This is a genomic window from Ruegeria sp. CF2 (genome assembly GCF_056537385.1).
The window spans coordinates 1,618,493-1,673,558 of sequence record NZ_JBQFRL010000001.1; the positions used below are offsets into that span (position 1 = coordinate 1,618,493).

The window sequence follows — 55,066 nt, forward strand, 5'->3', positions numbered from 1 at the left end:
CGTCGGCGCTGACTTCGATATCCGTGGCACCGACGCCGGTCAGCGTCTGCACCTGACGGGCCAGCCCGCGCACCGCTTCCAGAGCGCTTGGCATCCCGTCCGGCTGGCTGATGCGAACACGAATCTCATCCGGGGCCGAGGGTTGACGGCGGATGGTTCCGACCGTCGCCCGTTCGTCCCGCAGGGCATCACGAACTTCGGGCCACATGGCCTCCATCCGTGTCTCGTAGACGTCGCCAACCTGAACTTCGGCCAGCAGATGCGCCCCACCGCGCAGATCAAGCCCCAGGTTGACCAATGACGACGGCAACCAGTCGGGCCATTGTTCTGCTTGCGCCTGCATCTCGGGCGTGTCGATGCCCAGTTCGATGGCGGCCTTGGCGTCGTTCGATTGTTCGACCCGCGTGTAGAACGCGTTCGGCAGGGCCATCAGCAGGCCAACCACGCAGACCAGCCAGATCAGGACCCGTTTCCAGGTATCAATTTGCAGCATTACCCTGCCTTTTCAGGAAGTTGCGACGCGAAATTACTTCGCCGGTTCGGTCTTGTTCAGCACCTGAGCGATGGTCGACTTGACCACACGAACCCGGACACCGTCCGCGATCTCGACCTCGATCTCGTTTTCGCCTTCCTTGACCTTCGACACTTTGCCGATGAGGCCACCCTGAGTGACGACCTGATCGCCGCGGCGCACTGCCTCGACCATGGCCTGATGTTCCTTCATCTTCTTCTGCTGCGGACGGATCAGCAGGAAGTACATGATCGCGAAGATCAGGATGAGCGGGAGAAACTGGGCGATTGCGCCACCTTCCATGGGACATTCCTTTTTTCTTGAGGTCGCGGAGTGAGCACCGCGAATTTGCCGGGAAACTATGCCTTGAAATCAACCTTTGCAAGCGATGCCCGACTTGGCATGCCGTGCAACAGTGTCACGATCCCCGAAGATGATGAATTACACCGCAGATATCCACTAGGATGGTACGGGGCTTTGGGTATAGTCAAAGTCAGGGAGGACCCATGCGGAGTTTCGTCAAGGCCCCATTTCCATTGGGTGTTTTGCTGTCCATGCTGTTTGCGGCTTGGGCCTTTTCGGTGCCTGTCATGGCACAGGATGCCCCGCAGGACGTACCCGAAGCCGACAGCGCCGCCGCCGAGACCTTCATGGCTCCGGTCATCGTTGACGGCGACACCTTGTTTCACATCCGAGGCTCCAGCGCCCTGCCCGCGCCGGAAAGGGCCGAGAACATTCAGGATGCGATCATCAAGGTCGCCGAATCCTCGGATGCCACGGATGTCGACATCACCTATCAGGACACCGAGATAGGCACCCGCATTCTAGCGGACGGGCAGATGGTCACAATCGTTACCGAGGCCGATGCCGAGCTGGAGCAGATGGAACTGAGTGTCCTGACGGTCTTGCATGGCGACGCCATCCGGGACGCGATCATGGCTTACCGGGCAAACCGCACGGACGAGGCGCGTGTGTCGGGTGCGATCGAAGCGGCGGCGTGGACGTTGGGGTTCATCGTCTTCGTCCTGGTGATCCTGTGGCTGCACAGGCGCATTCGGCGACGCACCCTGATCTTTGTCCGGCGATACCTGAGGGACGTTGAGGAAGCCACCGCCAAGAGCGTACAGGCCGAGGCGATTGCCGCACTGATCCGATACGGGCTGAATTTTGGCCTGCTGATCATCTTCTTTCTGGGTTTCTATTACTATCTGTCGTTCGTCCTGCTGGCATTTGCCGAGTCACGGTACTTTGCGCAGCTGCTGCTGACCTACCTGACCGAACCGGTTCTGCTGATCTTCCGGGGTATCCTCAGCTACATCCCGAACATGATCATGCTGGCGTTGATCGCCTGGGTGACGATGTACATCATCAAAGGCATGCGGGTGTTCTTCGACGCGGTCGAGGCCGGCACTTTCGACATGGGCGATTTCGAGAAACACTGGGTCAATCCCACGTTCAATATCGCGCGTGTCGTGGTGATCCTGATCGCCCTTGTCTTTGCGGTTCCCTACATTCCGGGCTCGGATTCGGCGGCCTTTCAGGGTCTGACCATCCTGGTTGGCGCAATGCTCTCTCTTGGCGCGAACTCGGTTGTCAGCAACATGCTGGCTGGACTGTTCGTAATCTATCGCCGGTCGACCTCGATCGGTGACCGCATCCAAATCGGTGAACACATCGGTGATGTGGTGCAGATCAAACTTATGGAAACCCACCTGAAGTCCATCAAGAACGAGCTGATCTCGATCCCCAACGCCCAATTGATGAACTCGGACGTGGTCAATTTTTCCAAGCAGACCGACGGCAAGGGCCTGCTTTTGCACACGACCGTTGGGATCGGCTATGAAGAGCCCCCCGAAAAGGTCGAAGCGATGCTGATCGAGGCAGCCCGTCGCACCGATGGCCTTCGCGCCCGCCCCGAGCCCTTTGTCCTGTGGACCGCGCTGGCCGATTACGCGATCAACTACCAGATCAACGCCTACACGACCCGTGGCAACTCGATCCCGCGGATCAAGTCCGACCTGCACCGCAACATCGTTGAAGTGTTCAACGAGAACGGTGTTCAGATCATGACGCCATCTTACGTTGCCGACCCGCCCGAGCCGAAGATCCCGACCCATCCCTGGGACGGTCGACTGGCACATGACGCGGTTGAAGACACGGACAACTAGGCCGTTTTTCCAACCCGGTGCTACACCCTGCCCGTCAGATGGTGCATAAGCGGCCCTAGTGATTCACTTGCCAAGGATCTGACCTATGCACGACATCCGCGCAATTCGCGAAAACCCAGCAGCTTTCGACGCCGCGCTCGCGCGCCGGGGGGAAGCTCCGGTATCGTCAGACCTGCTGCGCCTGGATGAAAGCCGTCGGGCCAAGATCCTGGCAGCCGAAACGGCGCAGGCCGAACAGAACAAGGCCAGCAAGGAAGTCGGCGCAGCCAAGGCGCGCGGCGACGAAGCCGAGTTCGAGCGTCTTCGGGCACTTGTGGCCGAGAAAAAGGCCGAAATCGCTCGTATGCAGACCGAGGCCAAGGATATCGACGCCCTTCTGACTGACCAGTTGGTTCGCATCCCGAACTTGCCGGCCGAGGACGTACCCGACGGCAAAGACGAGAATGACAATGTCGAAGTCAAACGCTGGGGCACGCCGCGGGACTATGACTTTGAACCAAAGGAACACTTCGAGATCGCCTCGGTACAGAACGGCATGGATTTCGAAACCGCGGCCAAGCTGGCAGGATCTCGTTTCGTGTTGCTGTCGGGCGGTGTGGCGCGCATTCACCGGGCGCTCGCGCAGTTCATGCTGGATACACATACCAACGAGAATGGTCTGACCGAAGTGAATGGTCCGGTTCTGGTGCTCTCCGAGATGATGCAGGGCACCGGCCAGCTGCCGAAGTTCGGCGAGGACAGCTACCAAACCCGCGAGGGGTGGTGGCTGATCCCGACCTCCGAGGTGTCGCTGACCAACATTGTTAACAATTGCGTCATCGAGGAAAGCTATCTGCCGCGCCGCTACACGGCACATTCGCTGTGCTTCCGCTCCGAGGCGGGCTCGGCCGGCAAGGACACGCGCGGCATGCTGCGCCAGCACCAGTTCGAAAAGGTCGAGATGGTCTCGGTCACGCATCCCGACAAATCGGACGACGAACAGCAGCGCATGCTGCGCTGTGCCGAAGGCATCCTGGAAAAGCTGGGCATTCCCTACCGTACCGTCGTCTTGTGCACCGGCGACATGGGGTTTGGCGCGCGCCGGACTTTCGACATCGAGGCTTGGCTGCCCGGCCAGAACACCTATCGCGAGATCAGCTCGGTTTCGACCTGCGGAGATTTCCAGGCCCGTCGCATGAATGCGCGCTTCCGGCCTGAGGGCGGTGGCAAACCTGAATTCGTGCACACGCTGAACGGATCGGGCCTGGCGGTGGGGCGCTGCTTGATCGCGGTTCTGGAAAACGGCCAGAACGCCGATGGCACCGTGACCTTGCCCGAGGTTCTTTCGCCGTATCTTGGCGGCAAGCTGACCCTGCAGGCTGACGGCACGCTGGCGTAACTTTTAGCGGTCACGCCAGCCGCGACCGCATTGCTTCGGATCAAGGCAAAGAAGTGACTACTTCTTTGCCTTTTTCTTGGCCTTCTTGTCCTTTTTGTCTTTGTTGGACTTACCGCCGGCCTTCTCTTTTTCCTTCTTGGATTTCTTGTCTTTTTTCGACTTGGCCTTGGATTTTATCTTTTCCTTCGCCTTCGAGATCGCCGCTTCCATCTCTTTCTTTTTCTTCGCTGCCTTTTCGGCCTTAGCTTTGGCCTTGGCCTTCTTCCGGGCCTTGGCCTCTGCTTCGGCTTTCTCGGCTGCCACCTTGGCTTCTGCGTCGGCCTTGCGCGCAGCAGCTGAGGTCCGAGGTTGCGCCGCCTTCCGCGCAGGGGCCTTCTGCGAGCGGGTTTTGGCGACGGGCGCAGCGCCGGAGGTGGCCTGTTTGGCGGCGGCGATCAATCCGGGCGCCCGGCGCGCTCCGATACCGGGAACGGCGACCAGCGCAGCCGGCTTGGCCTTGGCCAGTTCCTCGGCCGTCTTGATGCCATTGTCGTTGAGAGCGCGGCCAAGTGCTTCTCCGATACCGCGAACCTTGGTCACCGCTGTCATTCCAAAACTCCTAAACGATCCAACTTAAAAACTACGTCCGACAGGCCGCAAGACAAGGCTTCGGTCTGCACAACCTTTGGAAAACCGTCCTTAACTGCCCCGGGCCAGCTCACCGGTTTCACCCTGCCGCGGAAAGGGAACCAGCCGCTTGGCATCTTCATCCCACAGCTTCAGGTTCAGCGCGGCCACCGCCTCGGGAAACTTGATCCGGCGGGGTGTGTATTCGGGTGGCAGGTTGTAGTGACAGGCGCGCAGCCGGTAGGACGGGATGCGCGCATTGAAATGGTGGATGTCATGCAGCGTGATGCAGGCGACCGCATTGTCAAACCACCATCCGAAATCCAGCGCTGACGAACCCTGAAGCGCCGCCAGTTGCGGGTCCAGATCCGGGCGGCGATCCCAGTAGGTGTCCTCGAAATTGTGCTGAAGATACACCAGAAACACACCCAGCATTCCGCCGAGAAACGAGAAGGCCAGCCAGACGAGTATGCCTGTCATGCCAGCAATCCAATACAATAACCCGAGGAAAACCACGATGGACAGGTTGTGCAGCACGACCCCACGGACGCCGAACCGCACCGTGTTTTTGGGCCAGCGATAGCGGATAAAATACGTGAACAGGGCCCCGACCGGCACCAAGATGAAGGGATTGCGGTAAAGCCTGTAGAACAGACGGGTTTTCCAATCCGCTTCATTCCATTCCCGCAAGGTCATCGTGTTGATTTCCCCGGTCTCCCGATGTTCGAGATTGCCGATGCCCGCGTGATGCAGATTGTGGTTCTGTTTCATCACTTCGAACGGAGCGAAGGTGAACGGCGACAGCACGTGGCCAGCCCACTCATTCTGCCGTCGGGTTTCGAACAGAGAATGATGACCGCAATCATGCTGCAGAACATAGAGACGCACTGCCGAAAAGGCGAACACGATCCCGGCCGGGATCATGATGAACCACTGATCCACATAGACGATCGCCAGCGTCAGCGATGCGAAATACACCACGAACGTCCCGAAATAGCTGAGCGCGGCCAGCCGATTGTCCTGCACCGCGTACTGTCTCGTATATTCTCTCAGGTCCATCCAGCCCGCTCCCCACGATGGTCCGGTTCAATAGTCCTTGCGAAATTTTGCACGTCACAGGCACGCGCAAATCGCGCGCGAAATGAATGCACGCATGCGAATGCTAGCGCGATGCTTGGGGGCTGTCACGCCCCAAGCCCGAAAATGCTGAAAATTGGCGCAGTTACGCCTTGCCCTTGAGATGTTTGGCCAGCGCACCCGCGTTTTTCTTGCGGCGCCCCTTGTAGGGGTTCTTGTCCCCCTGCCCGCGCAGCGTCAGCCGGATCGGGGTTCCGGGCATGTCGAAATCCTCGCGCAGACCGTTGACCAGATACCGCGAGTAGCTTTCCGGCATCTTGTCCGGGTGCGAGCACATGACGACAAAACCCGGCGGGCGCGTCTTTGCTTGAGTCATATAGCGCAGCTTGATCCTGCGCCCCTGGGGGGCTGGCGGTGGGTGCTGCTCCAACATGGCGGTCAGCCAGCGGTTCAAGGCCGCGGTGGGAACCCGACGGTTCCAGACATCGTGGGCGCGCAGGATCGCATCCCGCAGCCGCTCCAGCCCCCTGCCCGTCTTTGCCGACACGGTCACCAGAGGCGCGCCGCGCAGTTGGGGAAGCAGGCGTTCGAACGAGGTTTTGAGCTCGCGCAGCTTCTCCTGCTTGTTATCCTCGACATCCCACTTGTTCACCGCGATCACCACGGCACGGCCTTCACGTTCGGCCAGATCGGCAATGCGCAGGTCCTGCTGCTCGAACGGGATCGCCGCATCCAGCAGAACAACCACGACTTCGGCGAACTTGACGGCGCGCAGGCCGTCGGAAACCGAGAGTTTCTCCAGCTTTTCCTGTACCTTGGCCTTCTTGCGCATACCGGCGGTGTCAAAGATGCGCATGGGGGTGCCACCCCAGTCCAACTTCAGACTGATGGCGTCACGGGTAATGCCGGCCTCGGGACCGGTCAGCAGACGATCTTCGCCCAGGATCTTGTTGATCAGCGTGGACTTGCCAGCATTCGGACGCCCGACAACGGCCACTTGCAGCGGCTTGTCCGGCGTAATTGCAGGGGCTTCGCCCTCGGTTTCCCCATCCTCGTCCAGATCGATATCCGTTTGCGGAACGTCCTCTGGCTGTTTTTCTTCCATGGCGTCAGCCAAAGGCATCAACGCCGCGTAAAGGTCGGTCATGCCTTCGCCATGCTCACCCGACAGGCGGATCGGCTCGCCCAGACCCAGGTTGTACGCCTCGAGCACACCGGCATCCGCCGCCGCCCCCTCGGCCTTGTTGGCCGCCAGGATCACATGCTTGGACCGCTTGCGCAGAATCTCGGCAAACATCTCGTCGGTCGGGGTCAGGCCCACACGGGCGTCGATCATGAACAGGCAGACATCGGCCATGTCCACGGCACGCTCGGTCAGGCGCCGCATCCGGCCCTGCAGGCTGTCGTCGGTGGCATCCTCCAACCCGGCCGTGTCGATCACGGTAAAGCGCAGGTCACCCAGCCGCCCTTCGCCCTCACGCAGATCGCGGGTAACGCCGGGCTGGTCGTCCACCAGAGCAAGGCGCTTGCCCACAAGGCGATTGAACAGGGTGGATTTGCCCACATTGGGGCGCCCCACGATGGCGAGGGTCAAAGACATGATACTCAACTTTCAAGACTCAGACGCGCCCTTTAACGCATCTTGTCGTCAACGGAAAGCGTGCAGTTGCCCTTTGGTCGAAACCACGTAGAGGGTCTGGTTCGCAACCACCGGTGCCGTTGTCGCCCCGCCCGGAACCTCGACCTGATGCACCAGCATGCCGTCGACAGGGTTATAGAACCGCAGATAACCGTCGTTCGAGCCGATGACGATGCGTCCGCCAGCCATGATGGGGCCGTAATGCGCAAAGATCGGTCCCCGACGGTTGGGCTTGTCCTTGACGAAGCCCGGCAGGTCGATGGCCCAGACCACAGACCCGTCTGACACGTCCAACCGCACCAACTGGCTGCGGTCGCTGATCAGGAATACGCTGTTGCCGACCGGCCAGACGGTATCGACCGCGCCTTCGAAAGCGGTCCAGATCCGTTCGCCCGAGCTGGCGTCGAAGGCGACCGTGCGTCCTGAGTGGTTGCCGATGTAGATTGAGTTTCCGGATACGATCGGGCCGCCCGTCACATCCACGATCTGCGCTGCGGCCCGCCCCCTGCGGCCGCCGGCGACCGACGCGTTCCAGCGACGGATACCGCCTTTGCGGAAAGCGGCCGCCACATCACCGGACCCAAACGCAAAGACTGCAAACTCGTTCGCCAATACCGGCGCCGGAGCTCCCAGGACATTGCCGACGCTGGGCGTGCCCTCGATCTGCCAGGCAATGCGCCCGTCCTTTGCATCAACCGCCCAGCCAGTCTGATCCCCGGCCACAAGGTACAGCAGGCCGCCAGAAACCAGCGGTGCTCCGCTACCGGTCGCGTTCAGCTTCTTTTGCCAGCGAATACCGCCGGTGCGCGCATCCAGAGCGGTCAGACGGCCAAAACCGGACGAAACGTACAACGTGTTGTCTGCATAGGCGATGCCGCCCCCGGTCGCCTGCTCTTCGCCATCCGTGGCGGGGACCAGGTTTGTGCTCCAGACCAGTTGCCCCTGAGGAGAAACCGCGGAAACGGTTGCCGCCGCGTCCAGGGTGTAGATCAAGCCACCTGCGACAACCGGATCAGCGGTGATCCTTTGTTTGCGCCCGTCGCCGGCCCCGATCGAGGTTGACCAGATGCGCTGCGGCGCGGGGCTGAGCGCCGCGTTGGTGGTACGGAAAGCCGCGGTTCCCGGGCTCTGTGCCCATTCGGCGTTGCGCTTTGCGGCCGGCAGGCTGATCGGTTTGGCACCGGTTGTCTGAACGGTTTCCAGATCCTGGGCCGGGCGGATGTCTTCACGCTCGCCCGGCAGGATCACTTCGGGTTCCTCGCAGGCGCTCAGCGCTGTCAGCGCCAGAACTGCGACCGGCAAACCAAATCGGGAAAATAGTCTTTTTGCCATGAAACTCCGAACTCGCCTGTCTTGGTTCACTGAAATGGGCCGCGTATCAACCCTGCTGTGCGGTGATCGGTTCGGGCGTTCCGCCCAGCGCGACGATCAATTGGGTTGCACGCTGCTGGATGTCGGCACTGACCTCTGCATCCTGACGGATGGACTGCAGACGTTCCAGCGCGGCCTGAGTGTCACCATCGGTGAGGTCGATCAGGGCCAGTTGTTCTTCTGCCAGCAGACGCAGCGGCGCGCCCGGAGCGGCCAGCGCCTCGAACTGTTGGCGGCGCTCAGCGGCGGGCATGGTTTCGGACTGCAACAACAGGGCCTTGAAGGCAGCGATCGAGCGGTAGATTTCCGGCAGGTCACCCTGAACTGAAATCGCATTCAGCTGTTCAACGGCCTGTTCGGCCGATCCCGACTCGGACAATGCGCCCGAGAGGAGAAAGCCCAAAACAGCCTGCTCGCCGGCCGAATTGGCCGTGACCTGCGCCAACGCACCGGCACGTGCGGAAGCGTCGTTCAGCTGCATCGCGGCCAGAATATCGTCGCCCAGCTTTTGGGCCTGACTGGCGTCGCGCGCCTTGCGGTATTCATTGAAAGCCGCACCGCCCACGATCAGAACAACGGCCAGAACACCGACCCAACCCCATCGACGCAGCTGCAGGTAGAGCCGGTCGCGGCGCACCTCTTCGGTGACCTCATCAATGAAACTGTCGACGTCGCTCATTCCTGCCCCCGGGCGTTGCATTCAGCTTTCTGGCGCCATGTCATACCCCGGCACCATCAGCAAGCCAAGTACCCGAAATGCACAATTGCTCAGCGTCAGGGCGCTCTTGCGAAAAAAATCAAACCAAACTATTCAGTTCAGTATGGACTTCGCGCACGCACGCCCCCATGTCATTGCGTGCCCACCGGCATTTGTGCGGACATAATATTTTAAGGAGAATGACGGCATGCGATTGATATCCCTCGTCAACGCCGTATTGGTCATCGTTGCATTGTATTTCGTGGTTTTCGAGCGCGATGCCCTGTTTGCATTTGCCGGTCGCGAAGATGCTGCGAGCCAGTCTGACGCTGACGCTGAGGCAAGCGACGCCTCCGCCGTGCAGGCCGTTGGGGTTGTTGCGTTGCGCTCCACTGCGCGCGAAATCGACAGCGCCGTTCTGCTGCGCGGTGAAACCAAAGCAATCCGTCAGGTCGAAGTTCTGGCGGAAACCACGTCAACCGTCATTTCGGAACCCAAGCGCAAAGGCACCTTCGTCGAGGCCGGCGATCTGCTGTGCGAATTGGATCCCGGCTCACGCCCGGCACAGCTTGCCCAAGCCAAGGCTGCCAAGCTGGAGGCGGAAAGCCGTGTGCCCGAAGCCGAAGCACGGCTGGAGGAAGCGCATGCGCGCGTTGCCGAGGCCGAAATAAACCTGATTGCAGCCCGCAAACTGTCGGAAACTGGCTTCGGCTCCGAAACCCGGCGGATCGCGGCCGAGGCCGAGATGAGTACCGCAAAGGCCGGTATCAAGGCGGCCGAGGCCGAGTTGAAGGCTACGGAGGCGGGCATCGAGGCTGCGGAAGCGGCGGTTTCGGCTGCCGAACTGGAATTGGATCGCATCACCATCGAGGCCCCGTTTCAGGGCCTTCTGGAAAGCGATGCCGCCGAATTGGGCAGTCTGATGCAGCCCGGATCGTTGTGCGCGACCGTGATCCAGCTTGATCCGATCAAGCTGGTCGGCTTTGTTCCCGAAACCGAAGTGAACCGTGTCACCGTCGGCGCTCCGGCGCAGGCACAACTGGTGACCGGATTGCAGGTCGAGGGCCGTGTGACCTTCCTCAGCCGTTCGGCGGACGAAACCACACGCACGTTCGAGGTGGAAGTCACCGTCCCGAACCCCGAGCTTCTGATCCGGGACGGGCAGACCGCAAGCATCCGCATCGCGGCCGAAGGCGCCAAGGCTCACCTGCTGCCGCAATCGGCGTTGACGCTGAACAACGAAGGCCAGCTAGGCGTTCGGACGGTCGGAGCCGGTAATATCGTCGATTTCGTACCCATCCGACTGTTGCGCGATACGGCCGACGGTGTTTGGGTCGGCGGTCTTGCGGAAACCGTAGACATCATCGTGGTCGGACAAGAGTTCGTGACTGCGGGTGTGGTCGTAGCGCCCACCTATAAGGACGTTTCCCAATGACGGGCATAGTCAGCTGGGCCGCCGACAGGGCCCGAATGGTTCTGGCATTCATTGCCATCTCGCTGATCATCGGCGGGTTTGCCTATGTCAGCCTGCCCAAAGAAGGCGAACCGGACATCGAGATTCCGGCCCTGTTCGTGTCGGTTCAGTTTCCGGGCATTTCGGCCGAAGACAGTGAAAACCTGCTGATCAAGCCGATGGAAACCGAGCTTGCGGATCTGGACGGCCTGAAGGAGATGACCGCCACCGCCGCCGAGGGCTATGCCGGGATCGCGCTTGAGTTCGACTTTGGCTGGGACAAGACAGCCATTACCGCTGACGTGCGCGACGCGATGAACAGTGCGCAGGCCGACTTCCCCGAAGGCGCCGAGCAATACACGCTGACCGAGATCAACTTCTCGGAATTCCCGATCGTCATCGTGAACCTGTCGGGTGCCGTGCCCGAACGCACGATGGCGCGGGTCGCCAAGGACCTTCAGGACGAGCTCGAGGCGCTGGATTCGGTCCTTGAGGCCGGGATCGCCGGCAATCGCGATGAAATGCTGGAAGTGGTCATCGATCCGCTGCGGCTTGAGGCGTACAACGTCACCGCGGCCGAGCTGATCAAGGTCGTGCAGAACAACAACCAGCTGATCGCCGCTGGTGAGGTCGAAACCGAACAGGGTGCGTTTTCGGTCAAGATTCCTTCGTCCTTCAAGACCGCACAGGATGTCTACGGACTGCCGATCAAGGTCAATGGCGACCGGGTCGTGACCTTGGGCGAACTGGCCGAGATCAACTACACCTTCGAAGACCGCGAAGGCACCGCCCGGTTCAACGGCGAACCAACCGTGGCGCTGCAGGTCGTCAAACGCAAGGGTTTCAACCTGATCGACACCGTGGCCCAGGTGAAAGAGACCGTCGCCAAGGCCGAGACCAAGTGGCCGGCCGAGCTGCAGGCTGCCGTGAATGTCGGCACTTCTAATGACCAGAGCCGCATCGTCGGCTCGATGGTCAGCCAGCTGGAAGGCTCGGTTCTGACAGCCATCGCGCTTGTGATGATCGTGGTACTGGCTTCGCTGGGTACCCGCGCGGCGCTGCTGGTGGGCTTCGCGATTCCGACCTCGTTCCTGTTGTGTTTCGCGTTCCTGGCCATCATGGGCGTCAGCATCTCGAACATCGTCATGTTCGGCCTGATCCTGGCTGTGGGGATGCTGGTCGATGGCGCGATCGTGGTCGTGGAGTATGCCGACAAACGCATCAAGGAAGGCGTCGGCCCGATGCACGCCTATGTCGAGGCAGCCCAGCGGATGTTCTGGCCCATCGTCTCGTCAACCGCCACGACGCTGTGCGCATTTCTTCCCATGCTGTTCTGGCCGGGCATTCCGGGTGAATTCATGGGGATGCTGCCGGTCACGCTGATCTTCGTTCTGTCGGCCTCGCTGATCGTGGCGCTGATCTACCTGCCGGTGATGGGCGGTGTCTCGGGCCGGTTGAGCCGCGTGTTCGACCGCAGCTCGGATTGGTTGCGCGCGCGGACGCCGTGGTGGGTGCGTGCCGTCTTGGTTCCGCCGTCGGTCTACATGATCTTCCTGGGCGCAATGCAGCTGCTGAACCCCACGTATCTACTGCCGGAAGGCGCAGGCGGTGGGTTCTTGCTGGGCGCGGTTCTGTTCCTGTTCGGCGCCTTCGCCGGATCGGTCACGCTGAGCGCAGCCCGGATCGAGCGCAAGCCGGACGAACGTGTCCACACGGCCAAGGAACATACGCCCTTCGGTTATGTCATCAAGTTCTTGGTCGGCAATCCGATCATGCCGATCGTCTCGATCGTGGCAGTAGGCTTTGCGGTGATGACGGTGATGACCATGTACGGTCAGAACAACCGCGGTGTTGAATTCTTCGTCGAAAGCGAGCCGGAACAGGCCACCGCCTATGTCCGCGCACGGGGCAACCTGTCGCTGGCCGAAAAGGACGCGCTGGTTTTCGAGGCCGAACAGGTGATCAGCCAGCATCCGGCAGTGATCAACGTGTTCTCGTTCGCCGGTGAAGGCGGCCTGAACCAGAACAACGGTGGGGCGCAGGCTCCGGCGGACACGGTGGGCCGCGTGCAGTTCGAGATCATCCCGTGGGAGGATCGTCCGAACGTGTCAGAACCTGTCGCAGGCGGATTGTTCGATAAGCACACCGTCGCGCCCGAGTATGACGGCGACTTCGTGATCGAGCAGTTGAACGCCGAGCTTGCCAAGCTGCCGGGTTTCGTTGTCGAGATCCTGCCGCTGGAACAAGGTCCGGCCTCGGCCAAGCCCGTGCACCTGCGGATCAAGGGCGACAACTGGGATGACCTGACCCGCGCCACGCTGACCGCGCGCGAGGTGTTTGAAAACACCCCGGGCCTGATCAAGATCGAGGACACCCTGCCCTTGCCCGGTATCGACTGGCAGATCGACGTCGACGTGGCCAAGGCAGGACGGTTCGGGGCCGACGTGGCAACCGTGGGCGCGATGGTGCAGTTGGTGACCCGTGGCATCCTGCTGGGCGAAATGCGCCCCGAAAGCGTGGATGAAGAGATCGAGATCCGCGTCCGCCTGCCCGATCAGGATCGGGTCCTGTCCACGTTGGATACGCTCAAGGTGCGTACTCCGGACGGGCTGGTGCCCTTGTCGAACTTCATCACCCGCAAACCGGTGGCAAAGCTGGCCGAAATCAACCGCGTGGATCAAGAGCGCTATTACGACGTCAAGGCCGACGTGGAGTCCGGTCTGAGCAAAGTGGTGATCGACACCCCGGATGGAGAACAGCGGCTGGCCGTGGTGCGCGAAGTGACCGAAGGCTCGGAACCTGAAGGTGCGACGATCAACGGTGCCGATGGTACGGCCTATACTCTGGTTCAGTTGACCGGTGCGGACAGCTTGCAGGAGGTGCAGGCCGCTATTGATGACGGCGACGCCCGCCTGACGCCGATCAACCCGAACGAGCGGATCGCGGTACTGACCGAGTGGCTGGACACTCAGCCCTTTGCCAACACGATCACCTGGGAATGGACCGGAGACCAGGAAGACCAAGCCGAGAGCCAGGCCTTCCTCTCCAGCGCCTTTCTGGCCGCGCTGGGTCTGATGTTCGTGATCCTGTTGGCGCAGTTCAACTCGTTCTACAACTCGGTGCTGGTGCTGCTGGCGGTGGTTCTGTCCACCACCGGGGTGCTGATCGGGATGATGGTGATGCAACAGCCCTTCTCGATCATCATGACCGGCACCGGCATCGTGGCGCTGGCGGGGATCGTGGTGAACAACAACATCGTTCTGATCGACACCTATCAGGAATACAGCCGCTACATGCCCCGGATCGACGCCATCGTGCGCACGGCCGAGGCGCGGATCCGTCCGGTTCTGCTGACCACCCTGACCACGATGGCCGGCCTGACACCGATGATGTTCGGCCTGTCGCTGGACTTCATCAATGGCGGCTATTCCATCGACAGCCCCACCGCTCTGTGGTGGAAGCAGCTGGCGACGGCAGTGGTGTTTGGCCTGGGGATCGCCACGGTTCTGACGCTGATCGTGACGCCCTCGTTCCTGGCGTTGCGGGTGTGGGTGACCACCTATGCCATATGGCTGGGCAAACTGTTGGCCCGCGTGACCGCCGGCCGTTCCAGCCAGATCGCGCAGGATATGGCGATCGGAGACTCGGCCCGCCGGATGCAGGCGACGGAAATCGTCTGGACCGAGGATGAGGCTGCAGATGCCGAGGAAAGCCCGGGCGACACACCGGGGCATCCGCTCAAAGCGGCGGAGTAACAAAAAAAACGGGCCGGTACAGCCGGCCCGTTTTCATTTGAAACCTTAGCTGAAGCGGATTCAGGCCGCCTGCGTATCCGATTGCTGGCGGTTCCACAGCTGGGCATAACGCCCTTCACGGCGCAGCAGTTCGTCGTGGGTGCCCTGCTCGATGATTTCGCCCTTTTCCAGAACGACGATCTGATCGGACTCGGCAATCGTGCTCAGGCGGTGGGCGATGGTGATCACCGTACGCCCCTCGCCGGCGCGGGCCAGGGCATCCTTGATGTCCTGCTCGGTGTCGGTATCGAGCGCGCTGGTGGCCTCGTCCAACAGAAGGATCGGCGGGTTCTTCAACAGCGTCCGCGCAATGCCCACGCGCTGCTTCTCGCCGCCAGAGAGCTTCAGGCCACGCTCTCCCACCTTGGTCTCGTACCCCTCGGGCAGAGAGATGATGAAGTCGTGGATTTTGGCGGCTTTTGCGGCGGCTTCGATCTCGGCCTGCGAGGCCCCCTCGCGGCCATAGGCGATGTTGTACCGGATAGTGTCGTTGAACAGCACTGTATCCTGCGGCACCACGCCGATGGCGGCGTGCAGGCTTTCCTGCGTCACGTCGCGCACATCCTGCCCGTCGATCCGCAACGCGCCCTGGGTCACGTCGTAGAACCGGAACAGCAACCGACCGATGGTGGATTTGCCCGAGCCGGTCGCGCCCACGATGGCCACGGTCTGCCCCCCCGGCACCACCAGAGAGACGCCGCGCAGGATCTCGCGGTCCGGGTCATAGCCGAAATGCACATCGTCCAGTTCGACCCGGCCTTCGGTAATCTGCAGCGGTTTGGCGTCTGGCTTGTCCACTACCTCGGCCGGCTGCTCCAGCAGCTGGAACATCTGGCCCATATCAACCAAGGCCTGCCGGATCTCGCGATAGACGGTGCCCAGAAAGTTCAACGGCACGGTGATCTGGATCATGTAGGCGTTGACCATCACGAAATCGCCCACCGTCAACTGCCCGTTCTGAACGCCGATCGCGGCCAGAACCATCACTCCGATCAGGCCACAAGTGATCAGGAAGGACTGACCAAAATTCAGGAAGGCCAGCGAGTATGCCGTTTTCAACGCGGCCTGCGCATAGGCCTTCATCGACACGTCATATCGTTCAGCTTCGCGCCGTTCGGCGTTGAAATACTTGACGGTTTCGAAATTCAGCAGGCTGTCGATGGCGCGCTGGTTGGCCTCGGTATCCTGGTCATTCATCTCGCGCCGCAGCTTCACGCGCCATTCGGTGACCGTGAAGGTGAACCAGATGTACAGCGCGATGGTGACGGCCACCACGACCAGGTACCAGACGTCGAACAGCCACATCAGAACCACCGCCACCAGCAGCAGTTCAAGGATCAGAGGGCCGATCGAAAACAGGAGAAAGCGCAGCAGGAACTCCACGCCCTTGACCCCGCGCTCGATGATCCGGCTGAGGCCGCCCGTCCGGCGGGTCACATGATAGCGCATCGAGAGCTGGTGGATGTGCTGGAAGGTTTCCAGCGCCAGCGCCCGCAGCGCGCGTTGCCCCACCGGCGCGAACAGCGCATCGCGCAACTGCTGGAACCCCACCGTCATCATCCGCGCCACGCCATAGGCCACGGTCAGCCCCACCGCACCCAGCGCGAGCGGAGGCACGCCCTCGCCCGCCAACGCGTCAACCGCGCCTTTGTACAGGATCGGCGTGTAGACCGCGATCAACTTCGCCAGAACCAGCATGGCCATCGCGAAGACCACCCGCCGTTTGACCCACGGCTCATCTTCGGGCCACAGGTACGGAGCCACTTTTCGGATAGTCAGCCAACCCGACTTGCGTTCGTCCATCTGTGGCATGTCTGCGGAATGCATAGGCGCAAGTCTTCTCATGTCTGACCCGGAAAGCTTCGAGGCCGGGCGAAAACCCGGCCCCGCAAGACCTAAGCCTTTATTCCGGGATGGTGAAGACCTGGCCCGGATAAATCAGGTCGGGGTCGCGGATCAGGTCGCGGTTCGCATCGAACAGGCGGACATACAGAACACCGTCGCCAAAACGCTCTCGCGAGATCGCCCACAGGGTATCGCCCTTTTGCACGGTAACGGACCGGATCGGCGTGCTCTGGTCGGCGCCCGGCACCGCATCCTGCGCCTCGGCCGCCTGCAGAACTTCAACCGGCTCGCGCTTGAACGGCGTTTCAAGACGACTCAACACCGTTCCGTCCGTGTCGACTTCGTCAACGCGCAGGGTATAGACACCGGGATCGACTTCCTGGATTTCCCCGCGCCAATCACCGTCCTGTCCTGGCGTGATGTCGGCCACCAGCTTGTTGTTCAGATAGAGCCGAACCGCAGCACCCTCGGACACACGGCCGGACAATTGGACATCGCCAGCGTCGGAATAGCCGATCGTATCAAGCGCAACCTGCTCGGGCGACGCGTCTTCGGACGACGGCGACTGGACAAGCTCAACCCCTTCCTCACCGGACCGCAAAACGGCCACCTGCTGGCTTTCGCTGGATTGAGTCTCGGTATTGGCCTCGGGTGAGGTTGCTTCTTCGTCCTGCGCCCCGGAAACGGTCTCGTCCGCTTGCGCGACCTCGGTGTCCTCTGCGACTGCGGCCGCAGACGGCTGTTCCGCCGTTTCGTCCTGCGCTTCGGTGTCCGTGCTGGCGACTTGCTCGTCCTTAGCGGGTGGCGCAGGCGGCTTGGGCAACGCGGCAATCAGATAGTCATCCGATTGCGCAGACCGGGTACCGTCACCGGCTTCAAGAACCAGACCTCGCGCGGCCTCGCTGAAGGGGATGGTGACGAACTCGGCGAACTGGCCGCTGCCATCGACCGTGAAGCTGTGGATCGGCTCGCCATCCAGCAGGATACGAATTTGACTGCCCGGGTCGCCTTTGCCGGACAGCAGCGCATTGCCGTCGGGCTCCACGAATATCTGGTCGAGCGTCGGAGCAGTTGCGGCCGCGTTAGCCTCGGGTGTGGGAGCAGCCTCTGCCGGCTGTTCTTCAACCGTCGCGTCCTGCGCAGTCTGCTCGTCAGTCGCAGTTTTCTCTTCGGCTTCCGGCGCGGTTGCTTCTTCGGTCTCGGTCGAGGTCTGAACCTCGTCCGCGTTTTCAGGTTCCGCAACGACCTGCGAGTCCTCTGCATCCGGGCTTGGTGCCGGTGCAGCGGCTGGCTCAGTCGTCTCTTCGCTGGCGCTTTCGGCGACGGCCTCTTCCGTAGTGGACTGTTCAGACTGCGGCGCAGGACCGAAGACACCCGAAAGATACAAGCCCCCGGCGCCAATCACAGCCAAGATACCCGCAAGGATACCCCAGACGAATGCACCCGACCTACCGCTTCCCGATTTGGCGTCCATGTTTTTTCCTTCACTCCGCAGCGCAAATGCCTTGACTCAAAAGCTTTCCGCCGAACGGTTGAGCCAATTTACCAATCCCGCTATCACGGGTCAAAACCTCTGACACAACCCCGGAGTCGCTGTTTGATGTCCCAGAAATCGATCTGTGTGTATTGCGGGTCACGCAATGGCGCGAATTCGGCCTACACAAAGGCCGCAGGCACCTTTGGACGGCTGCTGGCCGCCGAGGGCTGGCGGCTGGTCTACGGTGCGGGTGACGTGGGCCTGATGGGTGAAGTCGCCCGGGCCACGCAAGCGGCCGGAGGCGAAACCTTCGGCGTGATACCGGTTCATCTGCTCCGGCGGGAAGTGGGAAAAACAGATCTGACGCGTTTCGTGGTCACCGAAACGATGCACGAGCGCAAGAAAGTCATGATCATGAATGCGGACGCCGTGGTCGTGCTGCCCGGCGGACCCGGGTCGTTGGACGAGTTGTTCGAGGCACTGACCTGGCGCCAGTTGGGCCTGCATGACAAACCCATTCTGGTGATGAATGTGGACGGATACTGGGACGCGCTTCACACGCTTTTGGATCAGGTGATCGACGCAGGTTTTGCGGATGCCTCCTTGGCCCGTTTCATTACCTGGGTCGACGACGCCGAGTCCGCGATGGACGAATTGCGCAAGTTATTGAAATAATAGGCGTCACGGGCGGCTTCCCCGCCCGTGAGTCCCGAACTAGCTAGATCAGGCGGTCGAGGTGCGCAGTTGGCGTTGCAGCACCTTTTCGACCTTGTGCAGTGGATGATTGGTCAGGGTCTTGTCGACTTCGGCTACGACTTTGGCCAGAACTTCGCTGTGAAGGCGCCGGCGCAGCAGGCCCAGGACCTGTGGGCTGGCAACCAGAACAAGCCGCTTGTACGCGCCCTTCAGCCCTTTTTTGTTGAGCAGGTTGGCCACATCCTGGACGAACAGGGATTTGGCGTGAGTGCGCCAGGTGTCTTCTTCCACCGCAGATTTCTGGTTCGGCCCGGTATCATTTCGCCGTCCCGCCCGATCCGAGGGCTTGCTCCGCGCGGCGAGATGATCATGTTCCTCAACCGATACGACCACCAGATTGGGGTTCTCGGCATCCGTCACGTTTTCAGTGAACAGTGCTTTTTCCCCGTCGGCGATGATGACCCAAGTACCCTGTGCAAGTGCGACCATTGCGATCTCCTGTTGTGGTTTTCGTGGCCGTCCCCCGCCCGAACAAGAACAGCCAACACCTTGCACCCACGGCACAATTTGGCAGCTATTCCCTCATTGTTTTGGTTTTGGCGGTTCTCTCCTCCCGCATCTATCAGCTAATCACTCTTTGGCGTCTTGCAACGGCGTATGCGCGCAAAAGTTGACGTATCGGCAAGTTTCTACCCGAGGGACAGATCAGGCCGAAATTTCGACAAGCGTAATCTCGGGTGTAACACCAAACCGGACCGGAAGGATCGAGCACCCGATGCCGCCGGAAATTACAAGATCCTTCCCACCTTCGCGCACCGGGCCGTAGGCATAGCGATTGCCAAACCGCGAGGGCACCACGGGCGACCACCCAAACAGTCTGATTTGCCCACCATGCGTGTGACCGGACAGCGTCAAGGCAACGCGATCTGGCACTTGGGGGAATATGTCCGGTTCATGCGCCATCAGGATGACGGGCGCGTCATCGGCAATCTGCCGCAACGTGCCGGACAGATCGTCCAGGCCGCGGTATCGCCCATTGCCCTCCACGATCGCCAGTTGGTCTTCGAGGCCCGCCAGCCAGATTCCCGGACCATCCAGTTTCTGCGCAGAATTGGACAGTACCGGGATGCCACTCGCGGCCAGTGTATCGGCATATAAGTTGGGCCCACCGCCCCGGCGTTGAGCGGCGGTATCATCCCACCAGTCATGGTTTCCCAGAACCGCGAAAACCCCATGCCGTGCGGTCAGCCCGGCAAGAACCGGAGTGATGTCCGCCATCGCGACAGGTTTCGAAACCATCCTGTGGCTGGCGGTGAAATCCCCCAGCAGCAAGACCAGATCGGCATCCAGCGCATTTGTGCGTCTTACGACCTGCTTGATACGCTTTAGGGTAACGAATGGCTCGCCGGCATGTAGGTCGGCGATGACCGCGATCCGCAGCGGAGGTGCCGTCCAGTCTGCGCGCTTGAGCTTCCATTTGCGAACCCGCAGCCGCATAGCCGGTTCGATAAAGAACCCGTACAGCGAAACAACAAGGCCTGCCAGCGTCACCGCCAGCAGGCCCTTGATAAACCCTCGTCGGGTCAAGAGTTACATCCGCGATGCAACGTTTTCCCAGTTCACCAGGTTGTCGAGGAAGTTCGACAGGTAGGCCGGACGCTTGTTGCGGAAATCAATGTAGTAGGAGTGCTCCCACACGTCGCAACCCAGAAGCGCCGTCTGGCCGAAGCACAGCGGGTTCACACCGTTTTCGGTTTTGGTAACCGCCAGCGAACCGTCGGCATTCTTGACCAGCCACGCCCAGCCCGAACCGAACTGACCGGCTCCCGCCGCGCTGAACTGCGATTGGAATTCCTCGACCGAACCGAAGCTTTCAACCAACGCCTTTTCCAGCTCGCCCGGCATCTTCGACTCGCCCGGCCCCATCATTTCCCAAAACTGGTTGTGGTTCCAAAGCTGGCTGATGTTGTTGAAGATACCGTTCTGTGCGACGGCCGACTTGTCATAAGTGCCGACGATGATCTCTTCCAGCGACTTGCCGTCCCACTCGGTCCCGGCGATCAGCTTGTTGCCGTTGTCGACATAGGCCTTGTGGTGCAGATCATGGTGATATTCCAGCGTTTCCGCCGACATACCCTTGGCTGCCAGCGCGTCATGTGCATAAGGAAGATCAGGAAGTTCAAAAGCCATCTCGGCCCCCTGTAAATTTGTGTTGCGTTCCCAAGGTTAAATGCTTTGGCAACCGCCGCAGGTCAAGGCCCGAGCGCAGAAAACCCGGAGGTCCGCGATGCTGACGCAGGCGCGCAAGATGTTCTACCGCGCTCGCGGTCATTATGCAGGCAACCTGAATGGCGAGCCGTTCCGGCTGGACCCATACCATTCGAAATTCTGGCGCAAGGCCTCGGCCGGCGACTGGGAGCCCGAGACATTCGCGGTGCTGGACCAGCACCTGTCGCCCGACCGCGACTATCTGGACATCGGCGCGTGGATCGGCCCGACAGTTCTGTATGGCGCGCGCAAAGCCCGGCATGTCTGGTGTTTCGAACCCGACCCCACCGCCTTTCGCCATCTGGCTTGGAACCTCGACCTGAACGACATCCGCAATGTCTCGGCCTTCGGTGTCGCGCTATCCGACCGGTTTGGCGTGGCGCGCATGGCTTCAGTCCGGGGCGAGCGCGGCGACTCGACCAGTTCGCTGCTGCATGACGGCGCGCATGGAACCGATGCCCTGACCATCGCCTGGGACCAGTTCGCCACAGCGACGGACCTGTCAGGCATTTCGCTGGTCAAAATGGATATCGAAGGGGCGGAGTTTGCGGTTCTGCCGACGCTTACCGACTGGCTACGGGAGCAGAAGCCAGCCCTGTATCTGTCGCAGCACGCGCCCCTGCTGGACAAAAGCAAGCGTTCCGAAGGGGTCGAAGCCTTGCTTGCGACGTTGTCTTTCTACTCGAACATGCACGATGAAGCCGGACGCCCAATCTCGGCCCAGGACTTGTTGAGCCCGAGCGCTTTGACCCAGTACCGCAGCGTCCTGTTCACGGAATAGAGTTTCGCTACGAAAACTCTACCCAAACGGGAGTTTGCCCTTATGCACCCAGCGACGCGGTGTTCATTTTCCTGTATTGACCACTGAAGTCACAGGAAAATTGACTTGCGACTTATTCTATTCCTCGCCGCGGTCCTGACAGCACAGGCGGCTGCCGCATCCCCCATGGCTTACAAGTGCACGATCACGAAAAAGGATAGCCACGGCTGGATCGCGCCCGAATATGCCTTTCAAATCGACCCCGAGACCGGCACGGCCCAAGCCGCCAGCAACTACCATGATTGGGCCAACGCGCAGCTTCGGGATCGTGGGGCCAAAGGCTATCGGATGATCTGGAACGTGACGCTCAAAAGCACCGAAGGTCAGGCCATTCGCATGCGCTATCAGGCGAATCTTGCGGCAGATGGCGGGCTGAAGGAGAGCGGCAGTTTCGTGAATGTCGGGGCATCGAACAAACCTTACGGAACCGGCAGATGCGAGGCCTTCAAATAATGAAAAGCCCCGGTGATGTCCGGGGCTTGCTCTTTCTGCCAAGGTGGGGTCGGGTTCAGTAGTATCCGACCTCGCTGCCGGGCTGCGCCGCAACCTTCAACAGCTTGAACACGTAATCCGCCACCGATCGGAAGCACACCACGCGAAAGGATTCCGCGTCGTCCATCCAGAACGCCCCCGCAACCTGCGCCAGGCGCGTGCGCCGGATCTGGCCGGGCTGGAAGACATCGGACGAGAAATCGACGGGCGCAACCTTGCCCAGCACCTCACGCGCGGTCGATCCCGAGACCCGGAACACCGCCCGCGCGTCCGAGACATTGACCGCCAAGGCATGCACACCGCTCAGCGCGTCCTGCATGGCGGCCAGTTTGGCCTCGACCTCGGCGTAGGGAACAAGCACCAGCAACTCGTCCGGCGACATCCAGCAGACGCCGTTTTCGCCATCGACGAAAGCCTCGCGCTGGCCGGGCATCTTCTGGCCGGTGGCATCCTTGACCGCCTTGGTCACCAGCTTGTCGGACAGATCGCCGCGCAGGGTTATCATCCCCTGCAGGCCGCATTCCTCGATCCGGGCGATGCCGTCAAAGCTGGCGTGGTTTAGTGCGCTGATGGGTTCAGACATTCTGCTTCTCCCCGTCCTTGTCGTAGAACACAGGGTCCACGATCTTTGCCTTGTAGATTTTTTCGTCGGTGCCCGGGAACTCGATCACGTCGCCCATGCGGTTCGGCCCGTTCTTGACCAGCCCCATGGCGATACCCTGGCCCAGATTGGCCGAGTAATAAGTCGAGGTCACGCGCCCGATCACGTTGCGCTGGCCGTTGGCATTCACGCCCTCGCCCACTGCATAGGCGCCGTCGGGCAGAACCGATCCATCCACAGTTTCCAGACCCACCAGTTTCCAGCGGTCCGGGTCGGTCATGTGAGAGCGTTCCTGCGCCCGCTTGCCCAGGAAATCCTCTTTCTTCTTCGAGATCGCCCAGTGCAGCCCCAGATCCTGCGGGATCACGGTGCCGTCGGTCTCGTCCCCGATCATGATGAAACCCTTTTCCGCCCGCAGAATGTGCAGACATTCCGTGCCATAAGGCGTCACGCCGAACTCTTTCCCGGCCTCCATCAGGGCATCCCAGAAGGCCTGCCCCTGGCTGGCGGGCACCGCGATTTCATAGGACAGCTCGCCCGAGAACGAGATGCGGTAGGCGCGGCAATCAAAGCCGCCGATCTGGCCGTCGCGCCACTCCATGAAGGGCAGCGCCTCGCGGCTGACATCCATGCCGCCGAGCTTCTCCAGTACCTTGCGGGCGTTGGGGCCCACCACGGCGACCTGGGCGTATTGCTCGGTCACGTTGGCGACATAGACCTTCCAGTCCCACCATTCGGTCTGCAGCCACTCCTCCATATGGGCATGGATGCGTTCGGCACCGCCGGTGGTGGTGTGGCACAGCCAGGTGTCCTCGTCGATGCGGGCGACGACGCCGTCGTCGATCAGGAAGCCGTTTTCCGAGCACATCAGGCCATAGCGGCATTTGCCGACCTTCAGCGTGGACATCATGTTGGTGTACATCATGTCCAGAAACTTGCCCGCGTCCGGACCCTTGACGATCAGCTTGCCCAGGGTCGAGGCATCCAACAGCCCGAGGTTTTCACGGGTGTTCTTGACCTCGCGGTTCACCGCGTCATGCACGGGTTCCCCGGCTCGGACATAGGCGTAAGGGCGGCGCCAGTGGCCCACCGGCTCCCAATCGGCACCATTCCGGTCATGCCAGTCATGCATGGGCGTGCGGCGGATCGGCTGGAACACCTCGCCGCGCGCCTCGCCCGCAATGGCTCCCATCGAGATGGGCGTATAAGGCGGGCGGAAAGTGGTGGTGCCGACCTTGGGAATCTCCGACTCCAGCGCATCAGCAAGGATCGCCAGGCCGTTGATATTGCTCAGCTTACCCTGATCCGTCGCCATGCCCAGCGTGGTATAACGCTTGGTGTGCTCGACGCTTTCATAGCCCTCGCGCGCGGCCAGTTGCACATCCGAGACCTTCACGTCGTTCTGGAAGTCCAGCCACGACTTCATGCGCAGCTGCACGTCGGCCTTGGCGGGCATCAGCCAAACGGCCTGCATGGGCGCTTCGGTCTCGGCCTCGCCCTGCGGTGCCTTGGTGTTCTTCGGCTTGAACCCGGCTGCCTTGGCCGCGGACTTGCCCGCGGCGTGGGCATCGGCCAGAACCTCGCCCAGCGCCGGCGGCCCGCTTGTCGAGCCTGCGGCCACGACAAAGCCTTCGCCATTCGCGCCCAGCGGCGGACGGTCGGGGTCGGGGCGGAAATGGGCGTTGGCCTCGTCCCAGATCAGCTTGCCGCCGCAATGGGACCACAGGTGCACCACCGGAGACCAGCCGCCCGACATGGCAACCGCGTCGCATTCGACCTCTTCCCGAGCGCCGCCGATGCCTTCCTGGTTGCAGATCGCGACCTTGTTGACCCGCTTGCCGCCCTTCACCTTGGCGATGGCCTTGCCGGGATCGACCCGGATGCCGAGGCTGCGCGCCTCGTCCGCCAGCGGCCCGGCCGAGGGACGGGCATCGACGACGCGCAACACATCCACGCCCGCCTGTTTCAGGATGATCGCGGTGCGATAGGCGTCGTCATTGTTGGTGGCGACGATCACGCGCTCGCCCGGGGTCACACCCCAGTTGACCACATAGTCGCGCATGGCCGAGGCCAGCATCACCCCCGGCACGTCATTGCCGGCGAAAGACAGCGGGCGCTCGATCGCGCCGGTGGCCGTAACGACCTGCTTGGCGCGGATGCGCCACAGGCGGTGGCGCGGGCCCAGGGTGCCGGGTTTGTGGTCGGTCAGACGCTCGTATCCCAGTACGTATCCGTGGTCATAGACCCCGGCCCCCATGCAGCGCGACCGCATGGTGACGTTGTCCATTGTTTCGAGTTCGGAAACCAATTGTTCCACGAACTTATCCACAGGCTCGTCGTTGACGGTGCCGCCGTCGACAGGCGCGCGGCCCCCCCAATAGGCGGTCTGCTCGATCAGCATGACCTTGGCGCCCGATTGCGCGGCGGCTTTGGCCGCCTGCAGGCCCGCAACACCGCCGCCGATCACCAATACGTCGGTGAAGGCATAGAAGTGTTCATACGTATCCGCGTCGCGGCTGTCCTTGTCGGGCGCCTTGCCCAGACCGGCCGACTGGCGGATGAACGGCTCGTACACATGTTTCCAGAACGGCTTGGGGTGGATGAACGTCTTGTAGTAGAACCCCGCCGGCAGGAACCGCGCCAGAGCCGTGTTCACCGCGCCGATGTCATATTCCAGGCTGGGCCAGTGGTTCTGCGAGATCGCGGTCAGGCCGTTGAACAGCTCGGTCGTAGTGGCGCGCTGGTTCGGCTCGAACCGGTTGCCCTGCCCCAAACCGACCAGCGCGTTGGGCTCCTCGGCGCCGCTGGCCACGACGCCGCGCGGACGGTGGTATTTGAATGACCGGCCGACCATCATCTGATCGTTGGCCAGCAGGGCCGAGGCCAGCGTGTCGCCCTGATAGCCTTGCATCGCGGTACCGTTGAATGAAAACGTGACCGGTTTCGATCTGTCGATCAGGCGACCTTGATTTGCGAGACGGGTGCTCATGTTGCGGACCTTTCGCAGGTGGAGGCACCAAGACCTCCGGCGGATGTGTTCTTGAAAAGACGAAGCATCAGGAGAACTCTCTCCACGTCCAACCCGGCCGTTTGGCCGAAATCGCATCGCGGATCTCCTGCGGCGGCTCGGTGACCTGGGCCGAATAGGTGCCGAACACCTCGAGCGTGGCGGTGCAGCGCGCGGCATGGAACCACTTGCCGCAGCCATTGCTGTGGCGCCAGCGTTCAAAATGCACGCCCTTGGGGTTTTCACGGGCGAACAGATAGTCGTGGAACTCGTCATCCGACGAGCCGGGACCGAAGCGTTTCAGATGCGCTTCGCCGCCGGCGGTCAGTTCGGTCTCTTCGGCGTCGACGCCGCAATAGGGGCATTTCAGGATCAGCATGTGGCTACTCCTTGCTTGAATTCTTTCGACCACACGCCCAAGTCGAGGGTATGGATATTTTGACCATAATTCTGACCGTAGCCGGCACGCTTGCCGTCTTTGGGCTGATCGCGTTTTTCATTTTCCGGTCTGAGGAAAAGAAGGCCATCAAGCCAAAATCCGACAGCCCGAAAAGTTCTGAGACCATTCACGGAGCACATTGGGGCGACTGACATCAGTGCGCGACCCCGGCGGCAACGCTTTCGTCGATGAAGCGACCCTCTTTGAACCGGTCCAGCGAGAACGCCTCGGTCAGCGGGGAATGCCCGGTGGCCATCAGCTGCGCCATGCCCCAGCCCGAGCCCGGGATGGCCTTGAACCCGCCGGTCCCCCAACCGCAGTTGATGAAGCAACCGCCCAGCGGCGTCTTGGACAGGATGGGCGAGCGGTCGCCGGTCATGTCCACGATGCCACCCCACTGGCGCAGCATCTTGAGGCGCGAGATCATCGGGAAGGTCTCGACCAGGGCGCGGACGGTTTCCTCGATATGATGGAACGAACCGCGCTGGGTGAAATTGTTGAACCCGTCGGTGCCGCCGCCGATCACCATCTCGCCCTTGTCGGATTGCGACATGTAGCCATGCACGGTGTTGGCCATCACCACCACGTCCATGCAGGGCTTGATCGGCTCGGACACCAGCGCCTGCAGGGCCAGTGCCTCGACCGGCAGGCGGAAGCCCGCCATCTCGGCCAGTTGGCCCGAGTGACCCGCGACAACGATGCCCAACTTGTCACATTCGATGGCGCCCTTGGTCGTCGCGACCCCTGTGACGCGACCGTTTTCAGACCGGACGCCCGTAACCTCACACTGCTGGATGATGTCCATACCCATATTCGAGCAGGCCCGGGCATAGCCCCAGGCCACCGCATCGTGACGTGCGGTGCCGCCGCGCTCTTGCCACAGCGCGCCAAGGACCGGATAGCGCGGGCCGTCGATGTTGATGATCGGGACCAGCTGCTTTACGCGCTCGGGCTCGATCCATTCGGTCTTGACCCCCTGCAGGGCGTTGGCATGCGCCGTACGCTGATAGCCGCGCACCTCGTGCTGGGTTTGCGCCAGCATCATCACGCCGCGCGGGCTGAACATCACGTTGTAGTTCAGATCCTGGCTCAGATCCTCGTACAAGCTGCGCGATTTTTCGTAGATCGCCGCCGACGGGTCCTGCAGATAGTTCGAGCGGATGATGGTCGTGTTCCGCCCGGTATTGCCGCCGCCCAGCCAGCCCTTTTCGATCACTGCGACGTTCTGGATACCGTAGTTCTTGCCCAGATAATACGCCGTCGCCAAACCGTGCCCGCCGGCACCGACGATGATCACGTCATACCGTTTCTTGGGTTCTGGCGAACGCCAGGCGCGCTCCCATCCGGTGTGATAGCGCAGCGCCTCTCGCGCTACGGCAAAGGCTGAATAGTGTTTCATGAGCGAATCCGTCCGGTTCGTGATTGGCCGAAGATATGCCGTGCGGCGACAGATTACCCCTGCCGTACAGCGCCGCAATATCGCACTATTGCGACATGTAGGCCATTCGCGGCCATTTGTCCCTTTTTTCCGGGCGCGCGCAGGTCTAAGTGAGGGCAACAATTCCGGAGAGATCATGACATTCTGGGTTCTGCTTCTGCTCTTTGCGCTGTCGATCACCGCATTCCTGGCCTTTGGCCTGACCCGAACCCGCCGGCGACAGGAACATCCGGCGGCCTACGATTTGCGGGTCTACAAGGAACAGCTGGCCAGCGTTGATCGCGATCTGGCCCGCGGAGTGATCGCCAAAGCCGACGCCGAGCGGGTTCGGACCGAGATTTCGCGCCGTATCCTGGCCGCCGACGCGCAAATCCGTACCGGTGACGCGACGACCGGGCCGTCGACCACTGTTCGGTTAGCCGCCATCGGGTTCGTTGCCCTGGTTCTGATCGGCGGAGCGTTTGCTTTGTACCGCCAACTGGGCGCTGCCGGATACCCTGATCAGCCGCTTTCAGCGCGCATGGAGATGGCCGCCGAACTGCGTGAGAACAGACCCGGCCAGGAAGAGGCCGAGCAGATGGCCCCGCCCGTCGAAGCGCCTCAGCTTGAAGACAGCTATGCCAACCTTCTTAACCAGCTGCGCACGACCGTGGCCGACCGACCGGACGATCTTAAGGGTCACATTCTATTGGCGCAGCACGAAACCAACGCGGGCAATTTTCAGGCCGGTTATGAAGCCCAGCGCCGTGCAATCGAGTTGATGGGGGATGAGGCCCCGGCGGACGCCTATTCTAACCTGGCAGAAATGCTGATCCTGGCGGCAGGGGGCTATGTCTCGCCCGAAGCCGAAGCGGCCTTGCGTCAGGCACTGGAACGCGACCCGCAATCGGGACCGGCGCGCTATTACTGGGGACAGATGCTGCTGCAGATCGGACGGCCGGACCAGGCTTATCGCGTCTGGATGGACACGCTGCGCACTTCGCCGCCGGGCGCGCCTTGGGCCAACGCCATTCGCGCCCAGATCGACGAACTTGCCTGGCGCGCCGGCGTGTTCAACGCGCCCGAAATCGCAGCTGCTCCGGCGGGTCCGGGCCCCAGCCAGTCGGATATGGAAGCAGCGGCGGAAATGACTCCCGAGGAGCGTCAAGAGATGATCCGCGGCATGGTTGACGGATTGTCGGACCGGCTGGCGACCGAAGGTGGTTCTCCGCAGGAATGGGCTCGACTGATCTCGGCGCTTGGGGTGCTGGGAGAAACCGAGCAGGCCGCCGCGATCCGCGATGAAGCCGCGACCAAGTTTGCCGAAGACCCTACCGCGCTTGAACTGATCAACTCGGCCGCGCAGCAGGCTGGTCTGTCGCAATGATCCACGATGTGTTCGAGGATTTCGCAGCCGCACTGCCCCCGTTGCAGGCGCTGATGGGTCTGGACCTGGGCGAAAAGACGATCGGCGTGGCTGTTTCCGACCGCATGCGCGGCGTAGCCAGCCCACTTGAGACCGTGCGCCGCAAGAAATTCAAGCTAGACTCTGCCCGCCTTCTGGAAATCGCTGCCGACCGCGAGATCGGAGGGATCGTTCTTGGCCTGCCCATGAATATGGACGGATCCGAGGGTCCAAGGTGCCAATCGACCCGCGCGTTTGCCCGCAACCTGTCCCAACTGACCGACATCCCGATCGGGTTCTGGGACGAGCGTCTGAGCACAGTTGCGGCAGAAAAGGCACTTTTAGAGGCGGATACGACACGAAAACGTCGCGGACAGGTTATCGACCACGTCGCGGCGGGTTATATCCTGCAAGGAGCGCTGGACAGGCTGCGCTTTCTTTAACGAGCCCGGAGACCGGCGATGACGAACATGATTTGGAAAAGGAACGAGGTCGAAAGCCCCTGTGTCCAGATCTGCGTCGTGCATCCGACCGAGCGTATCTGTACGGGCTGCTATCGCACCATCGACGAAATCACGCGCTGGTCGAAAATGGACAGCTCGGAACGCGCCGAAATCATGAATGACCTGCCTGCCCGCAAGCCTCGCTTGGCCAAGAGACGGGGTGGTCGCGCGGCCCGTCTGGACAAATCCTGACAATCAAAGGGCTTTGTCGGTCTTCCGACCGTCTTCTTCATCTTTCGCAGAGTCTGCGCATGTCTTCACACCGGACCGTTTCCCGGCCTTCAATTCACTGCGGAACAAACGGGTGATTTCCGACTTGCTGGTCTGCGCGCGTCGAAGAGTAGAATCGTGGAAATCAACTTCGACAGCCGCACTGGTCATGGATTTTCTTTTCAAAAACTTGATCAGCCGCATACGAGCCTTCCTGAATAAATCTGCGTCGCTGCGGGCCGGTCGAGAGCTCGGGAAAAGGGGGATCGAGCCGTATGACTATGCGTGAGTGAGTGGCGGCCCGCAGCGACGATTTGCGCATACCGGAGTCAGGCTTTTGAGAAAGGGGGAAAACCTGCCGTCGCGCTTCAATTTTTTTACCAATTAGACAAATTAGCCGGAGAGACTCAACAGTTACAATGCTTTCGCGCCCCGCGGCTGGGCGAAAAGGACGTGACGTAACAAGTTGGACCGGCCCGCGACAGCGTCAGGTGTCAATCCAGGATTTACCCCCGGACGCGCAGCGCGGCCCAATCATTCGGGCCGCGCGCCACCGTCATCCGGCAGCCAGCCACGCTTTGGCGTTTTCAATCTCTTCGGACGGAAAAAACTGGGTACGTGTACCCAGAATGTGGCCACCCACGCGCTGCGCGATGTTCTGCCATGCCTTGTCGCCGACGATGGCTGCCCGATCCAGCATTCCCACGTGACCGCGGGCCAGACGGAAATGCGCGGCCAGAGCGGTCAGCCCTTGCCAGCCATCGAACTCCCTCAGATCGATCAGCAACCGGAACGCATCCCTGTCACCCAGGATGGCATCCAAATCGGCTTCGGCCTTTTCGTATTCTTCGGGGTCCAGCTTACCCATAAGGCTGACCTGCACGCATGGCCCGCCCAAATCCACAATGTGGATCGCGCCCAGGGATTCACGGATCCAGCGGCGCGCTTCTTCCAGCTCGGCCAGCTCGAACACCTGCACCGGACAGGGCATCAGCGGCGCAGCCAGGCGCACGCTGGTCTGGACCCAGCCCTTGTCTGCGACGACCGCGGCGCGATCGAACCCGCGCCAATGGCTTAGGCCCAGCTTGGTATCTTCCCAAGCAGCGCCCAGATCATAGCCTTTGAACTCGGGGCCGACGATAACCAGCAGGCGGACGGCGTCATGTTCCGCCAGCGCAGCCTCGATTGCGGGAACCAGAGTGTTTGTGTAATCGGCGCTTGTAACTTCGCCGGACAATTCGATTTCGATCAATGCACCGTCGGAATTCTTGTGGACCGTAATCATTTTGAGCCTCCAAAGCCAAAGAATGGCAGAAGGTTACGGGGATTCGATCCATTCGGCCACACCGCCCGGCAGCTCGGGCCGGAAATAGGCAATCATCCGTCCGTCCGGCCCCGCCGTTGCCCCTGCCCCCCAAGGCGCGACCCCATGCAGGCAATGGCGATGCAACACGTAGGTTTCGCCGGGCGAAGCCGACACTTCGATACGCGGGCAGGTTTCGAACACTTCGCGACGAGCAGCCTGATAGGCCTCGGTGATATCGGTCTGCGCCCACTGAGCGCGAGGAACACCGGCCAACGCAGCCCGGAATGCCGCGCCCATGATCCTGTGGCTGCCATCCCAAACGACCAGAGGCGCAGCATCTGCGCTCGCCTGTGTCAGTGGGATACCCAGGACCCATGCGTGAGGTTCGTCGATCTTGCGCCGACGGTCCGGGCCGCCGGGTTTCAGGCCATCCACATGCGCCGCGTCGCGCTTGGCCCGGTATCGGGCCGCCGCCTCGTTCTCGCCCCTGCGCGGGCGCGGATAGCCGGGATAGACGACCGAGACCTGCCCCTTGTGCAATTCGATCGAACCATAGTGTTCAACCAGAAACGCGACAGCCTGCCCGCTCAACGGAGCTGAGGCGACGACACGCCCTGCCCCGTCATTGGGCAGAGCATCGACGCCGATGAACCAGGTGCCTTCGCAATCCAACCACTGCCGGTGGGCTGGGTCACTGGCGGCCTGCTGCGCCAGTGGTAGGGCGTGGGCCACCCAGTCTGCTATGGGCTGGTCGTAGGGGAATACTTCCCAACTCCGCGACCAGAAATGCCTTACCACCCTACTGCCTTGCTCAGCATATTCAGGGCCACCAGCGTGAGGAACACGGCAAACACCCGTTTGAGCGGCTTGGGGTCCATCGCATGGGCCAGTTTCACCCCCCAGGGCGCGGTGATCATCGTCATCGCAACAACCACACCAAAGGCCACAAGATTGACGGCGCCGATTGTCAGCGGCGGACGGTGTTCAGCTGCGATCGGCAGAAACAGAAAGCCCAGTACCGAGGGTACGGCGATGATCACGCCAAACCCCGCGGCCGTCGCAACGGCCCGATGGATCGGTGTGTTGTAGAGGCTCATCAGAGGCACCCCAAAGCTGCCGCCGCCAATTCCCATCAGCACCGACAGAAACCCGACCAACGGCGAAATCACCAACCGCTTCAGCCCGCCGGGCATGGCATCACCCAATCGCCATTCGGACTTGCCAAGTCCCAGATAAGCGCCAATCACCATTCCAAGGATACCGAACAGCGCCTGCAACGCTTCCGTGCGCAGGGCCGAGGCGACCAGCACGCCAACAATCGCACCGACTGCGATACCCGGACCCCAACCGCGTAGAATATCCCAATCGACGGCGCCTTTCTTGTTGTGACTCAGCACCGAACGAACCGAAGTCACGATGATCGTGGCAAGTGACGTCGCAAGACACAGCTGCATCAGCTGCGGACCACCATATCCCAGCGTTTGAAAAGCGTAGAAGAAGGCCGGCACAAGAACGATCCCGCCACCGACTCCCAAAAGGCCAGCCAAAACACCGGCCAGCGCGCCGATCACAAGCAAAAGACCCAGCATCTGGGCCAGCAACATCGTATCGGGCATCCGTCCCCCTTGGTCCCCGGCCCTCGGGCCGTCTTAAACTACCTGCGCCGCCTTGGCATCCGGTGCCACGCGGGACAGCGCGTCCAGAACCACCTCGGGTCCGGCATGGTCTTTGACCGCGCCTTCGGACAAAGCGCGCCTCCAACCACGAGCGCCCGGGCGTCCTGCGAACAATCCCAGCATATGTCGGGTGATCTGGTGCAACCGCCCCCCGCTGGCAAGATGCCGATCGATATAGGGCAGCATTTTCATCACGACTTCAACCGGATCCGCCTTTTGCCCCGACCCGTAGATCAGCGGGTCGGCATCGGCCAGAATATCGGTTGGCTGATGATAAGCAGCCCGGCCGATCATCACTCCGTCCAGTCCGGCGTCCAGATGCACCTGGGCTTCGGCCAGTGTCGTGATGCCTCCGTTGATCGAGATGTGGAGATCCCGAAAACCGGCCTTCATCCGGTGAACCAGATCGTAGTCCAGCGGCGGTATGTCCCTGTTTTCTTTGGGGCTAAGCCCCTGAAGCCACGCTTTGCGGGCGTGTATCGTCACGCGCCGACAGCCGGCGGCACGAATCCGATCCAGAAAATCGGGCAATACGGCCTCGGGGTTTTGGTCATCCACGCCGATCCGACATTTGACCGTGACATCGACATCAACAGCTTCCCGCATGGCGGCCACGCAATCGGCGACCCGGCCCGCCTCTTTCATCAAGACGGCCCCAAACGTTCCTGATTGAACCCGATCCGACGGGCAGCCGCAGTTCAGGTTGATTTCGTCATATCCGGCCTCAGCCCCCAATGCGGCCGCCTGAGCCAGCTCCCGCGGGTCAGAACCACCCAATTGCAGAGCAACGGGATGTTCCTCGGGGTTATGGTCCAGAAGATGCAGCGCGCCACCCCGTACCAGAGCAGGGGCCGTCACCATTTCCGTGTACAAAAGCGTTTCAGCACTGAGCAAACGGTGCAGATACCGACAGTGCCGATCGGTCCAATCCATCATCGGCGCAACCGACAAGCGCGCAGCGCGAGTGGCTTCGCTGCGATCAGCAAGTGCCCGAGATTGAGACCCCGCCATCAGTGCACGTTCCTTCTTGTGGCCCAGACAAAAGTGCGGCGCCCGGCCAAGCCGGGTCCGCGCTAGGCGTCTACCACTGTTTGACGCCGGAATTCCACCGTCGGATTGCTAGGCCCGGACGTCCTTTGGAGATTGTTCCGAGCGCTCGGCAAAACTGCCGCGCGTCCGGTTGGCGAAAGCCACCAGCGACAGCATCACCGGCACCTCGACCAGAACACCCGCCACCGTGGCCAGAGCCGCCCCCGAATTCAGGCCGAACAGGCTGATGGCGACGGCCACCGCCAGTTCAAAGAAGTTCGACGTGCCGATCAGTGCGCAGGGCGCTGCGATCCGGTGAGGTACGCGCAGGGCAAAAGCTGCCGCATAAGCCACCGCAAAGATCCCGTAGGACTGGATCAGGATCGGCACGGCGATCAGCGCTATAACCATCGGGCGGTCCAGGATCACCTGCCCCTGCAGGCCGAACAGGATGACGACGGTCGCGATCAGGCCAACAACGCCCCATGGTTTGATCCGGTCGCGGAACGCCTCGATCCGCTCGGCCGAGCCCAGCCGGTTGCGCGTCCAGACACCTGCCGCCAGGGGCAGCGCCACGAACAGGACAACCGACAGGACCAGCGTCTGCCACGGAACCGAAATGTCGGTCACACCCAGCAGGAAGGCCACGATCGGGGCGAAGGCAAAGACCATGACGATGTCATTCACCGACACCTGCAGCAGGGTATAGTTCTCGTCCCCCTTGGTCAGATGCGACCAGACGAACACCATTGCCGTGCAGGGCGCCGCACCCAGCAGGATCAGCCCCGCGATATATTGCTGGGCATCGGCGGGCGCGATCAGGTCGGCGAAGACGTATTCGAAGAACAGCACGCCCAGCGCCGCCATGGTAAAGGGTTTGATCAGCCAGTTGACCACCAGCGTGATCGCCAGCCCCTTGGGCTGTTTTACCACGTCGCGCAGGCTGCTTGGGTCCACCCCCACCATCATCGGATAGACCATGGCCCAGATCAGCACCGCCACCACCAGGTTGACATTGGCCACCTCGGTCGCCGCGATGGCCTGGACCAAACCCGGCGCGAATGAGCCGATGGCGATCCCGGCGGCCATTGCCAGCGCGATCCACAGGGACAGATACCGTTCAAATACGCTCATGCAGAGATCTCCGAAGTTGTGTGGGGCTGCAAGCGCCCCGCAGCCAAGGCGGAAAGCGCGACCATGGCGGCCGCCGTCCCGAGCATCAAGGGCAACCCGCCCCATTGATAGGTCAGGCCGGACAGCAGCGTGCCCACCAGCCGCCCGCCCGCATTGGCCATGTAGTAGAAGCCCACATCCATCGTCACCCGTTCGGCCTGGGTGAAGGCCAGGATCAGATAGGAATGCAGCGAGGAATTCACCGCAAAGACCGCGCCAAAGGCCAGCAGGCCACCTACCAGCGTCAGCGTCAGCCAGGGCGCCGGACCAGAGGACATCAGCGCGGCCACCGTCAGGACGGCCGGCACGCAGGCCAGCCCCCAGGCCCAACTGCGCGCCGCCGCGACCAGGTCGGCCTCATCCCGCGACCCTGCCCGCAGCAGGCGCGGGGCCGCAGCCTGAACGATGCCGTACAGAATGATCCACAAGGCCATGAACCCGCCGATCAGAAAAAAGGCCGAGCGGTTGCCCGCTTCGCTGCCATCCGACAGCACGGCGTAGAAATAGATCGGGATACCGACGACGAACCAGACGTCGCGCGCCCCGAACAGGAAGACCCGCGCCGCGGACAGCCAGTTCACATTGGCCGATTTTGAGAAGACCTCGGAAAACTTCGCGCCCTTGCGGCCCTTGGGCAGCCCCGGCGGCATCGCCAGCAGCACGGCCACCAGGATCAGGAACAAAACCCCCGCCATACCCAGCACGGCACCCGTGAAGCCGAACCCGGCCAACAAGGCCGCCCCCAGCAGGAAGCCCAGCCCCTTGACCGCGTTCTTCGACCCGGTCAGCACCGCGACCCAGCGGAACAGCCCGCCGCCTTCGGTGGGGGCCAACAGCTTGACCGCCGATTTCGATGACATCTTGGTCAGGTCCTTGGCCACCCCGCTGGCGCCCTGCACGACCATCACGAAGGCGACGGACGCACCGATGGCCCAGCCCGGATCCAACTGCGCCAGCGCCAGCAAGGCCAGCACCTGTATCGTCAGCCCCGCATACAGGGTCGCGGTCAGCCCGAACCGCGCGGCGATCCACCCGGCGGCCAGATTGGTGACCATCCCGGCGATCTCGTACAGCACGAACAGATAGGCCAGCTGAACCGGTGAAAAGCCCAGCGTGTGAAAATGCAGCAGCACCAGCATCCGCAGGGCGCCGTCGGTCAGCATGAAGGCCCAATAGGCAGCCGTGACGGCCATATAGGCCGACAACCCGTCCGGACGCTGGGAAGCGCTTGTCAAAGCGATGCCCCGACCATCATCGCGACATCCACCAGACGGTGCGCGTAGCCCATCTCGTTGTCGTACCAAGCATAGACCTTTACCTGCGTTCCGTTCACCACCATGGTCGACGGTGCATCCACGATGCTGGACCGGGTGTCATTGGTATAGTCGGTCGAGACCAGAGGACGCTCCTCATAGCCCAGAATGCCGGCCAGAGGCCCCTCGGCCGCGTCCTTGAACAGGGCGTTCACCTCTTCGGCCGTCGTTTCACGTTCAACCTCGAACACGCAATCGGTCAGCGAGGCATTCAGCAGCGGCACCCGCACCGCATGCCCGTTCAGCCGCCCCGTCAACTCGGGATAGATCAGGGTGATCGCCGTGGCGCTGCCGGTGGTCGTGGGGATCAGCGAGTTCAGCGCCGAGCGCGCACGGCGCAGATCCTTGGCCGGACGGTCCACGATCGTCTGCGTGTTGGTCACGTCATGAATCGTGGTGATCGAGCCGTGCCGGATGCCCAGGCTCTCGTGGATGACCTTGACCACCGGGGCCAGGCAGTTCGTGGTGCAACTGGCCGCGGTCACGATGCGGTGGCGGGCCGGGTCATAGGTGCCTTCGTTCACGCCAAAGACGATATTGGCCGCATCGCCATCCTTGACCGGAGCCGAGACCACCACCTTTTTCACACCGGCGTCAAAGTAAAGGGCCAGCTTTGCATCGGTCTTGAAGACCCCGGTGCAGTCGATGACGACGTCGACGCCCTCAAGCGGCAGATCCGACAGGTTGCGGGTTCCGATGAAGGGCAACCGCACGCCGTCGATGGTGACCGAGTTTTCATCATGACTGAAATCGGCGGCCCAGCGGCCATGCACGGTGTCGAACTCCAGCAGATGCGCGTGCATCGCGGGGTCCCCAACCGCATCATTGATCCAGGCGATCTGCGCCCCTTTCTCAAGCAGGGGTTTCAAGGCCAGCTTGCCGATGCGGCCAAGGCCGTTGAGAGCATAAACGGTCATGCGGTTTCTCCGGTATGGATCTGGCCGATGTCATCCACGGCCTTCTGAAGGGACATGCGGTCAAGGGTTTCGAACGGCAGCGACGAAAAGGTCAGGATCCGGTTGCGCAACGCGCTGTAGGCCTGCTGGAAGGCAAGGCTTTTTTGGGCCTCTGTCCCCTCAGCCTTCACCGGATCGGGCATACCCCAATGCGCGCTGACCGGCTGCCCGGGCCAGGCGGGGCAATCTTCGTTCGCAGCCTGATTGCATACGGTGAACACGAAATCGAACTTCGGCGCGCCCGGGGCCTGGAACTCGCCTACATTCTTGGCGCGCAGGTCCGAGATGTCGTGCCCATTCTGCCGCAGCACGTCAAGCGCCGCTGGGTTCAACTGGGACCGCGGACGTGTACCGGCGGAAAACACGTTGAACCGTTCGCCGCCAAGCTGCTTCAACAGGGCTTCGGCGAAAATCGAGCGCGCGGAATTCCCGGTGCAAATGAACAAAACGTTGTAGGTACGCGGGGCCTTGGCCGCTGGCACGTCAACGCCGTTGAGCGGACTAGGCGCGCAGAGTTCCGGACGCCCACGGCAGCAATCCAGCAGAAGGTAATCGAACGTCTGCCGCACGGCGTCCATGGCCACCGAGTAGCGCAAGGACGTCCCGACCCTTTCCTGCGTCACAAGGCCGGCCTGCATCAGCGCGTTTACGTAGTTGGACAGCGTATTCGGCTTGAGGTCCAACGCCATGGCAATCTCGGTCGCGGGTATGCGATCGGGATACCGGCGCATCAACAGCCGGAAAACGGCCAGCCGAGACGGATGACCCAAGGTGGACAGGCGGTCGGGAATCACTTTTTCCATAATTCATGGATATTCGAATTATAGACGAAATCAAGTGCCCGTTTTTGGCGCGTTTAAACCCCAGGCAAGATTTTACGATTGGCCAAAAAGATGCCCCTCGCCCAAAACGGAACGACGGGTGAATTGATATTGAAGAAAATGGTGCGGCCGAGATGCATTGAAGACTTGAACACGCATATTTCTGACCGTTTCAGGTTGTCTCGAAAATTCGACTAACCCACTGCAAAACATAAATATGTGGTTTCCATTCGCTTCAGGATGGTTCACTGTGTCTCACAGTAGAAGGTGGACCAAAGGGTGGACCAATGCCAGCAATCAACAAGCTATCATCATTGCAGGTAAAGAATGCCCAACCCGGCAAATACTCGGACGGCGGGGGCCTCTGGTTGCACAAAAAAGACGGTGATGGCGGCAAGTGGTTCCTTCGAGTTCATGTCCACGGGCGTCGTCGAGAGATGGGTTTAGGGGCTTTGTCTGCCGTCTCTCTGAAAGAGGCACGCGAAGAGGCTGAGAAGTGGAGAGCCGTAGCCCGTCAGGGAAAAGACCCAATCAAAGAACGGGAACGGATGCGCCGGGAAGCCGCTAAAGCTGACCACACACTAACGGTAGTGGCGAAGGAAGCCTTTGCGGCGCGTCAGGCTGAATTAAAGGACGACGGCAAGGCTGGGCGCTGGTTCTCACCGCTTCGGCTTCACGTCCTCCCCAAACTTGGCAATGTGCCGATTGAAGAGATTGATCAACAGGACATAAAAAACACCCTCGCTCCTATCTGGCATTCCAAAGGTGAGACCGCGAAGAAAGCGATGGACCGTTTGGGCATCGTTTTCCGGCACGGTGCAGCCATGGGGCTTGATGTGGACCTGCAAGCTACGATGAAGGCGAAAGCCCTGCTTGGTAAATCCCGGCAAGTGCGCAAGCACATACCGTCGATGCCATGGGGAGAAGTTCCTGCATTCTATGAAAGCCTTGATGACGGATCGGTCACACATCTCGCATTTCGGTTACTAATCCTCACTGCGGTACGGTCCAAGCCGCTACGGTTCATTCATCTGGACGAACTGCACGACGGCACTTGGATAATACCGGCAGATAAGATGAAGACCGGCAAAGAGTTTCATGTGCCCCTTTCGAAGGAAGCCCAGCGCATCATTGAGCAAGCAACGGCGTTCGAAAAGGAAGGCTACTTGTTTCCCAATGTCAAAAAGGGGGTCATCTCCGACGCCACTATGTCCCGCCTAATGGAGCGTCAGGAATTAGAGGCACGGCCCCACGGGTTCCGGTCCAGTTTCCGGACATGGTGCGCAGAGGCTACAGACACGCCCCGCGAAGTCGCTGAAATGGCGCTTGCCCACGAGACCGGTAGCAAGGTGGAACGCACCTACCGCAGAACGGACTTCCTTGAACAACGCCGTGTTCTTATGGAGCGCTGGGCGCAGCATGTGACCGGACTGAGAGCGGACATTGTTAAACTGGTGGCGCAATGACCAAAGAACAACTATTCGACTACCGCAAGCTCCGCGAAGTCGAAGATCAACTCAGACAGACGATTAGTGGTGTATTCTTAGAAGAAAGGGGTGCCTTATCCGAAGAGAAGAGTGCACTAAAACCGGTCAAGAATTTTAGGGACTTAGCACTAGGAGGCACCCAGCCAAGAGATTGGCCTGCGGATGAACAAGGTCGAACTGCGATCAGCTTTATAGAAACCATACAGCGCGGCGTGCTGTTTTATTGCATGGAAGACCTGCTATGGCCGAACGGACGAAACAACTCGCCTAACAGGGACGTTTATTGGGGTTCTTTGTTGCGAAAAGATCGCTACATCCGCTGCGGCGAAAGAGGTACGCTGGGTCTGGACCAAGCTCTTAGATCGCGGCGGCATCCGGGGAGGCAACCCATTGCACTCAGAACATACAGTGACGCCCTCAAGTATTACAAAGCCGGTATAATCGCCGATCAATTGTTTCCATTCGTCAATGAGCGCTGGGCAGTTCGGTGGATGCCGTCAAATCCAAACAGCATTGTAGCTACAATTCTAAAACCCGTACTGCATAGTAACCTTTATCTATTCGGTAAATCAGCCTCTAGAATTGCAGCGGCATGTGAACCGGAAATCCGGTATGTTGTCGGGACAAAGATGGTGGGAGATCGGGAGCGAGACATGTATGCCCCACCGACTAAAGCTTACGATCATGCATTCCGACGGCAACTGGATAGGCTGCGTGCTGAATGGCTACTCAACCCGCCTCCAAACGCGTGTCAGCCAACCGACAAGTGGATACGAGAGCGTCTTGGAGTTTGGGAAGGCGACGACCCCGAACGTGAAAGGGGTTCAGCAGATAACCATGTTGTAAGGAATTACAAAAGCGCGTTCGACCAACGTGTTTTCGAGTGACTTCCTGATCAAATATGACTGATCTATTGTATCCTTCTAGTGCCTTTGCATTTTGGATAATTCGAACACCCGAGAAATTGACTACCAGATTTGCGGTTTGTGCGCTTCGCCATCGCTGATCCACATCTTGGGCATTTAGCCAACATTGTTCCTTGCTGCCCGGATAACGACTGAACATGATTCACATGATCCCGGCGGGTCTTGCGGTTGGTTTCGACAGCACCATCTGAAAGCTTTTTCACCAGCGCCGGGACTTCGTCCTCGCTAAACAGTAATTGGTCGAAGCTCTTTATGTATCTTACTAGTTCACGGACACTCCATACGACGTTCGAAGGCATCGGCGTTCGCGCGCGCGCCGAACCAACGAAAGCGACAACGTTATGTATCTTGCGCTGAGGTACGCCTAAAAGTTCCTGAACAGCTTTCACGTGTTTAAAATTCTGATGCGTTGGGTTTTGCATCTTAAACTTCTTTCGGCGAAAGGTTTGTGTCCACGTTCTTTGGTCGGCGCTGCCGAAAATCCAACCAGACATATTCTTTGTTTCGACAACGAAGATGCCATGTATAGAAACAACGACATGATCAATTTGAGTGGTGCCACCCCGAACCGGTAGCGTCAGATCGTTGAGTAATGTGTAGTCAGCCGCGCCTAGACGAGATCGAAGTGCGGACCTAACCCAGAACTCACCCGATGCACCTTTGAACCACGCAGAACGAAAGAACCAAAGCCCCAGCAAAATGAGGCATAAAAATCCCAAATACGCTATGTCGTTTAGGGTGTTGTAGTTCATCTGCCTTGGCCACCGCGGTCCAGTCTACGGACACTTGTATGCGTCACCAGAAACGAATGTCCCATCATCGCTAGTTGAAGTCTGCGTTAGAACAAACGCGTTTCCACCCAGAGCTCCGACGGCGTTGCGCATCTTATTTTGTGCACTACGCGCGTCCATGGTTGTATCCAACCCGAAAAGCTCTGTCCCACTGACCGGACCCAAGAACTGGCAGTTTTGAACGGTTTCGGGTGAAAGCTGCCTAACTTGCTGGCCTTGTGAAGTAAGTTCAGTGCTGCAAGCCGCTACCCACACGAAGCAAGCAATTACCCCAAATCCACGCATTTTAACCTCCTAATATCTCAAACTGATAGGAAGCATGTTCATCGTGAACATTGAAGCGATGCCCACCCGAAAAAATTCTAGTGTGCTGGTCTAGCCACGAGGTGCAAAGTCAATCTTCTAGGGTTCAACAAAAACTTTTTTTTCGCGCATCTTGGGTGGAACCATCCTGATACCTCTGAACCCAGACACACCAACGGTTCACAGGATGTATCATGCAAACTCACAAAAAATTCTACAGCACCAATCAGGTGCTTGAAGTCTGTCCTTTCAGCAAAAGTACGCTTCATCGGATGATCGAAGATGGCCGGTGGCCGAGGCCGATCAAGATTGGATCGCGGTCTTACTGGCTCGAAGATGAAGTTTCAGCCGCAATGCAAGCGTTCGCGGATGCTCGCGGCTAACTCAATTTCAACCCACAATATCGGAGATAATCATGTCATCAAAAAAAGATGCACCCGGGTTCAGTTCCCTGAAACACAATTGGGGCTTGGCAAGTCGCGCAAGTGACAAACCGGAAAACCCCAAACCTGAAACAACCAAGATCACCGCCCAACGCAACGCGGCAGCGGCGTTCGGTGTCAGCCCTGATCGCGCTGGGCGGGAAAAGAAAAGTACTCAAAGAGATCAGCGCAGCGAACGTAGGAAAAGCATCGAAAGCCGTCTCGGTATCTCACTGGGTGATAAGCCCGCGTCCAAGAGCAGTTCCGGCAACATCACCCGCGCGTTCGGCGGCACGAATACTAACGAAGGGGGTATGTAAGATGGAGCCTAAGTTCAAAGCCAAGTTAGTGCGTGGACGGCAATACAGTAAATTCGTGCCGGACGGGGCACAGGGAGACTTTATCGTGTTCAAGCATGGTGTTGCTGTGACCATCTCCGCAGAAACCAAGCACCACCTCGAACAATACGCTGTTGATCCGGTCCAAACCACATTCAGCACAGGCGAGGTGGAAGAGAATTACGAGTGCAAATTCGCGTTCGAAGAATTGGACGAAAGCCCCTGAGTTATTGAACCCGGGTGCAATTCCGCCCGAACCCTACCTGTCAGATCAACCCAACTTGAATGGAAAACCCATGCCTAAAAACATGCCTTATGATCCTGCTGAAACCGAGCAGAAAAACCACGCGCTCCAAACGCTACTAGCGGAATACCTCGTTCGTCTCGACGGCCTGCGCGAAACGATCCAAGGCGACCTTGATAACCCGGAAGATGCATTCCCCGCAGAGATGCATTTAGAGTTTGGAGAGAAACTGGTCCTTGCCCACTCTGCCGGGAATGTCTTTTTGCACCATCTGAGACAGGTTTCAGCGGCAGGCCAAGTCGCCCGCTGAATGCCAAGCGCAAATCCCATGGAACCGAAGAATTTGAACCCGGGTGCAAACAACCATGCCTGATCCTTATGAAACGCATACCGCCCAGCGCATGGCGATAATGAACCCGGGTTCAATGCACGAAATGGACCGCAAATGGTCCCGAGAAATTGGCTGGGCATCTGAGGTCTATCGTGAACGGGCTAACGCTATCCATTCCGCCACTACTTCCGGGAAACGCCTTCAACCTGTTGCCCGCGATTTTCTCAGGTCACCCCATGCCAAACTCGTCTCTGCATACAAAGCGCTGGGCGGCAGTGCGGACCCGGATCAGGTTAGAGCATTGAGCATGCAAGTGAATGCTTGGGCGACCGACTATCCGCCGATCAGATGGTATCCGAAGACCAAACCCGACGGGTCTTCGCGTCCTATCTGCATGTTGCCACCGGCATTGAAGGCTGCGCACTACTTAATCCGGGAAGTGATCAGCCAACAGACCGTGCCCAACGGCAAGCTGTTCGGCATCCCCGGGGCAAGCCGTGATGACCTCGCCAGACAACTCAAACAGCTTCAGAATTCCGGGTACGTCTACCTAGCCAAGACCGACGTGATTGACTGCTATCAGAGCATCAACCCGGACGCCCTGTATTCCCTACCATTGCCACAGGAGGTGACCCGCCGAGCACTCGATACTAGAAGCCTATGCTTTTCAGTGACCCACCATCCCGACAATGCTTCGCAGGCTAAACAGGATTTTGGTTCTTCTGGGAGTATATATGAGATTGACCACAATGTAAGCGGGCCAAAGGGCCTTATGCAAGGCTCCCCGGCCTCCGGTGTTGTTCTCGCGCATCTGCTTATCGGATTGCCAGATCGCGCTGATACAAAGGTTATGATCTGCTTTGACAACATCGTCATTGCTGCTCGTACCCCTGCTGGAACTCGGGCGATGGCAGATACCTTGACCGCTCATCTTGAACGGTGTCCTGCTGGTCCGCTTGCGATGTGTGAACCCGAATACGCCGACGATACGCCTTTGGATTTCCTCGGCTATCGGTTCGATCCCAACCGGAATGACATTGGCATTGCTGACGACGCGCGTTCCCGGCTGGAAGAGCGACTTGGCATCGCAGAGCAGATGGATATGGCGCGGCTACACGCGCTTCTAGGGACCTATGCAGACGCTGCTGCTGACCCAAACCAAATAACGCCTGCAAGCCCGCTCCTAGACGCGCCTCCGATAAACACATGGCGTGTCCTGCGTGACTGGCGTGCAGGCTTCCCCGCCGTACGATCAGACGGGCCAGACTTCTCGCATTATCTGCGAACCTCTGCCGACGCGAACGTTGACCACCCTGCGTTTAGCCACCTTCACGAAAACCTCTTTGCAGAACCCGGTACGAGGGAGAATGACGCCATCCGCGCCATTCTCAAAAGACATCTCAAACAGGCCGAACTAAACACCAACCCCATTAGGAAAACAGACCAATGAATATTGCCACAGTCGTTTTTATCCTTGTCACGATCCTCTATCTGGTGATCGGACGCGCGACATACCAGAAAATCATCTTACCTAGTCGAAAACGCGATGCGCTGGGCGGTGACGTGGACGCGATGGTGTGCGTCCTCCACGAACAAGAAAAGTCGCTAGTCCACTACCTGACTTATGGGGGTTGGTTGCTGTTCTATCCGGCGTTTTTCGCATTGGGTTGGATCATCGCCCGGTTGGACATCGACATTTGAACCCGGGTGCAATTCTGAACTGCAATGCCGGTTAACGCCGCAAATAACCCCCAAAGTCCGAAAGGCATCAAAATGACCGAGCAGCCCTGCCCAACGCCCGAGCAAACCCAACTTGACGCCGAAAATGTCCGTTCACCTGCCGCAATGATCCGGCAATCTGGTCGCCTACGCTCTGAGCAACAATGGGAAATTGTCAGGCAACTGCTGCACCCGATGATGATGCAGAACTATTCCGGCCAAGCCATTGCCGATGCGTTCGGAATTTCCGTTGATACCGCATATAGATGGAAGCGGAGACTGTTGGATGACCTGCGCAAGGAAGCGGTATCCATGCAGCCACGAGACTTCGTGATGGAAAGCGTGTCCTCTTTCCGGCAAGTGCGTGCCGAAGCATGGGCCGGTTATCAAGCAGCAAGCGACGCCAAAGAAAAACGCGCCTTCTTGAACACTGTGACAAACGCCGAAGCGCAGTTCGCCAGAATGGGAGAACGCATCGGATTGTATGGGCGTCCCGGCCAAAACCCGATGGATGCCAATGCCTACGGCGAAGTGCGCGACGGTGAGCAAAGCGACATGATGCTGGTCCGTGAACTCCAAATCCGGCTGGTCGAACTGCTTTCGGTCTCTGACAGTCAGGCAGAGGTTGCCGAAGATGCTGAGCCGGAACGCTACGACGAATTGCTATCAGAAATACGATCTGATCACGGCACAACAGGACCTACATTAGGACCGCGAGTAGACTTACCCCCCCGCAGGCGGCGGAGCGCATTACCAGCGTCTTCTTGATCCGCCAAGAAGCGAAAATTGAAGCTGGGTAAGTATTCACCCTAACGCGAAAAGTGCACCCGGGAATTTCGATTTTCTAGGTTCGTTCAGAAGCGACGTGCTCCCAAACAGCCGCCCCAAACGTAAGAACTGTGCAAATCGCCCATATCATGATCAAAGCACCTCCCGGCGCCCCTCCATAGGACACTGGGCCGTAGCGAGTTTCGAACTCAAAATACCATGTGGCTGGCACAATCAAAAAAAGCCCGGAACTAACACAAGCTGTGAACAGGCGGCGGAACATAAAACCACGATCAAACATCCTGAATACAAATCGTAATAACACAACCGTTACGAACGCCAGAGTTCCGGCCCAAACTATCGACACGCCTATTTCCAGCCAAACGATTAAGAAAACTGCCACAAAAGTCGCAATGAGGATGTTGTTTGTAGTGAGCAAATCCCTTTGGCTAACACTCTTTTCCGGCTTTCCGTCACGCAGCCATGACCAAACCATAAACTCGATGGCCGACTTGGCGTGCTCGTTTTCGATTACATCAAGTCGATGCCGAAGCACCTCAAACTGTTGGAGACCGTCTAGAACTTTGACTTCTTCGTAGATTTTTTCCGATTGCGCGAACCACCCCGCGCGGGTCTGTTCACTCGGCACCAACAACCTCGGAGACGTAAACGGCTTCAACATTACGGAAACGATCTATGTCGACCATCTCACCAGTACTTTCGTCCAGCATTTCCTCCGGGACATCCAGAGGGCTTTTGAAAGTAGCCAAGGATGCTTTCGTCCATGGCGATATCACACGGTATACGACGTTTAAATTTCCCTCCGATACGCGCTTTGCCAATGCGCGCAACAACTCCGCATCGTTTGGAGCGCCAACAAGGTCTTTGATCCTGTTCAACGTAAGCTCCCGGTACGTCGAAGCATTGCGGAGTTTGTCGACTTCAAGATCGAGTCGATTCTCCCAACCTGCAATGCGACGTTTGCCGAACATCATTCCTCGCTGTTCACCTTGAGAATTGCAATTAACACTGCGTCAAATTCCTGCCGAGACAATCCCGCAGTAAAAATAATTTCGTTTATATCTTCGGAGAGGATTGCATTGATCTTTTTAATTTCGCCGAATTGGTAGGAGACACGAACCCTCTCACAGTAGGCTTCAGGATCGCCTACTGTAAACTGCTTGATCACTTCCGTCATCACATCCGATTCAAGAATTCCCCCCTGATCTGCTTGTGATGTGGATTGTATCCTGTCTCCACGGTCATTCTTGTGCTGAGTTTCATATAACTCAAAGTTCTCCGCGACCTCCTTTTTCTTCTGAAGGTCCGAGAACGAGTTTTTGGCGTTCGACAGACTTAATTCGCCTATCCTAGTTGGATTGATCAGCCCTTCCAATTGGCTCAGTACAGAGGCTGCAAATCCGGGGTAAGAAATCGGAGGTTCACTCCTTGGATTAAGGCGGACCTCCAAAAGGCCACTCGTGTGCAACTTCAATACGTCAACGGCTCGGAACGGGACGCGATCTGATACGTACACCTGCCTTCCGTCATACTCCGTCAAAACGCCCCTCTTTCGCCGGTACTCTGTCCGCGCGATTTTAATAATCAGGGCATCTGTATCCTCGCCGTCTCCTATTCTGACCTCCGCGACAACCGGATGTTCAGGAAACGCAGCAAACACATATTCACCGACCTCCGGGAAACCCTTGCCCTTGGCCCAAGCGGCGACGGTTTGCGGCTCTATGGCTTGTTTCAACTCGTCAATATTGCTTACGTCATAGTGAAAAAGCCTGACATGTTTACTGCCATGTTCTTCAGCCTCACGGATCAATCCGATTAACTCATCAACGGTGACTGAACCGTTTGCCAAGACAGGTTCGACCCTTGTCTCAATCATTGATTTCCAGCTTGATGCCGAATGCGGTAATTTTTTAGACCGCAAAAAAGCTCTCACCGCATCCAGTGTTGCCTGACTTTCCAGAACTTCAAAAAGTACATCTTGGCTAATCAAGCCCTCGAAAACTTCATTCTTCATACTATGTCCACTTGTCGCCGCAGGGATGGAATCAACCCTTGGGAGCCAGAAATCTACATATTGTGCATCAAGCATCACACAGCCACCACGAGAATTCAACGCACGTTACGTCGCATCTGGACTTAGTACAGTCCGACAAGAAAATCAGTGTTTCTCAATGGAAATAACACACTATGAATGTAGTTGCCCGACATCAAAGACAATCGCCCATAGTGGTTACCAACGATTAACTTCAAGCAACCGAAAGAAGGTGGTCTAAAGGGTGGTCTGAGAAACTTGGCAAGCACCTAAGACACTATAATTATACATTTTTCTTTGATTTATTGGTGCGGCCGAGAAGACTCGAACTTCCACGGGTGTTACCCCACAGCGACCTCAACGCTGCGCGTCTACCAATTCCGCCACGGCCGCACTGCCTGTGACTTGGTAGGCGGCGTATAGACGCTTGGCAAAAGGATGTGAAGAGGCAAAAGCAACCGCATTGGAATTCCCGGCCCGCAACCATATCTGTGGGGTCATGAAACCCGATGCCACATCGCAGCAGGAGCACACGATGCCCACATCCGATCCCCGCCCCGTCATCCAAGTCGACATCGTATCCGATGTCGTATGCCCGTGGTGCATCGTAGGGTTTCGCCAGCTTGATCTGGCGCTGGAGCAGGAGAACGTGCTGGCGCAGCTCCGGTGGCACCCGTTCGAGTTGAACCCCGCAATGGGGCTAGATGGCCAGAACCTGCGAGAGCACATCATGGAGAAGTACGGCTCGACCGCCGAGCAGAGCCAGCAAGCCCGAGACCGGCTGACCGCGCTGGGTGCGGATTTGGGTTTCACGTTCAATTTCAATGACGACAGCCGCATAGTGAACACCTTCACTGCACATCAACTTCTGGACTGGGCCGAAACGCAAGGCAGGCAACACCCTCTGAAGCTGGCCTTGTTCAAGGCCTATTTCACAGATCAGCGGGATGTTTCGAAAGTTGAGGTATTGCTGGATGCCGCTCAGACCGCCGGCCTCGACCCAGACGCCGCCCGCGCGGCATTGGAATCGGGCGCGCATGCAGGCCCGGTAAGGCAAAAGCAACAATTCTGGACCAGCCGAGGCATCACCGGAGTTCCGGCAATGGTTTTTGGCGGCAAGTACCTGCTGGCGGGTGCGCAGGGCACCGAGACCTACGCTCAGGTCCTGCAGCGATGCCGGGCCGAGGCCGCCTAACCTCTTTCGCTTGGACAGCAGGACGGCTATGAGGCGCGCATGGAATGGAAGATCACCGACGGACTGACCGACTATGACACCGCCGTCGCCTTCATGGAGGCGCGGGTGGCCGAGATTGCGGCCGGAACCGCGGACGAGTGCATCTGGTTCTTGGAGCATCCGCCGCTCTATACGGCCGGAACATCAGCCAAACCCCAAGACCTGACCGACCCGGATCGATTCCCGGTCTATGCCAGCAAGCGCGGGGGCGAATACACCTATCACGGACCTGGCCAGCGGGTCGTCTATGTCATGCTGGATGTCGGAAAGCGCGGCCATGATGTCCGCCGCTTTGTCAAACAGCTGGAAACCTGGGTGATCTCGGCACTGGCCGAGTTCAACGTCCACGGAGAAATCCGCGAAGGCCGTGTCGGTGTGTGGGTGCCGCGCAAGGACAAGCCGCTGACCGTCAGTGGCGAACCGGCCGAGGACAAGATCGCTGCGATCGGCATCCGCTTGCGGAAATGGATCAGCTTCCACGGCATCTCGATAAACGTGGAACCGGACCTGGAGCATTTTTCGGGCATCGTTCCCTGCGGCATCCGGGAGTTCGGCGTGACTTCGTTGGTGGATCTGGGATTGCCGGTGACAATGGCCGATGTCGATGTGGCTCTGCGCAAAACCTTTACTGAGCCTTTTGGCCCCGAGGTGGCCTGACCCCTTCGCGTCGACCATGTTCTCGAATCGCAGAATCTGACCCTGCGGAACGACAATCCTCGATGCAGGGTTCTTCTGTTTCTCAATATGGTCGCAAATTTCCGAAGATTGCCGCGAATTGCCTTAAAATTTAGGGAATCTCCTTCTTCCTTCCACACAACAGCCGCAGTTTGAGGTATCATGAATATACCGTTCAAGAGTGAGTGGTATGTTAACCGGTGATCGCGGCCAGCCCGCGAAAATCGATCAAGTGTTTGGTTACGAGTCTGCCGTTCCGACCCCATATCGGAACGGCAATTCTCGTTTTTGGGGCCTCAGTTTTCGCCTAATTGGTTCGTGGCATGGCCGAACCGCATGGTCTGTGGGCAGGCCCGACCGGCCATTTCCACCTCAAGCGTCAGGTGGCCGATCCCAAAACTGTCGCGCATTGCTTGTTTCACCAGACCGCGCACCTCTTCAGCCTGCGACCAGGCGCAATCTTCGACCACCAGATGCGCGGTAAGAGCCGCCTGGTTTTCCTGCATGCTCCACAAGTGGACATGGTGAACTTCGCGCACGCCGTCCGTTGCCTCAATGGCCGAGGCGACCTCCTCGGGGTCCAGATCGGGCGGCGCGCCAAGCATGAGAACACGGATCGTTTCTCCGATCTCGCTTTGGACATGCCACAGGATGTAGAGCGAAATCAGAATGGTGACGGCCGGGTCGACCCAGGTCCAGTTGAAAAGGATCACAGCCACCCCGGCCACGATCACTGCAACCGATCCCAGCGCGTCAGCAACGTTGTGCAGAAAAGCCGCGCGGATATTCATGCTGGTTTTGGCCATGCTATAGGTCAAAAGCGCGGTGATCAGATCTACCACCAACGCCAGCATCGCTATCCAGACCACAAGCCAGCCGTCAATCGGCTCGGGCTGAAAGAACCGGGTCACCCCTTCGTACATCAGGTACACGGCGATGACGATCAGTGTGGTATAGTTGACCAGCGCCGCGACCACTTCGGCCCGACCGTATCCGAAGCTCATGCGCGGGTCGGCTGGGCGCCGGGCAATCTTGCGGGCAAAGAACGCGATGATCAGGGCAATTGCATCGGAAAAATTGTGCAGCGCGTCAGCGATGAGCGCCAGCGACCCCGAAAAGATCCCGCCGACCACTTGTGCCAGCGTCAAAAACATGTTGACCGCAATGGCCCATGCCACCCGCGCGTCTCCGGCATCGGCGTCGATTTGGGCGTGGTGTTTGTGTCCGGCGTGGGAATGATCATGCGCCATGATGTCGTGTCCTTGTCTGGGTCATGGTCCATACCTAATTCCTCTAGTGACTAGAGGTTCAAGGGGGATTGCGGAAAATGTTCTCGATCGGGGATTTGTCGCGGCGCACAGGCGTCAAAGTCGCTACGATCCGGTTTTACGAAGAAAGGGGCCTGCTGCCACCGTCGGAACGGACCGCCGGCAACCAACGGCGCTATGACCGCGCCGCGCTCGAGCGGCTGCACTTTGTCAAACACACGCGCGATCTTGGACTGCCCTTGGCCGATGTCGAGGCCCTGCTGTCATTGGAAGGCGCCCAAGGCGCCGATCTGAACCGGGCACACGAAATCGCCGAGCGGCAACTGGCGGACCTGCAGGATCGGATTGCAAAGCTGCGCCGGCTCGAGACCGAGCTTGCCCGGATCGCGGCCGCCTGCGACGGGCAGCACGACCACGTCTGCTCAGTCTTGCAGGCGTTTGGGGATCACGATGCCTGTTCAGGGACGCATCAGGCGCCTCCACCCGTCACGCCAGCGCAGCCCTGATGCGCTCGGCGTGTTTGGCGATCTCGTCGAAATCGCCCATCTTTCCGGGCGGGCGCAGAGAGACGCCCTCGTGCCGGGGCAGGACATGGAAATGCAGGTGAAACACCTCCTGCCCTCCGGCCGCCTCGTTGAACTGCTGGATGGTCACCCCTTCGGCGTCAAAGGCGCGCATGACCGCACGCGCCAGTTTCTGAACCGTGGTCATGACTGCGGCCAATTGCTCGGGTGTGGCATCCAGCACGTTGCGGCAAGGCGTTTTCGGGATCACCAGAAGGTGCCCGTCCGCACGCGGCATGATATCCATGAAAGCCAGCGTGTCCTCATCCTCGTAGACGCGGGTCGAGGGGATCTCGCCCCGCAGGATCTTGGCAAAGATGTTTTCGGGATCATAAGCGGTCATGGTGGGTCTCCGACAAAGGGGCTGCGTGTTGTTCTGCGGCCAAGCCCGCAGCGGGTCAAGGCGTGATTCCGCCCTTGGACAGCCCCTGTCCTTGCAATTCGCCCGATCATCCCCAGATACCGGTCATCCAAGGCCGATATCGCGCGGGTGTCCTCCTGCCCCGCGACAATTATTCTTGATCCAGATCAAACTCGGCCATTGAAGGCCGCCCCCTTGCATTCTAAAACCAGCAGGAATCCCGCGCGCCGGAGAGGTCCGGCTGCGCGGTCTATTTGCAACAGGAGGCACCTAAATGGCAGACGCAGCCATTCATGGTCACGATCATGAAGACCAGCGCGGGTTCTTTACCCGGTGGTTCATGTCGACCAACCACAAGGATATCGGGATCCTTTACCTGATCTTCTCGGCCTTTGCCGGGTTCATCTCGGTCGCGATGACCATCTACATGCGGCTTGAACTGATGCATCCGGGCGTTCAGTACATGTGCCTGGAAGGCTTCATGGCCGATCCCTGTACGCCCAACGGACACCTGTGGAACGTTATGATCACCTATCACGGTGTTCTGATGATGTTCTTCGTGGTCATCCCCGCCCTGTTCGGCGGTTTTGGCAACTATTTCATGCCGCTGCAGATCGGTGCGCCGGACATGGCGTTCCCGCGGATGAACAACCTGTCCTTCTGGCTGTATGTCGCCGGTACCTCGCTGGGCATCGCCTCGCTGCTGGCCCCAGGCGGCAACGACCAGGCCGGCTCGGGCGTGGGCTGGGTTCTGTACCCGCCGCTGTCGACGACCGAAGGCGGCATGTCCATGGACCTGGCGATCTTTGCCGTGCACGTATCGGGCGCCTCCTCGATCCTCGGCGCGATCAACATGATCACCACCTTCCTGAACATGCGTGCCCCGGGCATGACCCTGTTCAAGGTGCCGTTGTTCAGCTGGTCGATCTTCGTCACTTCGTGGCTGATTCTGCTGTCGCTGCCGGTTCTGGCGGGCGCGATCACCATGCTGCTGATGGACCGCAACTTCGGCTTCACCTTCTTTGACCCGGCCGGTGGCGGTGACCCGATCCTGTACCAGCACATCCTTTGGTTCTTCGGCCACCCCGAAGTGTACATCGTGATCCTGCCCGGTTTTGGCATCATCAGCCACGTCATCGCCACCTTCTCGCGCAAGCCGATCTTCGGCTATCTGCCGATGGTGTGGGCGATCATCGCAATCGGCGCGCTGGGCTTCGTCGTGTGGGCACACCACATGTACACCGTCGGCATGTCGCTGCGCCAGCAGGCCTACTTCATGCTGGCCACGATGGTCATCGCGGTTCCGACGGGGGTCAAGGTGTTCTCGTGGATCGCCACCATGTGGGGCGGCTCGATCGAGTTCAAGACGCCGATGCTGTTCGCCTTCGGCTTTCTGTTCCTGTTCACCGTCGGCGGTGTGACCGGTGTGGTTCTGTCGCAGGCCGGTATCGACCGTGCCTACCACGACACCTACTATGTCGTCGCGCACTTCCACTACGTGATGAGCCTGGGTGCAGTCTTCGCGATCTTTGCAGGCGTGTACTTCTACTTCTCGAAGATGACGGGCCGTCAGTACTCGGAGTTCTGGGGCAAGGTACACTTCTGGATGTTCTTCATCGGTGCAAACCTGACCTTCTTCCCGCAGCACTTCCTGGGTCGTCAGGGCATGCCGCGCCGGTATATCGACTATCCCGAAGCCTTCGCTCAGTGGAACTTCGTCTCGTCGATCGGTGCGTTCGTCTCGTTCGCTTCGTTCCTGCTGTTCTTCGGGATCGTGTTCTACGCCCTGTTCCGGGGCGCCAAGGAAACACGCCCGAACCCGTGGAACGAATACGCGGATACGCTGGAATGGACCCTGCCCTCGCCGCCGCCCGAGCACACGTTCGAGCAGCTGCCCAAGCAGGAAGACTGGGACAAGGGCCACGCGCACTGATCCCTTCCCGAAAACAGAAAACCCCGCCTTCACGGCGGGGTTTTTCTTTTACTGTTCGCGCTCTATCGGCCATCGCATTCCGCGGGCGGTCGCAATATCGTTGAAAATCGGGTATCCTTGGGGCGCCGCATGTCCGGCCAATCTCCGAGGTCACCATGCCCGATATTGATTTCTGGTACTCCATCGGCAGCACTTACAGTTTCCTGACCATCATGCGTCTGGACGACTGGTGCGCAGAACATCAGGCGCAGGTTAACTGGCGCCCTTTCGACGTGCGCGCGGTCATGTCTGAACAGAAGAACATTCCGTTTGCGGGCAAACCCGTCAAGTCGGCCTATATGTGGCGCGACATCGAACGCCGGGCAGCCAAGTTCCATATCCACGCCAAGCTGCCCGCCCCCTATCCGATTTCGAACCTCGAATTGGCCAACCAGGTCGCGCTGCTGGGAATCCGGGAAGGATGGGGCAAGAGCTTTACCCAAAACCTTTACAGGATCTGGTTTGAGGACGGTATCGAAGCCGGCAGTGAAAACGCCATGTCCGAGGCTCTGTTCCGTTGCCAGCTGGACCCGCTGCCGGTCATGGCTCGCGCGCGCAGCCCCGAAATCGAAACCGCGTTGAAAGCTGAAACCGAAACGGCGGTGGGCCTGGGCGTATTCGGCGCGCCCAGCTTTGTCACGCGGGGCGAAGTGTTCTGGGGCGACGACCGGCTTGAGGATGCGCTGTCCTGGGCGAGGGTCGGACACGTCGTTTGAAATTGGCAATCGACACCGGATCAGCAGGCGCTATTTTTGCAATATGCCCTACCATTGGAACGACAGCTCGAACTCGGAACAGGAATTGCGCCTTTGGCCGCACAATTCCCTGCCACCGCGCGGCGCGATAGCCGTCGTGCTATCGGTTTTCCTGTTTGGACTGATACCCCTGCTGGCAGTTCTGGGATCGGTTCTGCTGTGGGGGCTATTGCCGTTCCTTCTGTTGACGGTGGCGGGCCTATGGCTTGCGATCCAGGCGAACTATCGGTCCCGAAACGTGTTTGAGGTACTGACCCTTACCGGAACCCAAGCACGCCTGATCCATCACAGCGCCCGGACCGGTCAGCAGGAATGGAGTTGCAATCGATACTGGGCCCGTCCGGAAATGCACAAGGCCGGCGGACCCGTCCCGAACTATGTGACCCTGTCGGGTGAAGGACGGGTGGTCGAGATTGGCGCGTTCCTCTCAGAGGAGGAACGCATTGCCTTGTATGATGATCTGGTAAAGCGGCTGCGCGAACCGGCACCCGAATAACGTGCGTCAGCAGTCGCCGTTCGACGCGGCGCACAGGTGGTCTTTGACCAGCGGCCCTACCTTTCCAAAGTCCATCTGGCCTGTGTAGTTGGCCTTGAGCTCGCCCATGACCTTGCCCATGTCCCGGATCGACCCGGCACCGGTCGCCGTGATCGCCGTCTGGATGGCCTTTGCGACCTCATCATCATCCAACTGCTTGGGCAGGAATTCCT

General features: G+C 59.7%; 58 protein-coding genes and 1 tRNA gene (2 of these 59 cut by a window edge). 25 read left to right on the forward strand and 34 right to left on the reverse strand.

Annotated features, from left to right (window positions below; translation table 11 throughout):
- Both secD and yajC read right to left on the reverse strand, forming a co-directional pair.
- Window positions 1–493, reverse strand: the 5' end (the start) of a protein-coding gene (gene secD, locus ACR0IR_RS08060; RefSeq protein ID WP_480779048.1) for a protein translocase subunit SecD. The gene continues 1,169 nt to the left of window position 1, outside the view; 493 of the gene's 1,662 nt are visible here — the first part of the coding sequence; it begins with the start codon at window positions 491–493; its stop codon lies beyond the left edge, outside the window.
- Window positions 494–526: 33 nt separating this feature from the next.
- Window positions 527–814 carry a preprotein translocase subunit YajC gene (gene yajC, locus ACR0IR_RS08065; RefSeq protein WP_093962445.1) on the reverse strand — a complete coding sequence of 96 codons (288 nt, stop codon included), beginning with the start codon at window positions 812–814 and terminating at the stop codon, window positions 527–529.
- 203 nt (window positions 815–1,017) lie between these two features.
- On the opposite strand from yajC, the gene ACR0IR_RS08070 reads away from it, so the two are divergent.
- Window positions 1,018–2,679 (forward strand): mechanosensitive ion channel family protein, encoded by a 1,662-nt coding sequence (locus ACR0IR_RS08070; RefSeq protein ID WP_170363198.1) that lies wholly within the window; start codon window positions 1,018–1,020, stop codon window positions 2,677–2,679.
- An 85-nt stretch (window positions 2,680–2,764) separates the two neighbouring features.
- On the forward strand, window positions 2,765–4,057 hold the full coding sequence (gene serS / locus ACR0IR_RS08075; protein ID WP_170358697.1) for a serine--tRNA ligase: 1,293 nt from the start codon (window positions 2,765–2,767) through the stop codon (window positions 4,055–4,057).
- 57 nt (window positions 4,058–4,114) lie between these two features.
- On the opposite strand, the gene ACR0IR_RS08080 is transcribed toward serS, so the two are convergent.
- The 5 genes from ACR0IR_RS08080 to ACR0IR_RS08100 form a co-directional block, all read right to left on the reverse strand.
- Window positions 4,115–4,645, reverse strand: a complete 531-nt coding sequence (locus ACR0IR_RS08080) for a helix-hairpin-helix domain-containing protein (RefSeq protein WP_170363197.1) — start codon at window positions 4,643–4,645, stop codon at window positions 4,115–4,117.
- A gap of 90 nt (window positions 4,646–4,735) precedes the next feature.
- On the reverse strand, window positions 4,736–5,722 hold the full coding sequence (locus ACR0IR_RS08085) for a fatty acid desaturase (protein WP_170358693.1): 987 nt from the start codon (window positions 5,720–5,722) through the stop codon (window positions 4,736–4,738).
- Window positions 5,723–5,885: 163 nt separating this feature from the next.
- Window positions 5,886–7,340, reverse strand: coding sequence for a ribosome biogenesis GTPase Der (gene der, locus ACR0IR_RS08090; protein ID WP_170338000.1), 1,455 nt, complete (start codon window positions 7,338–7,340; stop codon window positions 5,886–5,888).
- A gap of 48 nt (window positions 7,341–7,388) precedes the next feature.
- Complete coding sequence (locus ACR0IR_RS08095) at window positions 7,389–8,711, reverse strand: PQQ-like beta-propeller repeat protein (RefSeq protein ID WP_480694717.1); 1,323 nt, start codon at window positions 8,709–8,711, stop codon at window positions 7,389–7,391.
- Between the two features lie 46 nt (window positions 8,712–8,757).
- Window positions 8,758–9,429, reverse strand: a complete 672-nt coding sequence (locus ACR0IR_RS08100) for a hypothetical protein (protein WP_170363195.1) — start codon at window positions 9,427–9,429, stop codon at window positions 8,758–8,760.
- Between the two features lie 226 nt (window positions 9,430–9,655).
- Here ACR0IR_RS08100 and ACR0IR_RS08105 point away from each other — a divergent pair, with 226 nt between their 5' ends.
- Window positions 9,656–10,882 (forward strand): efflux RND transporter periplasmic adaptor subunit, encoded by a 1,227-nt coding sequence (locus tag ACR0IR_RS08105; protein WP_170363194.1) that lies wholly within the window; start codon window positions 9,656–9,658, stop codon window positions 10,880–10,882.
- Window positions 10,879–14,655, forward strand: coding sequence for an efflux RND transporter permease subunit (locus ACR0IR_RS08110; protein ID WP_170363193.1), 3,777 nt, complete (start codon window positions 10,879–10,881; stop codon window positions 14,653–14,655). Before ACR0IR_RS08105 ends, ACR0IR_RS08110 begins: the two co-directional genes overlap by 4 nt.
- Before the next feature lie 60 nt (window positions 14,656–14,715).
- On the opposite strand, the gene ACR0IR_RS08115 is transcribed toward ACR0IR_RS08110, so the two are convergent.
- Both ACR0IR_RS08115 and ACR0IR_RS08120 read right to left on the reverse strand, forming a co-directional pair.
- Window positions 14,716–16,521: an ABCB family ABC transporter ATP-binding protein/permease gene (locus ACR0IR_RS08115; protein ID WP_170363192.1), complete on the reverse strand. Its 1,806-nt coding sequence runs from the start codon at window positions 16,519–16,521 to the stop codon at window positions 14,716–14,718.
- Window positions 16,522–16,597: 76 nt separating this feature from the next.
- The gene (locus tag ACR0IR_RS08120; RefSeq protein ID WP_170363191.1) at window positions 16,598–18,013 is read right to left on the reverse strand and encodes a LysM peptidoglycan-binding domain-containing protein; all 1,416 of its coding nucleotides are present in this window, start codon (window positions 18,011–18,013) and stop codon (window positions 16,598–16,600) included.
- 126 nt (window positions 18,014–18,139) lie between these two features.
- Between ACR0IR_RS08120 and ACR0IR_RS08125 the strand changes: the two genes are divergently transcribed.
- The gene (locus ACR0IR_RS08125) at window positions 18,140–18,691 is read left to right on the forward strand and encodes an LOG family protein (RefSeq protein ID WP_170338492.1); all 552 of its coding nucleotides are present in this window, start codon (window positions 18,140–18,142) and stop codon (window positions 18,689–18,691) included.
- Between the two features lie 48 nt (window positions 18,692–18,739).
- Here ACR0IR_RS08125 and ACR0IR_RS08130 read toward each other — a convergent pair whose 3' ends face one another.
- From ACR0IR_RS08130 to ACR0IR_RS08140, 3 genes are all read right to left on the reverse strand, one after another.
- Window positions 18,740–19,201, reverse strand: coding sequence for a host attachment family protein (locus tag ACR0IR_RS08130; RefSeq protein ID WP_170338489.1), 462 nt, complete (start codon window positions 19,199–19,201; stop codon window positions 18,740–18,742).
- 216 nt (window positions 19,202–19,417) lie between these two features.
- On the reverse strand, window positions 19,418–20,299 hold the full coding sequence (locus ACR0IR_RS08135; protein WP_170363190.1) for a metallophosphoesterase: 882 nt from the start codon (window positions 20,297–20,299) through the stop codon (window positions 19,418–19,420).
- A 3-nt stretch (window positions 20,300–20,302) separates the two neighbouring features.
- Window positions 20,303–20,902, reverse strand: a complete 600-nt coding sequence (locus tag ACR0IR_RS08140) for a superoxide dismutase (RefSeq protein WP_170363189.1) — start codon at window positions 20,900–20,902, stop codon at window positions 20,303–20,305.
- Between the two features lie 97 nt (window positions 20,903–20,999).
- On the opposite strand from ACR0IR_RS08140, the gene ACR0IR_RS08145 reads away from it, so the two are divergent.
- Window positions 21,000–21,761: an FkbM family methyltransferase gene (locus ACR0IR_RS08145; protein ID WP_170363188.1), complete on the forward strand. Its 762-nt coding sequence runs from the start codon at window positions 21,000–21,002 to the stop codon at window positions 21,759–21,761.
- 105 nt (window positions 21,762–21,866) lie between these two features.
- Entirely contained in the window at window positions 21,867–22,253 is a 387-nt protein-coding gene (locus ACR0IR_RS08150) for a hypothetical protein (protein WP_217357067.1), read from the forward strand.
- Window positions 22,254–22,308: 55 nt separating this feature from the next.
- Here ACR0IR_RS08150 and ACR0IR_RS08155 read toward each other — a convergent pair whose 3' ends face one another.
- From ACR0IR_RS08155 to ACR0IR_RS08170, 4 genes are all read right to left on the reverse strand, one after another.
- Window positions 22,309–22,875, reverse strand: coding sequence for a sarcosine oxidase subunit gamma (locus ACR0IR_RS08155; protein ID WP_170363186.1), 567 nt, complete (start codon window positions 22,873–22,875; stop codon window positions 22,309–22,311).
- The gene (locus ACR0IR_RS08160) at window positions 22,868–25,882 is read right to left on the reverse strand and encodes a sarcosine oxidase subunit alpha family protein (RefSeq protein ID WP_170363185.1); all 3,015 of its coding nucleotides are present in this window, start codon (window positions 25,880–25,882) and stop codon (window positions 22,868–22,870) included. The genes ACR0IR_RS08155 and ACR0IR_RS08160 overlap by 8 nt, the downstream gene beginning before the upstream one ends.
- A 67-nt stretch (window positions 25,883–25,949) precedes the next feature.
- The gene (locus tag ACR0IR_RS08165) at window positions 25,950–26,279 is read right to left on the reverse strand and encodes a sarcosine oxidase subunit delta (RefSeq protein WP_005982321.1); all 330 of its coding nucleotides are present in this window, start codon (window positions 26,277–26,279) and stop codon (window positions 25,950–25,952) included.
- A 214-nt stretch (window positions 26,280–26,493) separates the two neighbouring features.
- The gene (locus tag ACR0IR_RS08170; RefSeq protein ID WP_170363184.1) at window positions 26,494–27,738 is read right to left on the reverse strand and encodes a sarcosine oxidase subunit beta family protein; all 1,245 of its coding nucleotides are present in this window, start codon (window positions 27,736–27,738) and stop codon (window positions 26,494–26,496) included.
- Between the two features lie 175 nt (window positions 27,739–27,913).
- Here ACR0IR_RS08170 and ccmI point away from each other — a divergent pair, with 175 nt between their 5' ends.
- Genes ccmI through ACR0IR_RS08185 form a run of 3 tightly spaced genes read left to right on the forward strand, consistent with a single transcriptional unit; the run spans window position 27,914 to window position 29,856 of the window.
- Window positions 27,914–29,143 (forward strand): c-type cytochrome biogenesis protein CcmI, encoded by a 1,230-nt coding sequence (ccmI, locus tag ACR0IR_RS08175; RefSeq protein ID WP_480779049.1) that lies wholly within the window; start codon window positions 27,914–27,916, stop codon window positions 29,141–29,143.
- A complete protein-coding gene (gene ruvX / locus ACR0IR_RS08180; RefSeq protein ID WP_170358658.1) occupies window positions 29,140–29,604 on the forward strand; it encodes a Holliday junction resolvase RuvX in 465 nt (154 codons plus the stop codon). The genes ccmI and ruvX overlap by 4 nt, the downstream gene beginning before the upstream one ends.
- A gap of 18 nt (window positions 29,605–29,622) precedes the next feature.
- Window positions 29,623–29,856, forward strand: a complete 234-nt coding sequence (locus tag ACR0IR_RS08185) for a DUF1289 domain-containing protein (RefSeq protein WP_170337967.1) — start codon at window positions 29,623–29,625, stop codon at window positions 29,854–29,856.
- Window positions 29,857–29,859: 3 nt separating this feature from the next.
- On the opposite strand, the gene ACR0IR_RS08190 is transcribed toward ACR0IR_RS08185, so the two are convergent.
- The 9 genes from ACR0IR_RS08190 to ACR0IR_RS08230 all read right to left on the reverse strand — a co-directional run bounded on the left by ACR0IR_RS08190 (window position 29,860) and on the right by ACR0IR_RS08230 (window position 38,130).
- Window positions 29,860–30,078, reverse strand: a complete 219-nt coding sequence (locus ACR0IR_RS08190; protein WP_170370704.1) for a hypothetical protein — start codon at window positions 30,076–30,078, stop codon at window positions 29,860–29,862.
- 352 nt (window positions 30,079–30,430) lie between these two features.
- Window positions 30,431–31,159, reverse strand: a complete 729-nt coding sequence (locus ACR0IR_RS08195) for a SpoIIAA family protein (protein WP_170363182.1) — start codon at window positions 31,157–31,159, stop codon at window positions 30,431–30,433.
- 33 nt (window positions 31,160–31,192) lie between these two features.
- Complete coding sequence (locus tag ACR0IR_RS08200) at window positions 31,193–31,978, reverse strand: hypothetical protein (RefSeq protein ID WP_170363181.1); 786 nt, start codon at window positions 31,976–31,978, stop codon at window positions 31,193–31,195.
- Window positions 31,972–32,796, reverse strand: a complete 825-nt coding sequence (locus tag ACR0IR_RS08205) for a sulfite exporter TauE/SafE family protein (protein ID WP_170363180.1) — start codon at window positions 32,794–32,796, stop codon at window positions 31,972–31,974. Before ACR0IR_RS08205 ends, ACR0IR_RS08200 begins: the two co-directional genes overlap by 7 nt.
- A 33-nt stretch (window positions 32,797–32,829) precedes the next feature.
- Window positions 32,830–33,867, reverse strand: a complete 1,038-nt coding sequence (gene dusA, locus ACR0IR_RS08210; protein ID WP_170363179.1) for a tRNA dihydrouridine(20/20a) synthase DusA — start codon at window positions 33,865–33,867, stop codon at window positions 32,830–32,832.
- A gap of 108 nt (window positions 33,868–33,975) precedes the next feature.
- Window positions 33,976–35,019: an ACR3 family arsenite efflux transporter gene (gene arsB, locus ACR0IR_RS08215; RefSeq protein ID WP_170363178.1), complete on the reverse strand. Its 1,044-nt coding sequence runs from the start codon at window positions 35,017–35,019 to the stop codon at window positions 33,976–33,978.
- On the reverse strand, window positions 35,016–36,251 hold the full coding sequence (gene arsJ / locus ACR0IR_RS08220) for an organoarsenical effux MFS transporter ArsJ (RefSeq protein WP_480779106.1): 1,236 nt from the start codon (window positions 36,249–36,251) through the stop codon (window positions 35,016–35,018). Before arsJ ends, arsB begins: the two co-directional genes overlap by 4 nt.
- Window positions 36,252–36,289: 38 nt before the next feature.
- Complete coding sequence (locus ACR0IR_RS08225; RefSeq protein WP_480779050.1) at window positions 36,290–37,288, reverse strand: ArsJ-associated glyceraldehyde-3-phosphate dehydrogenase; 999 nt, start codon at window positions 37,286–37,288, stop codon at window positions 36,290–36,292.
- Window positions 37,285–38,130 (reverse strand): arsenate reductase/protein-tyrosine-phosphatase family protein, encoded by an 846-nt coding sequence (locus ACR0IR_RS08230; protein WP_480779051.1) that lies wholly within the window; start codon window positions 38,128–38,130, stop codon window positions 37,285–37,287. Before ACR0IR_RS08230 ends, ACR0IR_RS08225 begins: the two co-directional genes overlap by 4 nt.
- A 305-nt stretch (window positions 38,131–38,435) precedes the next feature.
- On the opposite strand from ACR0IR_RS08230, the gene ACR0IR_RS08235 reads away from it, so the two are divergent.
- Window positions 38,436–39,614, forward strand: coding sequence for a tyrosine-type recombinase/integrase (locus ACR0IR_RS08235; protein ID WP_170363175.1), 1,179 nt, complete (start codon window positions 38,436–38,438; stop codon window positions 39,612–39,614).
- Window positions 39,611–40,522, forward strand: coding sequence for a hypothetical protein (locus ACR0IR_RS08240; RefSeq protein WP_170363174.1), 912 nt, complete (start codon window positions 39,611–39,613; stop codon window positions 40,520–40,522). Before ACR0IR_RS08235 ends, ACR0IR_RS08240 begins: the two co-directional genes overlap by 4 nt.
- A 23-nt stretch (window positions 40,523–40,545) precedes the next feature.
- Here the strand turns inward: ACR0IR_RS08240 and ACR0IR_RS08245 are convergent, their stop codons facing one another.
- Window positions 40,546–41,313 carry a nuclease-related domain-containing protein gene (locus tag ACR0IR_RS08245; protein ID WP_170363858.1) on the reverse strand — a complete coding sequence of 256 codons (768 nt, stop codon included), beginning with the start codon at window positions 41,311–41,313 and terminating at the stop codon, window positions 40,546–40,548.
- 24 nt (window positions 41,314–41,337) lie between these two features.
- Window positions 41,338–41,637 carry a DUF4156 domain-containing protein gene (locus tag ACR0IR_RS08250; RefSeq protein ID WP_170363173.1) on the reverse strand — a complete coding sequence of 100 codons (300 nt, stop codon included), beginning with the start codon at window positions 41,635–41,637 and terminating at the stop codon, window positions 41,338–41,340.
- Between the two features lie 212 nt (window positions 41,638–41,849).
- Between ACR0IR_RS08250 and ACR0IR_RS08255 the strand changes: the two genes are divergently transcribed.
- The 7 genes from ACR0IR_RS08255 (at window position 41,850) to ACR0IR_RS08285 (ending at window position 45,477) form a co-directional block, all read left to right on the forward strand.
- Window positions 41,850–42,038, forward strand: a complete 189-nt coding sequence (locus ACR0IR_RS08255) for a helix-turn-helix transcriptional regulator (RefSeq protein ID WP_170363172.1) — start codon at window positions 41,850–41,852, stop codon at window positions 42,036–42,038.
- Window positions 42,039–42,070: 32 nt separating this feature from the next.
- A complete protein-coding gene (locus ACR0IR_RS08260; protein ID WP_170363171.1) occupies window positions 42,071–42,397 on the forward strand; it encodes a hypothetical protein in 327 nt (108 codons plus the stop codon).
- 1 nt (window position 42,398) lies between these two features.
- A complete protein-coding gene (locus ACR0IR_RS08265) occupies window positions 42,399–42,641 on the forward strand; it encodes a hypothetical protein (RefSeq protein ID WP_170363170.1) in 243 nt (80 codons plus the stop codon).
- A gap of 70 nt (window positions 42,642–42,711) precedes the next feature.
- Entirely contained in the window at window positions 42,712–42,969 is a 258-nt protein-coding gene (locus ACR0IR_RS08270) for a hypothetical protein (protein WP_170363169.1), read from the forward strand.
- A gap of 43 nt (window positions 42,970–43,012) precedes the next feature.
- The gene (locus ACR0IR_RS08275; protein WP_170363168.1) at window positions 43,013–44,440 is read left to right on the forward strand and encodes a hypothetical protein; all 1,428 of its coding nucleotides are present in this window, start codon (window positions 43,013–43,015) and stop codon (window positions 44,438–44,440) included.
- Window positions 44,437–44,691: a hypothetical protein gene (locus ACR0IR_RS08280; RefSeq protein ID WP_170363167.1), complete on the forward strand. Its 255-nt coding sequence runs from the start codon at window positions 44,437–44,439 to the stop codon at window positions 44,689–44,691. Before ACR0IR_RS08275 ends, ACR0IR_RS08280 begins: the two co-directional genes overlap by 4 nt.
- 72 nt (window positions 44,692–44,763) lie before the next feature.
- The gene (locus tag ACR0IR_RS08285; RefSeq protein WP_170363166.1) at window positions 44,764–45,477 is read left to right on the forward strand and encodes a helix-turn-helix domain-containing protein; all 714 of its coding nucleotides are present in this window, start codon (window positions 44,764–44,766) and stop codon (window positions 45,475–45,477) included.
- Between the two features lie 76 nt (window positions 45,478–45,553).
- Here ACR0IR_RS08285 and ACR0IR_RS08290 read toward each other — a convergent pair whose 3' ends face one another.
- The 4 genes from ACR0IR_RS08290 to ACR0IR_RS08305 form a co-directional block, all read right to left on the reverse strand.
- Entirely contained in the window at window positions 45,554–46,126 is a 573-nt protein-coding gene (locus ACR0IR_RS08290; protein WP_170363165.1) for a hypothetical protein, read from the reverse strand.
- Window positions 46,116–46,472 carry a hypothetical protein gene (locus tag ACR0IR_RS08295; protein WP_217357063.1) on the reverse strand — a complete coding sequence of 119 codons (357 nt, stop codon included), beginning with the start codon at window positions 46,470–46,472 and terminating at the stop codon, window positions 46,116–46,118. Before ACR0IR_RS08295 ends, ACR0IR_RS08290 begins: the two co-directional genes overlap by 11 nt.
- On the reverse strand, window positions 46,469–47,587 hold the full coding sequence (locus tag ACR0IR_RS08300; protein WP_170363163.1) for a hypothetical protein: 1,119 nt from the start codon (window positions 47,585–47,587) through the stop codon (window positions 46,469–46,471). Before ACR0IR_RS08300 ends, ACR0IR_RS08295 begins: the two co-directional genes overlap by 4 nt.
- Before the next feature lie 249 nt (window positions 47,588–47,836).
- A tRNA-Leu gene (locus ACR0IR_RS08305) sits at window positions 47,837–47,923 on the reverse strand.
- 142 nt (window positions 47,924–48,065) lie between these two features.
- Here ACR0IR_RS08305 and ACR0IR_RS08310 point away from each other — a divergent pair.
- Together ACR0IR_RS08310 and lipB are read left to right on the forward strand one after the other, a co-directional pair.
- Window positions 48,066–48,725 carry a DsbA family oxidoreductase gene (locus tag ACR0IR_RS08310; protein WP_480779052.1) on the forward strand — a complete coding sequence of 220 codons (660 nt, stop codon included), beginning with the start codon at window positions 48,066–48,068 and terminating at the stop codon, window positions 48,723–48,725.
- A gap of 39 nt (window positions 48,726–48,764) precedes the next feature.
- Window positions 48,765–49,421 (forward strand): lipoyl(octanoyl) transferase LipB, encoded by a 657-nt coding sequence (lipB, locus tag ACR0IR_RS08315; RefSeq protein WP_480779053.1) that lies wholly within the window; start codon window positions 48,765–48,767, stop codon window positions 49,419–49,421.
- 314 nt (window positions 49,422–49,735) lie between these two features.
- Here lipB and ACR0IR_RS08320 read toward each other — a convergent pair whose 3' ends face one another.
- Entirely contained in the window at window positions 49,736–50,689 is a 954-nt protein-coding gene (locus tag ACR0IR_RS08320) for a cation diffusion facilitator family transporter (RefSeq protein WP_480779054.1), read from the reverse strand.
- Window positions 50,690–50,766: 77 nt separating this feature from the next.
- Between ACR0IR_RS08320 and ACR0IR_RS08325 the strand changes: the two genes are divergently transcribed.
- The gene (locus ACR0IR_RS08325) at window positions 50,767–51,213 is read left to right on the forward strand and encodes a MerR family transcriptional regulator (RefSeq protein ID WP_170363160.1); all 447 of its coding nucleotides are present in this window, start codon (window positions 50,767–50,769) and stop codon (window positions 51,211–51,213) included.
- On the opposite strand, the gene ACR0IR_RS08330 is transcribed toward ACR0IR_RS08325, so the two are convergent.
- On the reverse strand, window positions 51,194–51,613 hold the full coding sequence (locus ACR0IR_RS08330; protein ID WP_093962481.1) for an HIT family protein: 420 nt from the start codon (window positions 51,611–51,613) through the stop codon (window positions 51,194–51,196). The two genes, ACR0IR_RS08325 and ACR0IR_RS08330, sit on opposite strands and share 20 nt — an antisense overlap.
- Window positions 51,614–51,905: 292 nt before the next feature.
- Here ACR0IR_RS08330 and ctaD point away from each other — a divergent pair, with 292 nt between their 5' ends.
- The 3 genes from ctaD to ACR0IR_RS08345 all read left to right on the forward strand — a co-directional run bounded on the left by ctaD (window position 51,906) and on the right by ACR0IR_RS08345 (window position 54,854).
- Window positions 51,906–53,564 (forward strand): cytochrome c oxidase subunit I, encoded by a 1,659-nt coding sequence (ctaD, locus tag ACR0IR_RS08335; RefSeq protein WP_170337942.1) that lies wholly within the window; start codon window positions 51,906–51,908, stop codon window positions 53,562–53,564.
- Between the two features lie 155 nt (window positions 53,565–53,719).
- A complete protein-coding gene (locus ACR0IR_RS08340; protein ID WP_170363159.1) occupies window positions 53,720–54,319 on the forward strand; it encodes a 2-hydroxychromene-2-carboxylate isomerase in 600 nt (199 codons plus the stop codon).
- Between the two features lie 43 nt (window positions 54,320–54,362).
- Entirely contained in the window at window positions 54,363–54,854 is a 492-nt protein-coding gene (locus ACR0IR_RS08345; RefSeq protein ID WP_170363158.1) for a DUF2244 domain-containing protein, read from the forward strand.
- A gap of 6 nt (window positions 54,855–54,860) precedes the next feature.
- Here ACR0IR_RS08345 and ACR0IR_RS08350 read toward each other — a convergent pair whose 3' ends face one another.
- A protein-coding gene (locus ACR0IR_RS08350; RefSeq protein ID WP_170338416.1) for a GatB/YqeY domain-containing protein crosses the window boundary here: on the reverse strand, window positions 54,861–55,066 show its final stretch. It continues 280 nt past the right edge of the window; only the last 206 of its 486 coding nucleotides appear in the window; the start codon falls outside the window, past its right edge; its stop codon occupies window positions 54,861–54,863.

Bases quoted from the DNA above. Each gene is read 5' to 3' on its own strand.
- ACR0IR_RS08280 (WP_170363167.1), top strand. From the start codon at position 44,437: ATGAATATTGCCACAGTCGTTTTTATCCTTGTCACGATCCTCTATCTG.
- ACR0IR_RS08250 (WP_170363173.1), bottom strand. From the start codon at position 41,637: ATGCGTGGATTTGGGGTAATTGCTTGCTTCGTGTGGGTAGCGGCTTGC.
- der (WP_170338000.1), bottom strand. From the start codon at position 7,340: ATGTCTTTGACCCTCGCCATCGTGGGGCGCCCCAATGTGGGCAAATCC.
- ACR0IR_RS08285 (WP_170363166.1), top strand. From the start codon at position 44,764: ATGACCGAGCAGCCCTGCCCAACGCCCGAGCAAACCCAACTTGACGCC.
- ACR0IR_RS08260 (WP_170363171.1), top strand. From the start codon at position 42,071: ATGTCATCAAAAAAAGATGCACCCGGGTTCAGTTCCCTGAAACACAAT.
- ACR0IR_RS08160 (WP_170363185.1), bottom strand. From the start codon at position 25,882: ATGAGCACCCGTCTCGCAAATCAAGGTCGCCTGATCGACAGATCGAAA.
- ACR0IR_RS08155 (WP_170363186.1), bottom strand. From the start codon at position 22,875: ATGTCTGAACCCATCAGCGCACTAAACCACGCCAGCTTTGACGGCATC.
- ACR0IR_RS08345 (WP_170363158.1), top strand. From the start codon at position 54,363: ATGCCCTACCATTGGAACGACAGCTCGAACTCGGAACAGGAATTGCGC.
- ACR0IR_RS08320 (WP_480779054.1), bottom strand. From the start codon at position 50,689: ATGGCGCATGATCATTCCCACGCCGGACACAAACACCACGCCCAAATC.
- ACR0IR_RS08340 (WP_170363159.1), top strand. From the start codon at position 53,720: ATGCCCGATATTGATTTCTGGTACTCCATCGGCAGCACTTACAGTTTC.
- ACR0IR_RS08100 (WP_170363195.1), bottom strand. From the start codon at position 9,429: ATGAGCGACGTCGACAGTTTCATTGATGAGGTCACCGAAGAGGTGCGC.
- ACR0IR_RS08170 (WP_170363184.1), bottom strand. From the start codon at position 27,738: ATGAAACACTATTCAGCCTTTGCCGTAGCGCGAGAGGCGCTGCGCTAT.
- ACR0IR_RS08300 (WP_170363163.1), bottom strand. From the start codon at position 47,587: ATGCTTGATGCACAATATGTAGATTTCTGGCTCCCAAGGGTTGATTCC.
- ACR0IR_RS08110 (WP_170363193.1), top strand. From the start codon at position 10,879: ATGACGGGCATAGTCAGCTGGGCCGCCGACAGGGCCCGAATGGTTCTG.
- ACR0IR_RS08310 (WP_480779052.1), top strand. From the start codon at position 48,066: ATGCCCACATCCGATCCCCGCCCCGTCATCCAAGTCGACATCGTATCC.
- arsB (WP_170363178.1), bottom strand. From the start codon at position 35,019: ATGAGCGTATTTGAACGGTATCTGTCCCTGTGGATCGCGCTGGCAATG.
- ACR0IR_RS08295 (WP_217357063.1), bottom strand. From the start codon at position 46,472: ATGATGTTCGGCAAACGTCGCATTGCAGGTTGGGAGAATCGACTCGAT.
- ACR0IR_RS08105 (WP_170363194.1), top strand. From the start codon at position 9,656: ATGCGATTGATATCCCTCGTCAACGCCGTATTGGTCATCGTTGCATTG.
- ACR0IR_RS08195 (WP_170363182.1), bottom strand. From the start codon at position 31,159: ATGATTACGGTCCACAAGAATTCCGACGGTGCATTGATCGAAATCGAA.
- ACR0IR_RS08330 (WP_093962481.1), bottom strand. From the start codon at position 51,613: ATGACCGCTTATGATCCCGAAAACATCTTTGCCAAGATCCTGCGGGGC.
- lipB (WP_480779053.1), top strand. From the start codon at position 48,765: ATGGAATGGAAGATCACCGACGGACTGACCGACTATGACACCGCCGTC.
- ACR0IR_RS08165 (WP_005982321.1), bottom strand. From the start codon at position 26,279: ATGCTGATCCTGAAATGCCCCTATTGCGGCGTCGACGCCGAAGAGACC.
- yajC (WP_093962445.1), bottom strand. From the start codon at position 814: ATGGAAGGTGGCGCAATCGCCCAGTTTCTCCCGCTCATCCTGATCTTC.
- ACR0IR_RS08255 (WP_170363172.1), top strand. From the start codon at position 41,850: ATGCAAACTCACAAAAAATTCTACAGCACCAATCAGGTGCTTGAAGTC.
- ACR0IR_RS08265 (WP_170363170.1), top strand. From the start codon at position 42,399: ATGGAGCCTAAGTTCAAAGCCAAGTTAGTGCGTGGACGGCAATACAGT.
- ACR0IR_RS08325 (WP_170363160.1), top strand. From the start codon at position 50,767: ATGTTCTCGATCGGGGATTTGTCGCGGCGCACAGGCGTCAAAGTCGCT.
- arsJ (WP_480779106.1), bottom strand. From the start codon at position 36,251: ATGGCCGTCACGGCTGCCTATTGGGCCTTCATGCTGACCGACGGCGCC.
- ACR0IR_RS08085 (WP_170358693.1), bottom strand. From the start codon at position 5,722: ATGGACCTGAGAGAATATACGAGACAGTACGCGGTGCAGGACAATCGG.
- ruvX (WP_170358658.1), top strand. From the start codon at position 29,140: ATGATCCACGATGTGTTCGAGGATTTCGCAGCCGCACTGCCCCCGTTG.
- serS (WP_170358697.1), top strand. From the start codon at position 2,765: ATGCACGACATCCGCGCAATTCGCGAAAACCCAGCAGCTTTCGACGCC.
- ccmI (WP_480779049.1), top strand. From the start codon at position 27,914: ATGACATTCTGGGTTCTGCTTCTGCTCTTTGCGCTGTCGATCACCGCA.
- ACR0IR_RS08140 (WP_170363189.1), bottom strand. From the start codon at position 20,902: ATGGCTTTTGAACTTCCTGATCTTCCTTATGCACATGACGCGCTGGCA.
- ACR0IR_RS08095 (WP_480694717.1), bottom strand. From the start codon at position 8,711: ATGGCAAAAAGACTATTTTCCCGATTTGGTTTGCCGGTCGCAGTTCTG.
- ACR0IR_RS08190 (WP_170370704.1), bottom strand. From the start codon at position 30,078: ATGCGGCTGATCAAGTTTTTGAAAAGAAAATCCATGACCAGTGCGGCT.
- ACR0IR_RS08145 (WP_170363188.1), top strand. From the start codon at position 21,000: ATGCTGACGCAGGCGCGCAAGATGTTCTACCGCGCTCGCGGTCATTAT.
- ACR0IR_RS08115 (WP_170363192.1), bottom strand. From the start codon at position 16,521: ATGCATTCCGCAGACATGCCACAGATGGACGAACGCAAGTCGGGTTGG.
- dusA (WP_170363179.1), bottom strand. From the start codon at position 33,867: ATGGCGGGGTCTCAATCTCGGGCACTTGCTGATCGCAGCGAAGCCACT.
- ACR0IR_RS08240 (WP_170363174.1), top strand. From the start codon at position 39,611: ATGACCAAAGAACAACTATTCGACTACCGCAAGCTCCGCGAAGTCGAA.
- ACR0IR_RS08185 (WP_170337967.1), top strand. From the start codon at position 29,623: ATGACGAACATGATTTGGAAAAGGAACGAGGTCGAAAGCCCCTGTGTC.
- ACR0IR_RS08230 (WP_480779051.1), bottom strand. From the start codon at position 38,130: ATGGAAAAAGTGATTCCCGACCGCCTGTCCACCTTGGGTCATCCGTCT.
- ACR0IR_RS08235 (WP_170363175.1), top strand. From the start codon at position 38,436: ATGCCAGCAATCAACAAGCTATCATCATTGCAGGTAAAGAATGCCCAA.
- ACR0IR_RS08080 (WP_170363197.1), bottom strand. From the start codon at position 4,645: ATGACAGCGGTGACCAAGGTTCGCGGTATCGGAGAAGCACTTGGCCGC.
- ACR0IR_RS08120 (WP_170363191.1), bottom strand. From the start codon at position 18,013: ATGGACGCCAAATCGGGAAGCGGTAGGTCGGGTGCATTCGTCTGGGGT.
- ACR0IR_RS08125 (WP_170338492.1), top strand. From the start codon at position 18,140: ATGTCCCAGAAATCGATCTGTGTGTATTGCGGGTCACGCAATGGCGCG.
- ACR0IR_RS08070 (WP_170363198.1), top strand. From the start codon at position 1,018: ATGCGGAGTTTCGTCAAGGCCCCATTTCCATTGGGTGTTTTGCTGTCC.
- ACR0IR_RS08130 (WP_170338489.1), bottom strand. From the start codon at position 19,201: ATGGTCGCACTTGCACAGGGTACTTGGGTCATCATCGCCGACGGGGAA.
- ctaD (WP_170337942.1), top strand. From the start codon at position 51,906: ATGGCAGACGCAGCCATTCATGGTCACGATCATGAAGACCAGCGCGGG.
- ACR0IR_RS08225 (WP_480779050.1), bottom strand. From the start codon at position 37,288: ATGACCGTTTATGCTCTCAACGGCCTTGGCCGCATCGGCAAGCTGGCC.
- ACR0IR_RS08245 (WP_170363858.1), bottom strand. From the start codon at position 41,313: ATGAACTACAACACCCTAAACGACATAGCGTATTTGGGATTTTTATGC.
- ACR0IR_RS08270 (WP_170363169.1), top strand. From the start codon at position 42,712: ATGCCTAAAAACATGCCTTATGATCCTGCTGAAACCGAGCAGAAAAAC.
- ACR0IR_RS08205 (WP_170363180.1), bottom strand. From the start codon at position 32,796: ATGCCCGATACGATGTTGCTGGCCCAGATGCTGGGTCTTTTGCTTGTG.